The following is a 57,671-nucleotide window of genomic DNA, read 5'->3' as shown; positions in this document are numbered from 1 at the left end:
GCGCTCGGTTATGAGCCAGAGCGGTGAGGCCTTAATGGGCTGCGGAATTGCAAGCGGCGAAAACCGCGCAATTGAAGCTGCTCAGAAGGCTATCTCAAGCCCGCTCCTTGAAGGCGTAAGCATTAAGGGCGCTAAGAATATACTCCTTAATGTAACAGGCTCAAGCTCCCTTACAATGCGCGAGATCGATGAGGGCAACAAGGTGATCTATGATGCTGCAGGCGAAGAAGCAAACGTTATCTTCGGCTGGGTAAATAAAGAGGAGATGAATGAATACGTCTCTTATACCGTAATTGCCACCGGTTTCGACAGCAACAGGAAACAGAAGGAAGTAGCTCCTCAGGCCGCAAAGCCGCAGCCGACTCCATCTTTCTCCTTCGGGGGCTATAGCCCAAAGGAACCTGAACAGAACGATTTCAGGTTTACAAAGCAGGAGGATCTGGATATACCGACCATTTTCCGCGTGAAAGGCTCAAAATCGGTTGCCCTTCCGGAAGAGGATCAGGTACCTCAGAGCGGATTTACAATCGATAAGATTGCAAATTATCAGCCTGAAGACAAAAGAAAACAGGTTGAAGACGACAGAGATGACGATGAAAGCTCTTCATTCCTCAGAATGATGATGGACTAGAAGTCAATTAATAATTAAAAAGGAAAAATTAAAAAGTAAGAAGTATACAGAAGATTAAAAAAGGCTGGCTGGGATTTCTCCTTGTTGTGGTGACAAAGATAAGCGAAAAATGACTCTTCCAATTCGCAAATGAAATCTGGCAGCCTTTTTTTATTTTAAAAATTTAAGATAGACCTTTTGCAGTATTCAGGAAGCTTTCTCGGCAGATTTCCCCAGAATTTTTTTCTTGAATAAAAGGAAAAGAAGTACCAGTACTACCAGTATAAAAGAGATCATAACCGTGTGGTGCTGAACGCTCTCAAGCATAACTTCCCACTTGTCCCCGAAAAAGTATCCTACTGAAAGGAATCCCGCAGCCCAGATAAATGCTCCAAGGTAGGCAAAAAGAGCAAATTCCCAGAGCTCCAGCTTGCTGGTTCCTGCAATTATGGCAAAAATGTGCCTGATGCCGGGAATAAAGTATCCTATTAAAAGCGCCCAGCGCCCCACTTTTTCGAACCAGTTGTGTGCCTTTGCAAGCTTTTCTTCTGTAATGTGAAGATATCTGCCGTATTTGTGAAGTACATAAAGCCCGAATGTGCGCCCGATTGTGTAGCTTAAAGTTATACCAACTACACTTCCCAGATAGGCTGAAAAGAAGGCAGGAACAAGCTTAAGGTCGCCCTTGTAAACCAAAAAACCGGTCAGAGTAAGTAAAGTTTCATCAGGAACAGGCAGCCCCACAATCCCAAGAACAAGCAAAATGAAAATCCCCCCGTAACCGTACTGACTAATCCAGAATTCTATATTTCCCATTAACTCCCCAAAAACCAAAAATTATTTATTAAAGCTGAAATAGTAGAGCTTTATATCGGGCGAATTATACTGCCTTAGGAGTATAAAGTCGGATGACCTGTCGTCGTAAACGTCGTACAAAAAGTATTTCCTGTAATGTGAAAAGAAATATCTGTGAAATGACGAATCAGAGGCAGCCAGCAAAGTCTTGGCTACCGTATCATTCCAGTCGCGGTTATGCGAGGAAACCAGCCACACATTCCTGTGAGTTTCCATTATAGGCCTCAGCATTTCCCGCAGGCTGTCAGGGTTTAGCTGCGGGGCACTTGGCTCAAAAGGAATCAAAACGACGTCCGTCCTTTTGGAATAATACTCATACATAAATCTGCATACGCCGGCATTAAACAATATGGCGTCGCCCTTTTTTGTCTTTGCGTCCAGGTATCCTATTGCCTCACGCCACGTCTCCTTATTTGTCGTAACCAGGTCGTTTGCCCAATTAAAAACTGACAGGCCCAAAATAAGCAGAAGTATCGATAATTTCACTGGTTTTGAAGATATATTATTTATCCCTTTGCCTGCAAGTATAATGAATGCCGCAGAAGAGGCAACAGTATATTTGACCATAAAAATGGGGGAAAGGAACTGCGAAATGAGAAAAGGCAGGAGTACCGGAACAGAAAGCCAGATAAAAAGAAAATAAGCCTCATTAACGTTAACTATAGACAGCCTGTATTCAATATCTTCAAAGTCCCCGGCAAACTTTCCCTGTACGTTGACTTTAATTACCCTGGAGATAAAAATAATTGACAGCATCATCATCGGGATCATTACTAAGGCAAGTATTAGCGAACCCGAATACTCAACTAAAGTCTCCGGAAGCTGCAGAAGTGTAGCTCTCGGAATCCAGAGGATTTTCTGCGCCAGGAGGAACTGCCTGTAGAAGATAATTAACCAGGGTACAAAAAGAAAGAAAGTTACGGCGTTTGTAGAAAGAAAAGGAAGAACGTTTTCCTTAAACTTCCTTTTGGAATAAAATGCAAGGCTGAAGAAATAGAAAAATTCAGCAGCAACAATAAAATAACTGTAAACGTGTGTGTGAAGAAGAAGAAAGTTTACAATGAGGTACATTACCCACATGCTTTTCTTGTGCGAGCTAAGCGCCAGAAGCAATAGGTGCATTGAAACAACTGTTAGTAAGCTAAGCAGTGCGTACATCCGGGCTTCCTGCGCAGCCTCTATATTTATGTAAGAGAGTGCCAGAAGAAAAGAGGATACGAGGGCTGTCCTTTCTTCAAAAATGTATTTTGCCAGGTGAAATATGGCATAGATTGTAATTGTACTGAACAAAACAGAAAGTGCGCGCACTGCAGTCTCGCCGTAGCCGAAAAGTGAGGTCCAGATGTGGAGCAAAAAATAGTACAAAGGGGGATGAAAGTCACGGGAAGTCTGCTGAATTATATCCCCAAATGACATCTGAGCGAGCCTGACCGAATAAACCTCATCAAACGTCAGGCTTTCAGCTCCTAGAAGTATAAATCTTAATGCAAATCCCGCGATTATAACTAAGGGCAGCAAAATCTTATAGGTCTCAGGTGCAATAGTTTTTGCCGGCTGCAAAGTACGTAATACATCTTTCTTGATCATTTAGCTAAGTTTCTTTGTTTTCCAATCCTGCTTCTTTTCCCTGCAATGGCTGTATTTAAGTTAATATAAATAAAAAATCACCCATTGCAATCAAAAATTTCTCCTGGAAAGGACCCCGGAAAGAGGAAAAATATTAGCCTTTCACATTCAGAATTCATACTCCTCAGCTAAAGTGAACAACTGTTGTATAGATTATTGTACACCGCGGGACTTAAAAGCCCCGTTAAAATGCAAAAATCGCAGAATTATTCTGGCACCTAAGTTGTTTATATCAAAGAAAGAGAACAATAACCGGGGTCTGAAATGAAACTTATGAAATACTTAACCGCTTTATTTATAACTGTATATGCATTCTTATTAACGGGATGCGATATAAATCAGAATCACTTTAATGATGCACCTCCTGCACCGCCATCAAATGTTTATTCCATAAACGGGAATAACAGGGTGGATATATACTGGGACTATAGCCGCAACAAAGAAGTGGCAGGATATAACGTTTATTACAGCTACTCCTACGATGGGAAGTATACGCTCCTGGGCTCCACAGAGTCTGACCATTTTACGGATTATGATGCAAAAAATGGCGACACTTACTTCTATGCAGTTGCGGCATATGACTTTAACGGTAATGAAAGTGATTTAAGCATCGAGCAGGTGCAGAGCACACCCCGTCCTGAGGATTTTGACAGGGTGATCTACGACTACAGGCGGTTCCCGAATACCTCGGGCTTTGAGTTTGCCTCAAATTCAGTAATGCCGTATGACTCTAAGAATACAGATTTCTTCTTTGAAAACTTTCAGGGCAAGTTCTACCTGGATGTATGGGACGACTCGGATATTTTGGATATGGGTCCTACAAGAGATATTTACGATATACAGATGGCCCCAACCCAGGGCTGGTCACCTACAAAGGATACCGTTGCAGTTGTAGGCCATACTTACGTCATCTGGACCTTTGACAACCATTATGCAAAAATCAGGGTGACAAACATAACAAATGACAGGATTACCTTCGACTGGGCTTACCAGACCGTCGAGGGCAACAGGATGCTCAAGGAGTCAGCAGGGGAAAGAAAAACCCTTACATTCGACGAAAAGAAGCACCACAGAATGCTCCTGAAGTAGGGCAGGATTCAGCCTCTAAAAGCCATAAATAACTAAGGCAGTGTGAATGAAGTGAAAAAGCATACTTTTTAGTATGCTTTTTCTATATTTGCTGTTTATATTTGGATTGATGTTTAATTTTAATGCAATTTTTAATGATACGGAAGTCTTTTTATATAATTCTTTCCTTTAGTATCTGGATAGCATTATGTGAAGTTTTGTATCCCCAGTCTTTTAATCCCAAAGGACAGCTCAAGGACCAAAAGCTTACAGGTGACGTTCCGAGGGTGATTTTTAACAAAATCGAAGAGGGATTTTCTCTCCGGGATATTAACAAATTTTCTAACAATATCAGTTCTCAGACCTATTTAAGCTTACCCAACGGCATTACCGGATATTACAGTGCTACCCAGGTATTTTATATACTGCAGGATTTTTCGCGTATCTACAAACCTGTCAGTTTCAGGTTCCTTACTGTAAACGAGAGGACCGATAATCCTTATGCCTCGGGTTACTACAGATATGAATCCAGGGGGGTAAGGGGAACTGCACAGGTATATATCTCCTTAAAACTATTTGGAAATAGTTGGAAGATTTCCCAGATTACGATTAACTGATGTCAGGCAAATATAAAAAAATATTAAATAAATACTTCTGGAAGGGCAGTAAAAAGTATTTCTCGGTTTTTTATTTGTCCGTTTTTCTCATTCTGGTTACTGGCATAGTTTCGCCGGTAATGCTCCAAAGCAGACAGCAGAATTGGGAAAAGGAACTAAATAAAATAGTCACTTCTATTGAGTCTTCGGTTTCTAAAAGCCTTAAGTCGAAGGAAAATAACGTCCTTAAGAAAAGCTCCCAGGTAAAAAGCTTAATAAGAACTTTGTCAGTCCGGGGAAAAGCCAGCCCTCAGGGCCTCATTGAAGCCTTAAATGAAAAGAATTCTTCCGACTATTCTGTGGAAGTATTTAATGACAATGAACAGCTCGTTGCCTGGACGGATGAGATTGCAATTCCGCAGGAAAGGTTTTTCCCGGTTTTTTATGATCCGGGTGAAGCTCACTTTTATAGATCAGGCCTTTATACATACTTAACAGTAACGGATACTGTAAGGCTTGCAGGAAGATTATATTACGAGTCTGTCAGCCTCCCGGTTGAAAAGTATTACAATATTCAGAATGATTACTACAAAAAGATTAGCCTGACTGAGGAGTTTACCAATAAGTATCTGACCCCTTTTGAGATAGAATACTCCCAGGTTGCCCATAAAAGCCTGGACGGAAGGAAATATTCAGTTGTAATTAACAACAATAAGAGCCACCAGATAGCCGTAGTTTCGTTCTTAAAGCCCGCAAAAGACGAAAGCCAGGCAAGCCTCAAAGACTTCTTTATTGATCTTCAGTCTATACTTGCAATAGTAGGACTGGCTGCCTTGCTCATGGGTTTTTTCAGCGAGATCCAGGGGGTTAAAAGCAGGCTCCTTAAGGCCTCGGTCTTAATTGTATTTGCAGTTGCATTAAGGTTTGCTTTGTTTTTCATGGAGGTCCCGGCAAAATTTCTTGAAGGGCCATTGACAAATGCATCTTTCTTTGCCTCGTCATTTGGATTCGGAATTGTGAAAAGCCCGCTGGAATTCTTCATTACGGTTATTTTTGCCCTTTTTATTTGCGTTTATATTTATGAAAACGTTGTAGCACACATCAAGACAAACAGGAATGATGAGAAAAAGAACATATATTCTTTTGCCATTCTTACAGCTATTTCTGTCCTCCTGTACCTTATTTTCTTAAGAGGGCTCGGGGCATCAATAAGAAGCGTCATTTTCGACTCTTCACTGCGCTATTTCAGAGAGCCCGGGCTCTTGCCCGATTATCCTGCTGCCCTGATGCAGCTGAATGTACTTCTTCTTGGAACCGGTTCGGTCCTGGTTGCCCTTTCAATACTCCTTACAATATTTAATTATATCCCGTACGTTGAAAAGAAGAAGCTGCAAAAAAGCATGCTTTGGGTGCTCATAGTCTTTCAGATTGCAGGTGTCATCTATGACCTTACTCAAAATGAACCCCAGGGCACACCACTTATCAGGATCTTGTTTGTTACCTTTACTTTCATACTGGCCTGGAAAGTTTTCTTCGGGGAGCGTAAAGTACTCTACAATTATGTGTATTATGCACTTATTTCATCGGTAATAACAATAAGCCTTCTCAACTACTATAACTCTTCGCTGGAAAAAGAGTCGCTGAAGACCACAGCCTATGAACTGACCAGGGCAAGCGACGAATGGCTGGAATTCCTTGTGCGTGAGTCTTTAATAAATGCTACAAGAAGCGATGAAACCGTTAAGGCCTTAAAAGAGCAGGGGACGAACTTTGAAACCGCGGCATTTATGATCTGGTCCGAAAGCTCACTTCAGAGAGAGGCAATGCCTTCCTCGGTTACGCTTCTTGACAGGGAGAAGAGAATGCTGGGCAGTTTTGGCGTTGATATAAACCCTGTGTACAGGGTTACACCAATGGTGCTCAACTACGAGGGCGAGGATATTCAGATCTTTAATAATTACAGGCCCGAAGGCCTGGACGGCGGCAAAATTATTTCGGGCATCGTGCCGATAAAAGAAGATAATGTGCTCCTGGGATACGTCGTTACCTCGGTTCTCTTTAATCCCGATAACTACAAGGTCAGCAGCCTTCCCCCTTTCCTGGCCTCTAATTTTAACTCTGCAAATTCCACCGTCAGTTTTGAAAAGCTGAAAGTCTTTGAGTTCGAAAACGACAGGCTGAAAAACGTATACGGGGATATTACTCCTGCCGATACTTATACAAAAAGCATTCTTTTGACCCATCCGGAAGAAAGGGAAGCATGGACGACACTGAAGGTGGATGATGAGAACTATACGACATATATACTGAGGGAAATAAAAGGGGAAAACTTAAGAACAATTGCCGTGCTCTTAAGAGAAAAGAATTTTTCCTGGAGCCTTTACAATTTCTTTAAGGTCTTCTTTATCCACAGCCTTTTTATAATCGTCCTGCTTCTGGTCCTATACGGCACTCAGCTCAGGAAGTCGGGATTTATTAAGTATACCTTCAGGGCGCAGCTTCTTGCGGCTTTTCTTTTTATCTCACTGCTGCCTCTTATTTTTATGGCTTTTTATAACAGGAGCCTTACAGAGGAGAAAACCCGTGACCTGATTTTACTTAAGCTTGGGCAGAGTACCAGCAACATTGAAAGCTACGTCAGGGAGCATTTGAAGCAGGATAAGACGAAACCCATCAACCTCATATTCTCTGAGGCTTCCCGGGACCTGAACCTGGATTTTGCGCTTTATTCCGGGAACAGGCAGACCTTCAGTACACGCGAAGAATATTTCAGGGCGGGAATTCTGCCCGGGATAATGAACCCTTCGGCTTACAGCAAACTCTTCTTCCAGGGATACACCAGGTACGACATGAGGGAAAAGGCCGAGGATTACACGTATAATTCAATCTATACAAAGGTCAACTTTGACGGAACCGACTACGTGCTTAAGGTAAGCGATGTGTTTAACAAAATTTCACTCCCTATTACAGGCGAGGAAGTGGATATATTTCTTTTCGGAAGCTATTTCTTTGCTACTATACTGGTGATAATGATAAGCACCATTCTGGCCAACAGAATTTCTTCTCCTATCCGGGGGCTCACAAGGGCTACAATTTCAGTTGCAGGAGGAGACCTTAACTTTGAAATCAGGAATAAGCAGAAAGGGGAAATCAGGGACCTTGTTAACGGGTTTAATTCCATGATCCGCGAGCTTCAGAGAAGCCAGGCGGAGCTTGCACAGATGGAAAGGGAATCGGCATGGAAGGAGATGGCACGCCAGGTTGCTCATGAGATAAAAAATCCGCTTACTCCGATGAAGCTGGCCGTGCAGCAGCTGATGATTGCATACAGGGATAAGTCTCCTAAGTTCGATGCAATTTTTGACAAGGTCTCCAAAACAATCATAAATCAGATTGACACACTGAGCAATATAGCCTCAGAGTTTTCCGGATTTGCAAGAATGCCCAACCTCAAGGTGGAAAAGGTTGACTTGAGCGCAGTTACCCAGGAAGCATGTGACCTGTATGTGGAGGAAAACGTTAAAATTTCAATCAGCAATGAGTCAAAGAACCTTATTGTTGAGGCCGATAGGGACCAGCTTAAAAGAACAATTATTAACCTTATCCGGAATTCCATTCAGGCCGGGGCTACAGCAGTAAGCCTTAAGGCCATAAGCGACGGGGAATTCATCAATCTTGAAATTACGGATAACGGAAAAGGTATCCCGGAGGAGCTCCTGCCGCGCATCTTTGAACCGAATTTTACCACCAAGGAAAAGGGAATGGGTTTAGGCCTTAAAATTGCGAAAAAGTTTATGGAAGGAATCGGCGGCAGCATAACTATAGCCGGATCCAATGACAAGGGAACAAGAATTCTCCTTCAATTTAAAAAAGTGCGGTAACTATGGCAGGAATCACTCCACACCAGCAGGCTGCTTTGAACTACAAAGAGCACATTTCCCTGACCGCAAATGCCGGTTCGGGAAAAACATTCGTCCTTTCAAGGCGTTACGTGGAAATTGCCCTAAAGGAAAATGTCTCTTTAAGAAATATCGTTGCCATCACTTTTACAGATAAAGCTGCCGGGGAACTATATAAGAAGATTTCCGAAGAGGTGCAGAGGCGCTACCTTGAGAGTACGGACTTTCAGGAAAAGAAAATAATTGAAAGAATAAGGCGCCAGCTAGTTTCGGCCAATATTTCAACCATCCATTCCTTCTGCATAGACATTTTGCGCGAGTTCCCCCTGGAGGCTGAACTAGACGCTAACTTTACACCTATTGACCAGAACCTTTCAGATGAGCTCCTGGACCTTAGCGTTGAGGAGACGATTAAGCATTATATCTCAGATGAGGAAAATTCTGGAAAGCTCAAATACCTGATAAGAATATTTGCTTCCAAGAACGTCCTTAAAAGCGTGGTTGCCTCGCTTATACAAAAAAGGAAAAACATACTGAAGCTGGCTTCGGAAGTCTATACGAAGGATGAGAAAGAAATAAGCACCTTTTTCTACACGAATTTTGAAAAGTATGTCTCGCAGATCGTTGAGGCTAACAGGGAAAAGGTTATCATCAGTATTAAGAGAATTAACAGTACTGTACTTTCCCATAAGCCCGATAACCCTTTGGCTCTCGAAGTTGATTCTCTTCTTTGCAGGCTTCAGGAAGCTGACAGCTTTAGCCGGATGCTCGCAATCCTTAAGGAGCTAAAAGGCAGGCTTATTACCAGTTCCACTTCAAGCCTGAAGAAGGTAGGATACCTTAATAAGGAGCGTGAGGTCCTAAGCGCGGAAATAAGGAGTGTTGAGGAATATTTTTCTGAAATTGCAGGATTCGACCTGCCCGGAGACCACGAGGAAGTAGAAGTAGAGCTTGCGCGATTCGGAAAGAATTTAATCGAGGTTTTTGACAGCGCCTTAAACGCCTACGGCGAGAAAAAGCGCCAGATGGGCTACCTGGATTTTGAAGATATACTTATCCTTACGCAGAACATACTTGTTAAGGAAGATGTCTGCCGGGCCCTAAGGGAAAAGCTGCAGTACGTAATGATTGACGAATACCAGGATACCAACGAAGTCCAGTACGAAATTTTTATGCCCATTCTTGACTACCTCAGGCAGGGTAACCTTTTTATTGTTGGAGATGAAAAGCAGAGCATATATATGTTCCGCGATGCCGAGCTCAAGGTGTTTAACCGTACAAAAAGTGACATCATGATGGCCTCGGGCGAAAAGAACCTGCTTAACCTGCCCGACAGCTTCAGAATGGCCCCTGCAATATGCCTTTTTACAAACTATATCTTCCGCAGCCTTTTTAGTAATCCGAATCCTGTCTATAACGAGGTTAACTATTGTGACCTGGTATGTGCTAAGGACGAAACAACGCCCGGCGGAGTCGAAATAATACTGGCTGATAAGACAGATGAAACTAATACTGAAGCTGAACTCATTGCACGCAAAATTGTATGCCTTACGGGATCTGATGGGACTCAAGACATCAGGTTTGATGACATAGCAATCCTCTGCCGCAAAAGAAAATCATTTGAAGAACTGGAAAGGGCTTTTAACAGGTACCACATACCCTTTACAATCGTAGGGGGCACGGGCTTTTACCAGAAACAGCTTGTATCGGACATCTATAACTACCTGTCTTTCCTCCTTAACAGGGAAAACGACGCTGCCCTGGTTAGCATCCTCAGGTCCCCCTTTTTCTCACTTTCGGACGTTGAGATCTATGAGATATCGCTGAGGGAAAAATACTGCTTCTGGGAGTCACTTAAAGCCTATGCCCCGGAGTCGCCGAAGATTCAGGAAGTTGCATCCATACTTGAAAACAACCTGGTGCTTGTTCACCAGTATGACCTTACCTCGCTCCTTCGCAGGATAATAAGGGAAAGCAGTTATCTTACGGTTCTGAGCTCAAAACCCAACGGCCTTCAGGAAATAGCAAACCTGGAGAAGCTGATCGCTATTTCGCATAACTTTTCCATTTCGGGTTATAAGACGCTCTACGATTTTATTAACTACCTTAGCGATGCAATTATAAATATAGACGACGAAGGCCAGGCCTCGGTTGCACTTGAAAGCGCATGCGTGAAAATAATGACGCTCCACCAGGCAAAGGGGCTCGAATACAAGGCTGTTTTTCTTTATGCCTGCCATGAATACACTCAGCAGGATACGGTCAGGGCAAAGTCGGTTGTTATAAATAAGGACTTCGGACTGCTTACTTCTGTTCCTGTCAACAATAACTATTTTGAAGACTACAGGCAGGCACCCATCGTTGCACTGCATAACTTTATGGCAAGGAAGAAGAACCTGGCCGAAATAAAAAGGCTCCTTTATGTGGGCGTGACCAGGGCTAAGAATTACCTCTATATTTCTGCAACACACAAAGACTATAAGTTTAACCCGGAATCCTTCATGAGCCTCATACTCACAGGACTGAAAATAAAGCTTCCGGTGGAGGCAGTAGAAATAAACTTTGAACAAAGTTTCCTTAAGAGCCTTGAGGATGGGTTTACAAATGAAACAAAAACTCTATCCCTGAATATCCCGGTTGTAAATCAAACCGGTGCGGCAAGCCCCATCGAAATTTCAGACAGCTCCGGCAGCCTGGCAGATAAAATTCTGAAGATAGATCCTGTCCCGGATATGCAGGAAGATGAGACAATTTCAGCTACCAAAATTGCAGTCTATACGCAGTGCCCAATGAAGTATTACCTGACATATGAACTGGGATATTCAAAGCTTCTAAAAACATTCCAGAGGGATTTTACTCATTTTGACTTTAAGCAGGAGGATGAGGAACCCTCTAAGCCGTCGTTTGCCGACGTAAAGGGAAAGCTGCTTCACTTTCTTCTGGAGCATGAAGCCGTGCCGGGAAGTTACGAGGACAGGCTTGAGGAGCTGATTAAAAGCGAACTGCATTTTGTCGACGCAACCGCAGAGAACCTTAAGTCCATAAAGGATTCTGTTATTGAGGACCTGAATTCATACCTCAGCTCCAGAACCTGCCGGGAAATTAGGTCATTCAGGAATTTCAAGAATGAGTTTGAGCTGCTCGTAAGGGAAAAGGACTTTTATCTCTATGGAATTGTGGACAAACTAGTTCTTGAGGATAAAAGGGTAATTGTTATAGATTTCAAGTCGGACGGCATCGCTGAGAAGGAAATTCATTCCAGGAAAGAGCACTACCTCCCGCAGCTGAAGTTCTATGCCTACCTGATCAGTAAGCTTTATACTGAAGTGGAAGAGGTGGAAATCAGGCTCATATTTCTGAAGCATCCGGAAGTTGAGGTAAAGTCCGTCCTGAAGAAAACTGAAATTGAAGCTATCGGCTTTGAACTCTACGGGGTTGTGGATAAGATACGCAGGATGGAGTTTGGTAAAAATCTGAACCATTGTTACTATTGTCATTATTCTATGGATAAACGCTGCATAATGCAGTAAAATCGGGGAAACGGAACAATTTCTGTGGAGAAAAACAGCATTATTATGACGGAAAATTCAGCCTCTGAAAAGGAAAATTTCTTTCCCAATGCGGGTATTTTCCGGAGGGCAGTGGCATTTTTTATAGACCACCTCATTCTTCTTGTCACATTTTTATTTGTTTTTAATAATTATTTTGATTTCTTTTTATACAAAATAATTTTTTCATCGCGGCAGTTTGCTCTCTTGGTTACAATTATTATCTTAATAGTTGAACTCTATTTTGTTCTCTTTGAATGGCTTTGGAGAGGCAAAACTCCGGGCAAGTTTCTAATGGGTATATTTGTAGTAAAAGAGGGTGAAAAGGATTTGGATTTCTATTCCCTTCTGGTCCGGAACCTGTTAAGGTGTACGTATTTTATTCCCCCGTTTTTTGTATTGCCCGACCTGATATCTGTAATAGTCAGCAAGCGCAATAAAAGGCTGGGAGATCTTTTCGCCGGAACTGTCTGTGTTATAAAAATAAGAGCCAAATCAGAAGACATCTCTGAAGCTTAAGAACTTTCTTTTTCCCAATCCCGGTTCCATATAAAAACCGGAGTGAGAAAAGGCATTTGAAATTATATTCATATATGAGGAGCTAAAATGAAAAGCAGAATTACCCAGATAAGAGATATGTCTGTAATTGAACAAGAGTTAACCCATGGAAAAGCTGGCGTACTCAGTTTCATCAGCCCTGACGAGGAACTTGTACAGGCTGTTGTTCCCTATCTTTATCTTGATAAAAATATTTACTTATTCTTCGAGGAGTCCGATGAGAACTTTCTGAGCATGAACTTTGATAATAATGTCAGCTTTGCAGTCTTCAAGGCTGAAAACGGAAAAGAGGCTTCTTCCCTGGCAAAGGGGTACAAACTGCTTCAGATTCTTTGCCGCGGCATTATTAGAAGAGTTGAGGAAGTAAGAAGTGCCGAGGAAGTTTATACCCAGTATATAAATAAGTATTACTCAGGTTCTGAAGGTGAAGAATCCTTTATCGGCATCAGAGGCGTTTTTATAGATACAGAGGAAATCCAGGCCAGCAGTGTTTCCGCCTGAGTGCCCGTACTCCTTTATGGGCCCTCAGGGTTTAATCTGATTTTTGCAGCATCTTATGGATTAAATCCTGAATCCCGCATTCCATTTTGCCTTACCTTTCACGAAAATAAAAAATCGCTGATGAATTTTTAATAAAAGTATCATAAATTGCTATCTGTAATTTTAACCATTGGACCTTTTTACCAGTTGTGTTCCTCTTTTAAGAATTGTTCCCCGGTTCAAATGGCGGTTTTTATCATTAAATTTGTTTTCCGGAGCATGTAAATGTTAAATTATGTCTGGCTTGCTCTCATTGTACTGGGCATTGGAGTCGCAATAAGCACCGATTTAGTCGAAAAAAATAACAATAAGTACCAGAATAATACTCCTATTCCGGTTCAGGTTCGTTTCGACGAGCCTTTTAAGAATGATCTTTCAAAAACCTACAACGTCAGGCTTTCTGTCAGCCAGTCCGATTTCAGTAAGTATTACAAGGAAAACGTCACGGGCGGGGTGGTGCAGAATGCAAAGGTTACCTACGACAAGGATAAAAAAAATGTAACCCTCTTCCTTAAGACGGGAGACGCAACCCCGAAGATCTGGAAGCAGATGGCAAAGGTTACAGGAAAGGAAGACGACCTTAACGGCAAGGTTTACTTCTACAACTTTCAGGGCGACTCGGCTGCAAAGGCAGGCATTGTCTTTGAGGAGGTCTCATTTGCTAAAATGAAGGACGTGACCTCATCTGCCTTAAGCTATGCTGGTACAGCAGTTAACATTGCCCTTGAACTTATAGGCATTATGGCTCTCTGGCTCGGCATTATGAAGATTGCCGAGGAGGCAGGGCTTATTACAATTATTGCAAAGGCACTTAAACCGGTTACAAAGTTCCTGTTCCCGGATGTCCCGTCCGACCATCCTGCAATGGGCTCCATGATTATGAATATTTCTGCCAACATGCTCGGACTCTCAAATGCCGCAACGCCCTTCGGCCTGAAGGCAATGGAGGAACTGGATAAACTGAACCCGAACAAGGGCACTGCCACAAACGCCATGTGTACTTTCCTTGCCGTTAACACAGCAGGCCTTACCTTTATCCCTGCTACGGCAATTGCCATCAGGGCTGCCTCGGGAAGCTCCGATCCTGCAATCATAATCGGCACATCTGTCTTCGGCGCAATCTGTGCCACAATCGTTGGTGTTACTTCGGCAAAGATTATGGAAAAATTCCCTGTCAGAAAAGGTGAGGGCGGGGAATGGTTCAGGTCAAACGTTAAGGGCCTGGGTATTTTTATGGGACTCATAGTTTTAATTGCCCTTGTCTTTGCCCTTGGAATTGCTCCTGCAATCGGATCTTTGTTCAGCTTTATAAGCCCTTCTTTATTTAAGGATATAGTACAGATTATTTCAATTCTTGCAATTCCGGGACTAATCTTTATTTTTATAGTGTATGGATTTTTCAAAAAAGTTAAGATATATGAGAAATTTATTGAAGGAGCAAAGGAAGGCTTTAATGTTGCTGTAAGGATAATTCCTTTCCTGGTCGGTATGCTCGTTGCTATCGGTATATTCAGAGCAGGCGGGGCAATGGACTTCCTTATTTACATTATACGTCCTGTTACAGACCTGATCGGAATGCCGGCCGAAGCCCTTCCGATGGCACTCATGCGCCCATTATCAGGAAGCGGCTCGCTTGGCATAATGGCTGAAACTATTGCCGTGCACGGCCCCGATTCCATGATAGGTATACTGGTCTCAACATTCTACGGCAGCAGTGAAACCACGTTTTATGTTCTGGCCGTATATTTCGGATCTGTCGGCATTGCCAGAACAAGGCATGCGCTTGCTGCAGGACTTCTGGCCGACCTGGCCGGTGCACTGGGCGCATTGTTTATAGTAAAACTACTATTCGGATAAAAATAATTGGATAAAATATGAAAGCTTTTATAACAAGAAAACTTCCCGGAAATGCTGTAGATCTTTTGATAGAAAAAGGAATAGATGTTGTTGTCTTCGGAAAAGACCGCCAGATTTCCAAAGAGGAGTTTCTTAAGCATGCAAAAGATGCCGACGGCATAATATCACTTCTCTCGGATAAGATTGATAAAGATATAATCTCGGGGCTTAAAAACTGTAAGGTAATTGCAAATTATGCCGTGGGCTACAACAACATAGATTTAAGCGCTGCAAAAGAGAAAAATATTGTTGTTACAAACACACCTGAACTTTTAACCGATGCCACGGCTGATATTGCAATAGCACTCATGCTTGCCTGCTCAAGGCACATCACGGAAGGCGACAGGTTAATGCGTGAAAATAAATTTTCAGGCTGGGCTCCTGAACTCCTTCTGGGCATCGGCTTAAGCGGTAAGACCTTCGGCTTAATAGGTGCAGGAAGAATAGGTGCGGCTGCTGCAGTAAGGGCAAAGGCTTTCGGAATGAACATTGTTTATTTCAGCCGTTCCAGAAACGAAAGCCTTGAAAAGGCCACGGGCGCAAAGAAAGTCTCTTTGGAGAAACTTTTGAAAACTTCCGATGTGATCTCGTTACACGTGCCATTGACAGATAAAACAAGGAATCTTGTTGATAAAGATCACTTACATTTAATGAAAGAGACTGCAATTTTAATAAACACTGCGCGCGGGGAGATCCTCGACGAAAAGGAACTGATTAAAATGCTGAAATCCCGGAGGATTTTTGCCGCAGGCTTTGACGTTTATGAGAATGAACCCCTGCTGAACAAGGATCTGCTGAAATTGAAGAACGTGGTTCTGCTGCCTCATATTGGCAGCGCTACATTCGAGGCAAGGACAAAAATGGCCGAACTATGTGCTAAAAATCTCATTAATGTATTAAAAGGGAGGAAACCTCTGACTCCGGTCATTTAAGTGCCTTGTTTTGCTTTTCCCCTTTTTTGAATTAAGTTTTCTTTGGCTTGCTCCTGCAGAGAACGCTCCCGGGGCGTTCTCTGCAGGAGTGGCAATAGTTAAGTTAATTGACTATTTTGCAGTAAAAATTATACCAATAAACTTAAAAAAGAACACACCACATGAGAATAGGTATACCAAAAGAAACAATACTCGAAGAAAAACGGGTCGCTTTAGCACCTGCAGGTGTAGATGCACTGGTTAAATCGGGGCATACTGTTTTTATCGAAAGCTGTGCTGGTATGGGCAGCAACTTTTCTGATGAGGAGTACAGAAAAGTAGGCGCCAGTGTAGTCTATAGCGCCGAAGAGGTATATAACAGAGCAGAACTCATTACAAAAATTGCTCCCCTTACTGAGGCTGAGGCTTCAATGCTTCAGGAAGACCAGATCCTCTTTGCTTTTCTGCACCTTGCAATCGGTAAAAAGAAAATTCTTGAGACGCTTATTTCAAAAAAGGTTACTTCTATTGGGTTTGAACTGATTGAAAATGATGAAAATCTGCCTGTCCTTCAGTCCATGAGCGAAATAGCAGGGCAGATTGCAATCCAGGTGGCCGAACGCTACCTTGAGAGCACTTCCCGTGTAAGCCGCGGTATCCTCCTGGGCGGTATTACAGGCGTTGCCCCGGCAGCTGTGGTTATTCTCGGTGCCGGCGTTGTGGGTACTAATGCCGCACGTGCTGCACTTGGACGCGGGGCTCAGGTGATTATTCTGGACAGGGACCTCAACCGCCTCAAAAGAATTGACAACCTTTTCCAGAAAAGGGTTACTACTGTTGTTGCAAACCCGTATACCGTTTCAAGGGGTGCAAAGTTTGCTGATGTTCTTATTGGTGCTGTTTTAATAAAAGGCGAAAAAACGCCTCACGTGGTTTCTGAGGATATGGTGCGCCAGATGAAAAAGGGTGCTGTTATTGTTGATGTTTCTATCGACCAGGGGGGCTGCATTGAAACTAGCCATCCCACTACAATCTCCGACCCTGTTTTTGTGCAGCATGACGTAATACACTGCTGCATCCCGAATCTGCCTGCACTGGTCTCACGGACTGCCAGCTACGGACTTACAAACGCGTCTTTGGATTATATACTGAATATTGCTGATAACGGTCTGTCGAATGCTTTGCTTGGTGATTTGGGCTTATCCAGAGGGGTTTGTACCTATAATGGATTCTGCTCAAATGAGAATATTGCAGAAGTGTTTAACGTCGAATACAGAAGACTTCACATTTTTTCCAAAAACTAATAAAAGTGATTTATGTCATATGAAGATTTCAAAGTAGGGCAGTTTAGAACTGCAAACTGGCTGAAAAATTATACCTCAAAGCTGATTTCGGCCGATGAGGCTGTTAAGGTAATTAAGTCCGGAGACCATATTGCCATCCAGCCCGGATGCGCAGTCCCGATGGAACTGGTCAGGGCTATGGTAAGACGCAAAGATGAGCTTGAAAACGTCAATATATATCATATCCTTACCGTTGGACCTGTACCTTATCTGGATCCTGGTATGGAAAAACACTTCAGGCATACGGCGTTTTTTATCGGCGGCAATTCCAGGCAGGCGGTTAATGAAGGAAGGGCCGACTTTGTACCGATATTTCTTTCCGAGGTTCCTCTTTTATTTAAAAACGGCGTTATAAAGCCGGACGTTGCCCTCATAAATGTTTCCCCGCCCGATGAACACGGCTTCTGCAGCTATGGCGTCGATGTCGGAACAATCAAAACTGCCGCTGAAAAATCCAAAATCATTATTGCTCAGGTCAATAAAAGAATGCCTAGAGCCCTCGGTGACTGCTTTATTCACATAAATAAAATCCATTATGTCGTTGAGTACGATGAAGCAATCCAGGAGCTGCCGCAGGTAGATAGCGATCTTAACGAGGATACACTGGCCATTTACAACAATATAGGGCACTATATCGCAGACCTTATTGAAGACGGATCGACTCTCCAGATGGGCATTGGAGCCATTCCGGATGCGGTTCTGAGATTCCTGAAGAACAAGAAGGACCTTGGCGTCCATACGGAAATGTTCTCTGACGGAATGATCGAACTGGTCGAAGAAGGCATCGTAAACAATGAAAAGAAAACTCTCCACCCGGGAAAGATTATTGCGGGTTTTGTGCTCGGAACAAAAAGAGCATTCGACTTTATAAATAATAATCCTATTGTGGAATTCCATCCGCAGGAATATGTTAATGATCCCTTTGTTATATCGAGAAACTACAAAATGGTTGCCATAAATTCGGCTATCGAAGTCGATTTGACGGGACAGGTGTGTGCAGATTCCATAGGAACCAGGTTCTTTAGCGGCATTGGCGGCCAGGTGGATTTTGTCCGCGGGGCAGCAAGAAGTGAAGGCGGAAAGCCTATAATCGCCCTTCCTTCAACGACAAAGGATTTCAAAATTTCAAGAATTGTCCCGGCATTAAAACCAGGCGCCGGAGTCGTAACCTCAAGAGGAGATGTGCATTACATAGTGACTGAATATGGGATCGCCCATCTTTATGGAAAATCTATTAGGGAAAGAGTTAAGGCACTCATAAAGGTGGCACATCCCGATTTCAGGGAAGAGCTCTCAAGGTATGCCAGGGAAAACTTTAAGATCTAAGGTATGATTGCAGCTATCGGCGATATTCACGGGTGTTTTTATACTCTTGAAGCCCTGGTTAATAAACTCAGGGCTGAATACCCGGATGCTGAAATCTACTGCGTCGGGGATCTGGTAGACAGGGGAAAAAACAGTTTTGAGGTCGTTAAGTTCTTAATGGACAACAAAATTAAGTTTACTCCCGGAAACCATGACTATATGTTCTATGCTTATGTCAGAGAGCCAAAAAGCATTTTTGCCAGGGCATGGGTCTATAACGGAAATGAGGCCACGCTAAGAAGTTATCTGGACCATTTTGACAGTGTTGTAAAACATATTGAATTTATTCATGCCCAGCCTCTTTACTTTAATCTGGAAGATTGTTTTATTTCACATGCGGGCATTTCTGAACGGTACAAAAAATATCTTCCGCCAAATTTGAGAGATAACCTGGAGGCGCTTGACAAGCTTATTTACGGTGAGTTCGAAAATGAAACCGGAGTCCTCTGGTCCAGGGAAAAACTCCTGAACCTGGGGAAAATTCAGGTCGTCGGGCATACGAAACAGGATAGTGTGAGATACGACACAAAGTCAAATGCCTTATATATTGATACCGGCGCCTGTATAGGCAATAAGCTCAGTGCAGCGGTTATACATCGTAATGAACTGGTCGAAACGGTGGAAGAACCTACACATTTAAACGATATTTGAAGCAAAAACGGCATTTTCGGGCAAAATCGGCTCCCGGTAGAAAAACAGCAGTATTCCCAAATTTTCAATTGACATTAAGCAAAATCTTAAGTTATTTAGCGCAACGATTTTTCACTGAAAGTTGGAAGTTATGCTAACATTTATTGTACAAAAACAGTTGACTATAAAATCAAAATTAAATAATTTTTCATCTAACTAATTAAGGAGGTTGTAAGGAAAAAATTTTACGTTCATTTTAACAGTCTTTAGGTAGAAAAATAAAACCGAAATTCACAAAAGTTTTACGGGAAAGCGCAAAACTCTTTCTCTTCTCAGTAGCAGTTGCTTACTGCTTGCTGGCAATCGGGTTTACTTCTCAGCATACGGTCGCCAATGAAAAATTATTATTTGCCGCCTGCTTCGATCTTGCAAGGACGAATAATGCTTTTCATTCTCAAGCACCACAATTAGAGAATCCCCAGAACACATCAGCATTGCTTAAAAATGATCTTTTAAGCCAAGGGAAATCTCCGTCCTTTGCAGATACTACTGTAAACGGCGGGCAGAGAGATTCATTAAAACTCATTAAATCCCAGAATACACCTCGTAATACAGGTACTGCACCCGGAAATCTCAAAAGTGATACGCTTAACACTAATACACGCGCTATTACAGATACCCTCAATAAGAGAATGGAATCGGATACTACGGCAAAGAAAAAAGTCTCTATGACGCTTCTTGACTCCCTTGCCATGAGATCTAAGGACTCAACTGCCAGAATGGAGAATTTCCACTATAAAAGGCAGGACGTTCCTTATGTCCAGCTGAATCCCAAAAAGAAATCCAGCTTCTTCGCCAATCCTTCCTCTCAGCTTGTCAGCAGAACTGTAGAGCTGGATTCAACTGGAAACTTCGTCCTCATTAAGGAAAAGATTGGAAATGAGCCTTACAAAATAATGCTCAGAATCCCCCTCGATGAATACATCAAAATGAAGATGGAAGCCAATAACAGGAATATCTGGGAGGACATAGCTTATAAATATGAGCTGAAGGATAAAACCAAAGACCTTGGCGCACTTATTACAGATATTACAAACATCGATATCCCTCTTCCAAGCGTGGGGTTCTTAAGCATATTCGGTAAAAAAGGGATTAATATCAGAATCTCGGGCGCCGTCGATATACATGGCGCCTGGAGAAATGAAACTACTGAAGGTATTACGGCCTCACTGCTCGGAAATACCAGGAATGAACCTGACTTTAAGCAGACTGTCCAGATTAACGTTCAGGGTACAATCGGCGATAAGCTTAAGATCAACGCCGACTGGAATACTGAAAGAACCTTTGAGTACGAAAACCAGCTGAAACTTAGCTATAAAGGATACGAGGATGAGATTGTACAGAGCGTCGAGGCCGGTAACGTATCACTTCAGACTTCACCTCTTGTAGGCGGAAGCGAGGCGCTCTTTGGCGTCAAGGCTAACTTCCAGCTGGGCCCTTTAAGCCTGACTACACTTGCCTCCCAGAAAAAAGGCGAGGTAAAGGAAATTTCAGTAACCGGCGGCTCCACAACAAATGAGTTTACGCTGCATGCATATGACTATTCGCCCAATCATTTCTTTATTGATACAGTATATGCCAGTACGGCTCCTGAGTATAATATTTTTAACAGGTATTATGGCAGACCTACACCTGACCAGGACCTGTACCATACGGTTAAGGAAATTGAGGTCTGGAAATCTGTAAACACCCAGCAGCGTAATTCGGCTGTAGAAAGAAATGCTATCGCTTTTATTAATCTTCCGTCAAAGGGCAAAGCAGATCTCAGGTACGACGAGCAACGTAAGGATACCAATAATATTGTGGCAGGTCAGATGGAGAATAGCCGCTGGGTAAAGCTGAACGAAGGGCAGGACTATGAAATGCATTATGAAACAGGTTTTATTACTTTTAAGACCCAGATTCAGGACCAGGATGCCATTGCAGTGGCCTACAGAATAGACGGCCTAACTACTGACCCGAAAGACGATTTGTACTATGGTGAACTTATTGGCAGCGATACCTCCAGCACCAATTCTGCAAAGAGACTTGTTCTCAAGCTGATCAAACCCCAAAACCTGAGTCCTCAGTTTAAGACGGCCTGGAAGCTCCAGCTTAGAAATATTTACCCCGTTGGCGGACGTAATGTTAACGAAGAGGGCTTTCAGTTCGATATAGTCTATCAGCAGCCCGGAAGCGAACCCCAGAGCCAGATAGTCTCCAATGGCAATACGGTCAAGCTTCTTCATGACTTTGGCCTGGATAACGTAAATACGTCAAAACAGGGGGACCCCGACGGGCTGTTTGACTTTTTCCCCGGTAAAACCATTATACCTTCAACAGGCGAAGTAATATTCCCGGTTCTGCAGCCTTTTGGCCGTGATTTGCCCAAGAGTTTAGACACCACTTACAGCTACAAGGCAATCTACGACACAACTGTAACATTTGCAAAACTTCAGGGAACACGCGACAGGTTTTTGCTGAAGGGTAAGTATTCAGCTTCATCATCCGCAGTTTATAACCTGGGATATGTTGGCGTGGTTGAAAATTCCGTGAGGGTGACTTTGGATGGACAGGAACTGAAGGCTGGCGAGGACTACGTTGTTGACTATATGACCGGACAGGTGACCATCCGTAAAGCTGCGGCACTGGTGCCGGGAGCGGGACTCAAAATAACCTACGAGCAGAACGACCTCTTCCAGATGGCATCCAAGACACTCCTTGGTTTGCGTGGAGAGGTGAACTTCTCTAAGAATACTAAACTCGGTTTTTCAGCCCTTAACCTAAATCAGCAGACACTTTCAGACAAGGTCCGCATCGGTGAGGAACCATTAAGCAACTCTATCTACGGCGTTGACTTCTCTTCGGCCATAGACCTGCCCTTTGTTACCAAGGCTCTGGATAAGGTCTTTTCCACCAGGGAAATGTCTGCGCTTAACTTAAAGGGAGAATTTGCATATATATCTCCCGATCCGAATACAAAGAAAAGTACTATCGCAAGCGACCAGAGCCAGAGCATTGCATATGTGGATGATTTTGAGGGTGCTAAAAAAACGATCCCTATCGGTGTAGGCTATACTTCATGGCACGACTTGAGCATACCCGATAGCATGCAGGTCATTGCCGATTCTGCAAATGCCCGTATGAATCATAAAGGAAAAAGCTGGTGGTATAACTTTCTGCCCTCCAATGTTACGGTAGATCAGATCTGGCCCCAGAAGAAAGTAGCCCGCGGTGACGAACAGGTTACAGTTCTCGACTTCCAGTTTGATCCGGGCAGAAGGGGAACATATAACGACACCCCTGATCTTGGAATAAAGGAAAGGTCATGGGGCGGTATGATGAAGGCTCTGTCCAATACCGCTAACAACCTTATCGAGGAGAATATTCAGTTTATTGAATTCTGGTACCAGCTTCCGGATAATATTACTCCTTTAAGCAGCAAGGTGTATCTGGATCTGGGCAGAATTTCAGAAGATGTGATTCCTAACCAGGCTTTAGATACTGAGGATAAAAATAACAACAGCCTTATAGACCAGGGAGAGGATAAGGGTATTGACGGGAAAAGTGATCCGGAGGAACCCGGCTACGATCCTGTAAAAAATCCTGATCCCGCAGGCGACGACTACAGCTATACACCAGGATCATCTGACTATGAAAATATAAATGGAACGGAAGGCAATGCCGTTTCAATTGATGCCGGAAAACTCCCTGATACCGAAGACTTAAACGGAAACGGTAACCTGGACAGGATGAACAGCTACTTCCGTTATGAGATACCTCTTGATACAAACAGGGCAAATAATAAGTTTATAACCGGCGGCGGTAACACTGATAAGCACTGGCATCAGATCAGGGTTCCGTTAAAAGAATATGTTAGCAAAATTGGTGACCCGAGTTTCGCAATTATTAATTATATCAGGCTCTGGGTAAACGGAACAAGCGTTCCGGTACATTTTAGAATCGCAGACTTTAACCTTGTCGGAAATCAGTGGCAGAAAATTGATCCTGTTGTAAACGGAAAAACGGACATTAATGATTCGACCCTTACCCTTTCAGTTGTAAGCGTCGAGGAAAACTCTCCTGAATATCAGAGCCCGGGCGGCGTCGAAAGAGAAAGAGACAGAAGTAAACCCGATGAAAACGTCCTCAGAAACGAACAGTCACTGTCTCTTATTATTAAAGATCTGAAGAAGGGTGATGAACGCCAGGCGGTTAAGTATCTGAGGGCAATGGACTTGTTTAATTATAAGCAGATGAAACTCTTTGTCCATGGCGATCAGAATACCGGAACTGGCTCAGTCTCGAATTTTATTAATGACAGCAGCTATGCATCTGAAGTGTATTTCCGTTTCGGAAGCGACACGGCTAACTACTACGAATACCGTCAGCCCGTTAAAGCAGGCTGGAATGAAATCAGTATCCTTTTTGAACAGCTGACAGCATTAAAACAGCTGAGGGACAGCGTTAAAGGAGCTTTCCAGCGCCCTGTGCCTGGTGAACCGGGGCATTTCTACAGGGTAAAGGGAAATCCCACTCTGACGGGCGTCTCATTTTTTATGATTGGTGTAGCTAATCCGGGCAGGAATGGAAATAATGATAATGTCTCCGGTCAGGTCTGGATAGATGAACTCAGGGTAATTGGCGCTGATGACACCAAAGGCTGGGCATACAGCAGCTCTGCAAGCCTGAAACTTGCTGATATTATGAATATCAACTTTAATATGGCGCAGAAAGACCCCTTTTTTCACGGCCTCTCCGACCGTTTCGGATCCAGGCTTGATACCAAAAACTGGGGCGTATCGGTGGACCTGGACGTCCTGAAACTTCTTCCCTTTAATCTGTCCGGCAGCAGCTTCAGGGTGAATTACCAGAGAACCGAACAGATTAGCAAGCCTTTGTATGTCCCCGGAACCGATATTAAGGTCAACCAGGCTGCTCAACAGTTGAGTGATAAGAGAATTCAGGAAGGGACAAGCCCTGAAGATGCCAAAAAATTAGCAGATGATTTTATCGCAAATACCCACACTCTGAATATCTCGGATACATGGAGCATGTCGGGAATGAAAATCCATGTCCCTTCAAATTTCTGGCTCGTGAAGGAAACGATCAATAATCTTTCCTTCAGTTTTAACTACAACAAGACGCGCGGCAGAAACCCTGTAAGTGTTACGAGCCGAAGCTGGGTATGGAATGCAGGTGTGAATTATGCCCTCCAGTTCGGGCAGAATAACTTTTTCTATCCTGCTGATATCCCTGTGCTGGGTACAATCTTGCAGCTCTTTTCAGACTACAGAAACGCAAAGGTTTACTACACTCCGCAGTCTTTTAGCGCAAGCGTTTCAGCAACGAGAAATTACGGCTTCCTGCTTTCAAGAGTGGCTAATACGGCACCTAATATTTCACGCGATTTTAAGGCAACCAGAAACGCTGCCTTTAACTGGAAGCTGACCGAAGGCGGGCTTTTGAACCTCTCGCTTGCTTATAACCTGGATATCTCTTCTTCGCTGGCTTATCTGCTTACAGATAACAATATGGAAAGAAGTGAGGGCGCTATCTGGTGGGATATTTTCAAGGGTCAGTTCTTTGGACGCGACTGGCAGTACAACCAGAGCGTGGATTTGAGGACAAATCCAAAACTTCCAAACATCTGGAACCTGAATAACTATTTTAATATTTCTACCGGCTACCGTGTAAGCTATTCATGGAATAATAACTTCCAGCAGCAGGACCTGGGGCGCAGCGCTTCATTTAATAACAGCATTAATCTTGGCTTAAAGATAAGGGTAAAAGCATTGTTTGAGCCCATGTTTAAGGAAACCAATGATGAAAATGCAAAACAGGAAAATAAGCCTACGACGACTATGACCCCCTCAAAGAACCGCCGTACAAGAGAGCGTTCCAGCGATGAGGATCAGATCCCTCCCCAGGGGCAGACTAATCAGAACCCTGTGCAGAACCTGCCTCAGAACCAGCTGGCAAAAGGGGATTCTGTGGCCATGAAAGATTCTAATGCGGTGGCTTTTGCAAAGGACAGCCTGGAGATTAAACCTAAGAAAAATCCTTTTAAGGGAGTTTTCAAAGCCTTTAAGGGCGGAATACGTTATATACTGTTTGACTATGAATCTGTAAATGTTAATTATACTCAGGACAATACGGTTCAGAAGTCGGGTATCAGGGCAGAAGGTACAGGTCTTTATAACTTCTGGGGATTTAACCAGTATAACGGCAACGGCCCAAGACGCTTGTTTATGCTGGGCTTAAGCCAGGATGTCGGCCCGCGTGCACTGAAAGCGAACCTTGGAGACAATTTCTCACAGAGGAACAACCTGGACTTCAGTACCTCAAGACCTCTTTGGGAAGGCGCACAGATCGATATTAAATGGAAAATCGGCTGGTCAATGAATAAGAATACCACGCTGCAGACCGATTCTCTGGGTAATACTAAAATTGTTAATTTGACTTCAACCGGAAGCATTAACCGTTCATTTGTCTCACTGCCGCCTGTATTTTTCTTGAGTTTCTTAAACAGTGGCATTAAACGCGTAAGCGAGCTTTATAAACCCGGAACAAACAACCTCCCGGATGCTTTTCTGGAAGGGTTTGAGTCGATGCCGTTGTTTGCAAAACTCCCGTTTCTGAAGGATGTTGCCAAGTATATCCCGAGGCCTAACTGGAGCTTTAACTGGGACGGACTGGAGAAGTACGCTGTTTTCAGCTCCTGGGCCAAAAAGGTATCCTTGAACCACTCATATGGTTCCGAGTACTCTGAAGGTTGGAGAATTAACCCTGACGGAAGACAGGAAACCCAGTCGCAGAAGTTGTACTACGGATTCCAGCCGCTTGTCGGCCTTAATATGACGTTTAATTCCCTCTGGAACGGAAATCTTTCTGGAAACGTGAAGTATTCAACTAAAACCGGATATGACCTGGGTAACTCAACAAAGAGTATCACAGAAACCAATTCAAAGGAAATTGGCATTTCGGCAAGTTATTCAAAAACCGGTTTCGACCTGCCGATTTTCGGCCTGTCGCTGAAAAATGATATTGAAATTACTCTGGCCTATACACGAAGCCAGAATTCCGTAGTAAACTATAATATGGATAAGTTTACCGAAGGAGGTATACCTCAGGACGGAACCGTCAGAACAACAATGGAACCCAGAATTAAGTACGTAATAAGCTCTAAAGTGACACTTTCTATATTCTATAAGCGCTCTTCTGTACAGCCTGAAGGGGCAGCCAGGATATCGGCAACAACAACAAATGAAGCTGGTTTGGATGTCCATATTTCCATACAGTAATTATATGTTTGGAAAATCAGTTCTTTTTGGCTAAAATTAGAAGTGTTCAGGCCGCCTGAGTTTTTGCGGCACTGAAGCCCGGTATGCGGCGCACCCACGGAAAAGGGAACTTTTATTATTGCCGGGAGTTTATCATTTATATACTCTATTTAAGTGATCTGAACTTAACTTTGGGAAAAGAATGAAAAAGAAAATATTATGGGTTGACGATGAAATAGAGCTCCTGCGCTCTCACATTTTCTTCCTTACGGAAAAAGGTTACGATGTTTCAACCGTTACAAACGGGGAAGATGCAGTCTCTGAAGTAAAAGATAACGTTTATGACCTGGTATTTCTTGATGAAATGATGGCTGGCATTGGCGGGCTGCAGACACTGGCTGAAATTAAAGAGATAAACCCGAATATTCCGGTTGTAATGATAACCAAAAGCGAAGAAGAAACCCTGATGCATGATGCAATCGGCGGGAAAATCTCCGACTACCTGATAAAACCAGTACATCCAAGCCAGGTCCTCCTGGTTTGTAAGAAAATCCTCGAGGGAAGGAAAATCTCCGGCGAGTACGTCGCAAAGGATTATCTGCAGGACTTTAACCAGATATCCCGCACTGTGATGATGGGGCCTGATTATGATGAGTGGATTGAAATTTACCTCAAACTTGTAAACTGGGAGATGGAACTGGATATCCATCCCGAAATAGGATTAAGACAGACACTGATCGATCAGAAAAAAGAATGTAATCAGGAATTCAGCAAGTTCGTTGAAAGAAATTACCTCAAATGGATTAATGCTAAGCCCGGGACCGAAACACCCACACTGACCCCTTCAATTGCAAATGACTTCGTTATTAACCAGCTGGACGACGATAAACGCCCTGTGTTTTTCTTTGTCCTCGACTGCCTTAGAATGGACCAGTGGTTCGGAATGGAAAAATACCTGGCTGATCTGTTTAATATCGACAGGAAATATTATTATTCGATATTACCCACTGCTACGCCTTATGCAAGGAACTCTCTTTTCAGCGGCCTTTACCCGGCAGAAATTGAAAAGTATTACCCCAGCCTCTGGCAGTCGGGCAACGACGATGACGAACGCAGCTGCAATAAATATGAAAAGGAACTCCTGCAGCTCCTTTTGGACAGGAAAAAAGTTAAGCTCCGTAATGAGCTCAAATATATAAAAATTATTGATCCAGAGGTGGGACGAAACTTCGAGCAGAATATACTCTCTTACCAAAACAACCAGCTTACTGCCGTTGTGGTTAACTTCCTGGACATGATTGCCCACGGAAGATCGGATTCAGACCTGCTCAAGGAAATTGCTCCTGATGAACCTGCATACCGCTCGCTTACTAACAGCTGGTTTGCTCATTCATCTTTACTGTCTACTTTCCGCTCAATTGCCAGAATGAAAAATGCCAGGGTCATTATTACTACCGACCACGGCTCAATCAGGACACTCCGCGGGGCGAAGGTCTTAGGCGACAGGGAGGCTTCAACCAATCTCAGGTTCAAGTTCGGGCGCAATCTGAAGGTAGATGACAAACACGCAATATATATCACAAATCCGGATGAATATAAGCTCCCTAAAAGAGGTGTTACGATAAACTATATAATAGCCAAAGAGGATTATTATTTTGTCTATCCTACGGATTACCACAAATACCTGAGCTATTATAAAGATACTTTCCAGCACGGAGGTATCTCAATGGAAGAAATGATTTTACCTATAATTACTATGGAGAGTAAAGCGTAAGTGGAATTCCCTTTTGCAGTTAATGTTAGCTCTGAGGAACAAACGGCCAGTCTGGCAGGAGAATTTTCCCGCACACTAAAGGGCGGGGAAGTAGTGGCCTTAAACGGTGACCTTGGTGCCGGAAAAACATCCTTTATTAAATACCTTCTCCGTAACTTCGAAATTCATAACGTGAGCAGCCCTACTTTTGCAATTGTTAATGAATATGAAGGAAGCCTGAAGGTTAATCACTTTGATTTCTACAGGATCAATAAGGTCGAAGAGCTCTACGATATAGGCTTTGAGGAGTACCTGACGCGCGAGGATACTGTGACTTTTATCGAGTGGGCGGAGCTTCTGCCCGAGGTATTGCCGCACAGGAGGATAGAAATCAATTTTGTCGTAAATGAAGACTTCTCACGGGATATCAGTTTTAATAAGATATCCTGATATTATCCGTTTAATAAATAAATCTAATCCGAACCACGCCAGTGGTTCCATATTTGTAGAAAAAATGATGAAAATATCTGAAAATAAACCGATCCTTTCCGTTGAAACTTCAGGCGAGCTTTGCTCGGCCGCTGTGTATTTTAATGACAGCAAATACACTGAAATTAATTTAATGTTAAAACATGTTCATTCCGAAAAACTTCTTGATGTTGTTGATGATGTCTTAAAATCAGCTGGCGTTCTTCTTAAGGAAGTCCAGGCCGTTGCTGTCTCTTCAGGTCCCGGCTCTTTTACCGGCCTTAGGATCGGTATGTCAGCCGTTAAGGGGCTGGCAATCGGAGGCGGTCTGCCAATAATCTCAGTCCCGACATTTGAGGCACTTGCTTTTCAGGCTTCAGCCTATCTGCCCGAAGGGTCCAAATTCATTGTGGCAAATAAGGTTAATATTGAAGAACTCTACTATGCCAAATTCCTCTCCACAAAGGATGGCTATCAGTTTATTGAACCCCTGCAGGTGATCTATAAAGGGGACCTGGATGAAAAGCTAAGTGACGGCTCTGTAGCTTTTGGAAATGCAGTAAAAAATGCCGATAAAATGCCTGTCAGCTCCCCTTCAGCCTCATTAATTGCAAAATGGGCTTATTTATTTGGAAAAGATTTGTTAACTTACGACTTTGATTTTCTGGAACCCGCATATCTAAAAAACTTTATTATCAGGTGAGTAAGATGAAAACAATTTTAACCGTGCTTTTGCTGTTTGCTGGCGTAAGCTTTGCTCAGGTGGTGGGAGCAAAATTGGTGGTTCAGAACCCGGTCTTTAGTTTTGGGGATATAAAACAGAATGTATTTGTGGAGCATGATTTTGTAATTTCCAACACCGGCGGCGATTCCCTGGTGATAATGGATGTCAGAGCATCCTGCGGATGCACTGCTGCACAGCCCGAAAAAAACATTCTGAAACCGGGCGAATCGGCCAAAATTAATGTGAAATTTAATACTATCGGCCGCCAGGGTAAACAGCAGAAATACGTTTATATTATCTCAAACGACAAGGAAAATCCCGAATACAGGCTCTCCTTTACTGCCAATGTGGTCCCGGATACAACTCAAAACGGCCCCGTACTCCAGCTCTCAGAGGCAAAGCACGATTTCGGAGTAATGGAAGAGGGGAAAATTGCCGGCTGGAAATTAAGTTTTAAGAATGCCGGAACAAGTGACCTTGAAATTAAAGATATTAAGACTTCATGCGGATGCACTGCTGCTTCGGTCTCAGGCAGACACCTGACGCCTGGACAGGAGGGAAGCCTCCTTATTGAATTTGATTCTGCAAATAAATCGGGAAAGTTAAGCCGGACAGTTACTCTTTACACAAATGATTATAAACAGCCCGAACAGACAATTGTGATTTTCGCAGAAGTAAAGAATGGAAAGTAAGATAATATGACATGGTTTAAGAGATCTAAAGAAAACATTGCGCCCGACAGTACGAAACTTGAACTGCCCGACGGCTTGTGGGAAAAGTGCCCGGGCTGCGGTGAAATAATCCATAAAAAGCAGCTGGAGATGAACTACTGGACTTGCACAAAGTGCGAGCACCATTTCAGAATCGGCAGCAGTGAATATATTTCCATACTCTTCGACAAGAACAGTGTTAAGGAATATGATAAAAAAATGCGTTCGGCCGACCCCCTCGGCTTTACAGACAGTAAAAAGTACCCCGATAGAATAAATGAAACTATGAAGAAAACCGGACTTACTGACGCTGTAAGAACCGGCATCGGCAAAATTGATGGACGGGAAGTATCGTTCGCATGCATGGATTTTTCATTTATCGGCGGCAGCATGGGTTCTGTAGTGGGTGAAAAGATCTCCCGCGCAATAGACCGCGCCTACAAGAACAGGATCCCGATGATTGTTGTTTCTGCTAGCGGTGGGGCCCGTATGATGGAAGGTGCCTATTCGCTGATGCAGATGGCAAAGACCAGTTCACGCCTCGCACGCCTTGCGGATGCCAGGATTCCGTATATTTCGGTTCTAACCGATCCTACAACAGGTGGTATCACTGCAAGTTATGCCATGCTGGGAGATGTAAATATTGCAGAGCCCAGGGCTCTTATAGGGTTTGCCGGGCCCCGCGTAATAAAACAGACTATTGGCAGGGACCTTCCTGAAGGCTTCCAGACCTCTGAATTCCTTCTTGAGAACGGGTTCGTGGATCTGATTGTCCACAGGAAAGATATGAAGACGAAACTTGCCAGTCTGATAGACTTTTTTTAATGATTTTATGCGCCCTGGAGGCGCATTGTTTTTAAGTTTTGTCATAGGAGTGTTGCCATTAAAGTTATAAGTACCGTTAGAGAAATGCAGGATTTTTCCCTTCAAATGAGAAAAGAAGGGAAAAAAATAGGTTTTGTGCCTACAATGGGTTTCCTGCATGAAGGCCACCTGTCGCTTGTAAGAAAAGCCCGGCAGGCCTGTGAGGTTGTTGTTGTCTCTATTTTTGTTAATCCTACACAATTTGCCCCGAATGAGGACTTTACAAAGTATCCAAGGGACGAAGAAAAAGACAAAAAACTCCTCCTGAATGAAGGAGTTGATTGCGTATTCATCCCTTCTGCTGAAGAGATCTATCCCAAAGGCTTTCAGACTTACGTTGAAGTAACAGGCGTAACAAAAGGACTGGAAGGACAGTCGCGCCCGGCCCACTTTAAGGGGGTTACCACCGTCGTATCAATACTTTTTAACTCTGTTATGCCCCATGTAGCTGTTTTCGGGCAGAAAGACGCCCAGCAGGCCTCGGTTATTATGCGCATGGTTGAAGACCTCAAAATGAATATCCGGATCATTGTTTCTCCCATCGTGCGCGAAAAAGACGGACTGGCCTTAAGCTCAAGAAATATTTACCTTTCGGACAAAGAAAGAAAAGATGCCCTCGTCTTAAGCAGTTCTTTAAGATTTGCCGGTGAAATGGTTTCTGCAGGTGAAAGGAATTCAGAGAAAATCATTCAGCAGATGAATCTTAGGTTTGCTGAAGTGGATTCTGCAAGCCTGGATTACATAAAAATTGTTGATTCTAAAAGCTTTGAAGAAGTAAGTTCACTTGCCTCAGGCGGCGTGTACTATATCTTAATTGCATGCAGGATAGGGAAGACAAGGCTAATTGATAACCTGCTGGTGGATGTGCCTTTTCAGGAATTTACCGCTCCTTAAATGCTTTGTTTTTATGAGCGTTTTTTAGTAAATTCTCAATCGCTTTTACGGTTCTTAATGAAATAAATCCTGTGTTTTACTGTAAAGGTGAGCTTCTTCTAATTAATCATTAATTTATTCCAGAGTTCAATTTGTGATAAATCATAGGTGAACTCAATATCTTCGGATTTTAAGAAATTTAACATTAACCCAAAACGTGAAAAATTGATGTACAGGATTATTACTCTATTTTTCCTCCTATTAACCGTTTCTGCCAGCGCACAGGATATTTTAGGTGGCGCCGCAATTTCTTCTGGCTCATTATTGACGGCTTCAAATGCAATAAGTGTGACCATAGGGGGGGCATTTGTTGTAAATGGTACTTTCCCAGCCTCGCAGTATGAGCGTCTTGATCAGTTCGTAACACGCATGTTTAACCAGTACCGGGAACAGAGCATTCGTGCTATTACAGATCCTCGCATAGTGGAAACTATGACCCAGAGAATGGAGAACTTCTCAAGGCGGAATATAGTTTTGAAAAGAATGAACGGTGAAAAGTTTACCCTGGATCTTGAAAAGTTCAGATTGACCGGAGATTTCAAGCAGAATCCCTACCTGAAGAACGAAGATGTGATTATATTTTCCAAACTCGATTTGGAAAGGGACTTTGTATCAGTTGATGGTGCTGTAAATAATCCCGTAAAATTTGCCTTCATGGAAGGCGACAGGCTTTCTGACGCCCTGCTTTTTGCTCAGGGTATTAGCAAGGCATATGAGAATGTCACAAAAGCTGAAATAGTACGTTCGAGCTATGACGGGCAGAAACTGGAGACTACAGTTGTTGATATAAACAGCAACCTCCCGCTCCAGAGGGCTGACCGTATAAGAGTGCTTGCCGATGAAACCAGTAAAAAGGATTTTAGGGTGCTTGTCCTTGGTGAAGTAAATAAGCCGGGTTACATACCAATTTCAAAGGACAATACAACAGTAAAAAATGTGATTGAGCAAGCAGGAGGATTTAAGCCGACTGCCTCACTGTACAAGACTGAGCTGGTAAGAGGGACAGACAGTTATACAATGTACAAAAAAAACATGCTTACAAAGAGTTTTGAGCAGAATAAATTTTCCAATGAAGGGCTCGAAGGAGTTCTTTATGATAACCAGCAGATGGAGGGCCTGCGTATGGAACGCATGTCTTACCTGGTGGAAGAGGATACTGCATACTTCAAAATAGATAACCAGTTAAGGCTCTTACGCGGCAACGCTCTGGTGGATTTTACAAAACTTTATACGGATACAACACAGGCCAATTTTTCCGTAAAGGACGGGGATGTCATTTTGGTCCCCCAGCAGCAAAACCTCGTTTATATCTATGGGCAGGTTGGATTTCCGGGTTACGTACAGTTTCAGCCTGGGCGTGACGCCAGGTATTACATTGAACAGGCAGGCGGCCTTGGTGAACTGGCAAGAGACTATGATGAGATAAGTGTAATCAAGGCTAAGACCAGAAGATGGATGACAGTGGGAGAAAATAACGTGACAATTGAACCCGGGGACTATATCTGGGTGCCCAAAAAGACTCCTCGGACATTCAGCTTTTATCTCGGAAGGGTCAGCGCCATCTCCAGTGTGGTTGGCACAATTGCCACAATAGTTTTGCTTTTAGTTCAGTTAGGTAAATAATTTTAGGACTTTAATATGGCTGAAAACAGGGGCTTTGATATTTTAGATTATATAGTTTTAGTAGTTAAGTGGAAGAAATTCCTTCTCCTTACGTTTATTTCTGTTCTGGTGTTATCATACTTGGTTGTATATTATTTTATACCTGCAGAGTACGATTCTACTGCGCTCATAATTCCAGCAGGCAATGAAGGTTCACCAGGTTCAATGGCAGGAGTAATGAAAAATCTCAAAGATCTACCCTTCGGTATGGGAGGAACATCAAAATCTGCTGAAACTGACCTATATGTGACAATAATTTACAGCCGCAGCACACTGGAAAAGCTTGTTCATAAGTTCAATCTTCAAAAAGACTACAAGCTCATGAGCATGGAGGAAACTCTAAAACAGCTGAGAACGAATATTGATGCAGGAACTACGAAAGAAAATGCTTTCGCAATAACTGTAAAGGCAAATTCAGCTCAGAAAGCTGCCGATATGGTGAATTATTTGCTTTCATTGTTAAATGAAAGTGTTATTAATCTGAATGTTGCGAAATCAAAAAACAACAGAGAGTTTCTGGAAGTTAGGTACAGGGAAATTAAAGGTAATTTGAAAAATGCCGAGGATTCTCTTCAGTACTATCAGCAGGTGTCCGGAATGCTTGAAGCAAAGGAACAGTCAAAAATGATTCTTGACGCTTATTCAAGAATGGAAGGTGAGGTAACGGCTAAACAATTGGAACTTTCTATTATGGAGAAAGTAACTTCCAGTGATTCACCTCAGCTTAAACTTCTTAAAACTCAGCTGGATGAATACAAGTCTGAACTGGTCAAAATGCAGAGAAGCGGAGAGAATGGTAACTTCCTTTTGTCTATTAACTCCTTACCCGAAAAGACGAAGAAGTTTTTGAGGCTTTACAGGAATGTTGAGATATATAATGGTTTATTGGAATTCATTGTCCCGATTTTTGAACAGGCAAAATTTGAAGAACAGAAAAATGTTCCTGTTTTACAGGTTATTGACTATGGTTCTGTGGCAGAAAAGAAGAGTTATCCGCCTAGGACTTTGTTCGCGGTTTTAGGCGGCCTGTTTGTGACGGTCTTGCTCGTGATAGTACTTATATTGAGGGAAGCATTAAGGAACTCATCAAATCAAAAGGTTGCTTTCATTCTGCAAGAATTGAAGTTTAAGAGAAAATAATCTGAGTCTTTGATTGCAAATTCAATTAGAAAATAATGCGGGAGATGTTTCGCTTAAGAATAATAAATTGTTGTTTTCTTTGGCTTTAGTTCTGGTGCTTCCAACAATTGGTATATTCAGTCTGTTTGGAACTAATTACCTGAACATTATTCTTGTGTGTGCTTCTCCTATTGTTGTTATCCTGGCTTTCAATCTAAGCTTGGCTTATTCATTTTTCATAATTTCGCTTTTCACCTTTATCTACATAAGTTATGCATCTCTAGGCGAGGTGTTTTCGGTTTTTGTCATTATTGCTTTTCTGATTTCCTATAAATTTGAATGGGAGGTGCTGAAGAATCCTTTACACAAAGCATTCTTTGTTTTTATTGCTTTGATCCTCCCATCATTCATTAATTCATTTATGCTGGTTACGCCTGTTTTCGTGTCATTAAGGCTTGTTCTATTTTTGTTTATATTCACTCTGACACCTGTTTTTATTACCAGTTATAAGCAGATTGAAAAATATTTAAGCATATTTCTGTTCTTTTCGGTATTAAACGGTTTGCATATTATATATCTTGCATTTGCTACAGGTATGAGGGTATTTGGTTTTGCGGGATTAATGTATGTGGATTATGTCGGTATTGCTCTGGTAATTTCCTTAATGAGATTGATATATGGCGAGAAAAGATTGTTATATTCATTTACAACGTTAGTCTTGCTGATAGCTTTGATATATACGCAGACGAGAAATTCATGGATTTCATCAGGGTTATCTATTCTGTTAATCGTCATTCAGTATGTGCGTAAAGGCTCCGGTCTGGGTTTTAAGAAAAGAAATATAATACTGGCTGTTTCTTTTGCCGCCATTATGCTGGTTGTCACTTTTTTTGTTGCAAACAGCATCAACTCGAATGCATTTGCCAGACTATCAAATTCAGGACCAAAGACCAGTGAGGAAATTGCAGACAATCTGCAAAAGATTGGCTCCGTTGCCAGCAGAGTATTTATCTGGAAAACAGCCTGGAATGCATTTATGGCGCATCCTTTTGTTGGTATTGGACTCTATTCTTTCCCAATTGCATCGGAAAAGTATTACACGATTGACCCTTTTATTTACGAACTGTTCGTGCATTTCCGATCCCCTCATCTTACCCTGCTTGCCGTCCTAACTGAATCCGGCATAATAGGTATGATAGGCTTTTTCATATTTATGACGACTATTGTGAGATATTTTAGGTCAAATATTAGCAAAAGCCGAACATATGAGGAAATCTTTTATTCAAATACTATGTGGTGGCTGATTGTATATATAATTATTTCAATGCTGATGACTGACGCTTGGTTGTGGGGCCAACTGATGATGCTCTGGTCAATTATTCTTGGGTTCTCACTGGCAAATGGGAGAATTCTGGAATGTAATCATAGATTGTCTTCCGCCGAAATGACTTAATATCTCACTTTACGCAAATAAGGTGGAAATAATGTAATAAAGAGAACTCAAGAAAGACTTCGTAATGAAAATTAAGTTAAATAGGCACGTTTACTTAAGCCAGTAATTTTAGAAGAAATCTAGGGAATCCATCAGAAAAGGTGGAAAATCGAGGAATATTACAAATCCATTAAGCAGAATGCCTCTTGAGATGTATCCAACAAAAATAGTAAGAACACAACTAAATCACATATTTGCTTCAGTACTGACTTTTATAAAGATTTTGATCCTGAAGATAAATAGGAATATGAACCACTGTACACTAAAGTATCAGATTAACTTTTTGACCCTAAGATCAGCATACGAGAAATACACGGGAATGGCAGACCTGATTAAAAATTACAATTTTGCGTAACGTGAGATAATAACTTAATGTTGGGATAAATGAAGAAGAACAGCGACAAGAGGAATTCAGTCTGGCTGGCTATACAGTATATGGTCTCAATTTTATTCTCATTTATCATAGTGAAATTAAATGTGACGCACTATGGTAATGAATTATACGGGATGTGGATAATATTTGCCTCCTTGTGGGGCATAGGTAATGTTGTTGATCTTGGCTTTGGCACAGCAATAGTAAGGTATGTTGCTGAAGCTAAAAAAAATGATGACCAAAATAGGATCAATTCCCTTGTCTCAACAGGATTTGTAGTATTTAACTTTGTCGGAATTTTTCTTGTCCTTTTGGGATTTATTTTGGGGTATAGTATTTATTTCAGCAACAATACTGTCGTTCCTTTAAAATACCATCATCTTGCAAATGCTGTTTTTATTACTTTAGGCGTAAACTTCTTCTTTCAGTATCTTTCATTTTTCTTTAAAGCTATTCTGGAAGGACTGAATAAATTCGTTTTATCAAGTAAAATTATTCTATCAAGCAATATTTTTATGATGTGTCTGATTATGTGCGTAACATATCTGAAAATGTCTATTGTTTATCTCTCTTCAGCTTATGCCTTAGCTTCCATAAGCCTGGTTTTTTCAAATTATCTGGTAATAAGAATTAAACATCCTGAGATTAAAATATTCTCAAGAGTAGATTTAAAACAGTTTAAGGGGATTTTTAAGTTCAGTGTTTCCATGCAGCTCTCATCTTTAATATATGCTTTTATTGATCCTACGGTAAAATACATCATTGTCAATTTTTCTTCATTAAGTATAGTCCCATTTTATGAAATTGCAAATAAGTTTGCCGTATCGATCTCCGGTTTGTTCTTTGCTGCTTTCAGAAACCTTCTACCAAAGGCAAGTGTGCTGAAGTCAACTGAAGATTATAAATTATTTTTCGAGGGAGAAGGTAAAAAAATTACTACTCTTGGAGTCACTTTCTCGGGAATTATGTTTGGAGTGTTTGTATTCCTTTCGACAACAGTCATAAAATTATGGTTCGGGTACTCTGAAGTAATTCTTATATTCCTTATACTATCAATGCCTCAAACAATTAATAATTTCGGCTATACCATATATACATTTTTAATAGGAATTGGTAAACCGGCATTACTGGCTCTCTCTCAGCTCCTTAATCTGGTAGTTGTTTCCATAAGCCTTATCCTTGGCTTCCTAATTTTCAAGAATACACTCGGCCTTTTGGGATATTTTGTTTCAGTAATTTCAGCAAATATCCTTATGGTTTATTTTGTTAAAAGAGAGACCAAGTTTAACATTAAAGACTTCTTAAAATCGGTTTCTTTTTACAAATTGATAATACTGAATATATTGCTGCTTTTGGGTACTATTATATTAAATTTCAGCAGCATAAATATGCATCTGGTTTTGGGTTTTATTAGTTTACTGTGTGCGGTCATTTTTATTAATGACATAAAAGCATACTCGAAATCAATTCTGGGTATCGTCAGACAGTTTGCCTGAAAATATTATAAACTCTAAAGATATAAGAGATCACTATGAACTTAAAGTCAATCGCCAAATCTGTTTTAAATGATAAAGTAATAGGGGCATTAGATTATTACCGTTTCCCGCAATATAAGGAAAGTTGGGGCGGGCCTTTTAACGGGCAGAAAATTAGACAGGAAATATTCCTGGAGTTATTCAGTAAAATAAATTTTCAAAAAATTATAGAAACCGGTACCTATCACGGCACTACTACTGAATTCATGTACAGGTCAACTAAACTGCCGATTTATTCAACTGAAGCGGACCCGCGCGCTTATGGATATTCAAGATTAAGATTTCTTTACGTTACTGATATTAAACTTTACAATTCGGATAGTAGAAAGTTGCTGAGGGAATTCTCGGAAGAAGAAAGCATGAAAAACAAAACAACTTTCTTTTATCTGGATGCTCACTGGAATGAGGACTTGCCATTGAGGGAAGAGATTGAGCTCGTACTTGAAAACTGGCCTAAGGCTGTGATAATGGTGGATGATTTCAAAGTTCCCTTTGATAGTGAGTATACCTATGATGATTATGGAAATGGAAAGGAGCTCAGCTTGGAATATCTCGAGCCGTTAAGATCATTCGGTTTTTGTCCTTTTTTCCCTTCCAAGAGCGCTAAGGAGGAAACAGGCAGAAAGCGTGGATGCATAGTCCTTGCTAATAAAGAGGGATTGATTGAGAACTTAAGCAAAGTGAAAGCATTAAGAGCCTATAAAGGACATGAATAAAACACAAGTTCAATGTGCCTTGATGAAACAATTAGTATTTCTTGAATAGTATTCTGTTAGTGATATTCCTTAATCAGATGTACAGTTTTAATGGCTTTGTTAGTTATTAAACCGTAAAATTAGAAGATGAAATGTTAATAAAATTGAAACCTATATATGATTATGTAAAGAAAAATAATCCCGCCCTGGGAAGCTTTATCCATAATGTTTATTATAATAGAACCATTATCAGAAAAGTCAAAGGCCAGCGGAACATAATCCATTATAAAGGATCAAACCTGAATAAAGTGACATTTGATGTTATTGGAAATAATAACTCTATAACCATTGAAAAGAAGTGTGCGCTTTATGGTGTGAGTTTTTACATTAGGGGAGATGATCATAGTATCCGGATTGGACAGGATTGCCAGTTTAACAGGGGAAGTAACATCTGGCTTGAGGATAAGGCATGCATGCTGGAAATAGGTGAAGGCTCTACATTTGAAAATGTGCATATTGCACTTACTGAGCCGGGATCAAAAGTAGTAATTGGAAGTGATTGTATGTTTGCAAATGATATTGATCTTAGGACAGGCGACTCCCATTCAATAATTGACGTGAAATCTGGCAAAAGAATTAACTATGCAAAAGATATTGAAATTGGGAACCATGTATGGGTCGCCGCCCATTGTGCTATCTTAAAAGGAGTCTCAATAAAAGAGAATTGTGTAATTGCTACTCACTCAGTTCTGACAAAAAGTATTGATGAAAAGGGAGTAATAGCTGGCGGAAATCCGGCCGGAATTCTAAAAAAGGATATTACCTGGTCCAGAGAAAGAATATACGAGAAAAACAATAAAAGTCTTCAAATATAGGATATTTAGGTTATATATGGATAATGGTTCTTATTTAGTTTCTGCTATTGTTTCAACTTATAATTCTGAAAAATTTATTCGCGGTAAGATCGAAGATCTTCTTGAACAGACGCTTCAGGATAGGCTGGAAATTATTATCGTTAATAGCGGTTCAAAGCAGAATGAACATTCAATTATCAGTGAATATCTTGATAAGCATAAGAATATTAAATACATAAATACCTCGGAAAGGGAATCTATCTATAAGGCGTGGAACAGGGGAATCAAAGCCTCTACTGGTAAATTTATTGCCAATTCAAATACAGATGACAGATTAAGAAATGATGCGTATGAGGTCTTGGCTAATGTCTTAGCTGATAATCCTTCAGTTGCTTTAGTATATGCCGATCAGTACATCACAAACGTTCCGAATCAGAAATTTAAGGATGTTCAAAGTAAGGAAATTAACGTCGCTCCGGAATTTAACAGGATTCATCAGTTTGAACGGTGTATCGTTGGTTCTCAGCCCATGTGGAGAGCCTCTCTACATTTTGATGATGGCATATGGTTTAATGAAAAGTATGAAGTTTGTGGCGATCATGAATTTGAACTGAACATTTCACAAAAGTACGAACTTCTGCACCATAATGAAATCCTGGGAACCTTTTATAAATGTCCGGAAAAAAAGAATAAGGAATATGAGAACCCGAAACGGACAATGGATGAAGTATATGAAATAACGCTTAACTATATGAAAAAGTATATCAGGACCTTAGACAATAGTGAACTGGATAAACTAATAAGCTATGTGAAAAAATGGATTGAGTCTCCGGTCTATTTCTCAGGAATCTTTAGAAAGATACTTTACCGGGTCAAAAGTAACTACATGCCTTCACTTGAATTTATTTATATTTTGGCTGCTTTGCTGGCTACAGAGCATTCTGGTGATCTTAATAGGGCTAAAAGCTACTGTGAAAAATTTTTAAGGGTGAGAAAATCACCCAGGATATTACATTTGTACAGCAGTCTTCAGATTACTAAAAGTCCAGTTATAAAATAATCATATTATGAAAACAAAATTAGGAATTGGTGTTATTACCTGTAACCGTCAGAATTTCTTCTCTGAGTGTATTGCCTCTATTCCCGAGGCAGATACTCTGGTCGTTGTCAATGACGGTAAAGCATACGACAGTTCGGCTTATCCTGAAAAGATTACAGAGATCATACAGCATAAACACAACAAGGGCGTTGGTATTTCGAAAAATGATGCATTAAAGTTTTTAATTAAAAATGGATGCACGCATTTATTTTTATGTGAAGATGATATAAGGATTAAAAATCCTGAAGTATTTAATGAATATATAAGAGCTTCTGAAAAAACAGGACTATATCATCTCAACTATGGATATCATGGACCTATAAATAAAGATTCGGATGGAAAACCGAATCCCCGAAAAATTATTGAGTACAATGATGGAATTCAAATAGCTCTTAACAGATACATTATAGGCGCATTTTCATATTATAGGGATAAGGTCATAAACGAGGTGGGCTATATAGATACGGTTTTCAAGAATGCTTGGGAGCACGTTGATCACACCTATCTTATAATTAAAAAGGGATATCATCCGCCCTTCTGGTGGTTTCCTGATCTCGCCTCAAGTGACTCGTATATTGAAGATCTGGATCCAAGTCTGAAAAGCAGTGTGATAAGAAAAAGATACTGGCCTTTTAGAATTAGAATTAAGGCATATTCCTATTACTATATCTGGAAACACGGCTTTGTCCCTGGCGATACTCCTGATTCTTCCGAGGAAGATGTGATGGATGTGCTTCAAAAGATCAGAACATCATACGGCAGATAAAGGAAGTAATTTTGATAAATATGAATAAAACTGTGTGCCCCAATGTTATCTTTGCGGCCGGGAAATAAAATGGAATACTTGGTAATGCTGGTCAATTACAACAACTGGCAGGATACTGTAGAATGTGTTAAATCGCTTGAAGAGGCTGGAATTGACAGCCGTAACATCCTGGTGGTTGAAAATTCTTCTACAGATGACTCATATGTCTGCCTGAAGGAGCAACTTGGCACAGTTACACTCATGAAAACTGACAAGAACCTCGGTTTTTCAGGCGGAAATAATTTCGGGATTAATTACGCACTGAAGTTTGGCCCTCATTATATCATTCTGCTTAATAATGATACACTGGTAAATAAAGATTCTATTCGTATTCTTATTGATGAAATGAATAATCACCCCGAAGCTTCCCTGGGTACGGGCCAGATACGCTACTACCCCGAAAAGGAGAAAATTTGGTATGCGGGAGGCACATTGAACAAGTGGCGAGGCCTAGCTGTCCACCTCCATGAAAATGAATATGCAGATAATCTGCCCGCTTCAAATGAGCCCTCCTTTGTATCATTTATCAGCGGCTGCTACTTGTGCATCAGGACATCTATGATGGATAAAACCGGTTTTCTGAATGAAAAGTTCTTCCTTTACCACGAGGATATTGAGTTCAGCGCTCGCGCGGTCAGAAACGGACTGAAGCTTCTCTACGTCCCGCTCTCAGTTATCTACCATAAATGCAGAGGTGAAAGAAAACTCAGGGAAAAGACTCTTTATTATGCCGTAAGAAACAGGAATCTGCTCATTGATATGTGCTTCCCGTTTATTGCGAAGATCTATTTCTTTTTTGTTATCAGAACAAAAATGCTTATTTGGTTTTTCAGGGATAAAAAACTCTTCCGCGCTGCACAGGCAGGCCTCCAGGATTACAAAAATGATTCGTTCGGACAGGTGAGGATTTAATACTATGACACCTACACTCTCAATAATAATAGTCAACTACAATTCCAGAAGCGTGCTGCTGGACTGCCTGGATTCCCTGCTCGAAAGCCGGTACTGTTTTCCTTACGAGGTATTTGTCGTAGACAATGCCTCCTCGGAAAATATAAACGATCTTGAGGAAAAATATAACCAATTCAGATTCATTTTTAACAAAAACAATCTCGGCTTTGCGGCTGCTAATAATATTGGCATTAAACTGGCAAAGGGGGAGTTCATACTGCTCCTGAACCCCGATACCATCGTCAATAAGGATTCTTTTCAGCCTATGATTAACTACCTCAGGAACAATCCTGAAACCGGTATTGTGGGCTGCAAAATCTTTAACGCCGAAGGGGGTATTGAACGTTCAACACACTCTTTCCCGTCTTTAATGAAAGAGTTCGTCCATGCAAACGAGTTTCTTAAAGCCTTGATGAGCTACGACAGCTTTTTCGGTAATCTGTTAAAAAAGAAATCCCGGATGAAAGCATTCGACAGCTACTGGGATCACGACTCCGAAAGGGAAGTGGACCACGTTACAGGCGCCTGCATGATGGTAAGGCGTGAGGCTATTGAAAAAGCCGGGCTTCTCGATGAGGCTTTCTTCCTTTATAACGAGGAGGTTGAGTGGAGCCTCAGAATCAAAAAAGCGGGCTTTAAGTCTATTTTTCTGCCCGATTCCACCATTATTCACCTCTTCGGCCATTCAACCGGCCAGAGGGTACAAAAGCAGAAGGTTAATCGTTTACTTGTTGAAAGATACCGCGGAATGCTATATTTTTTCGGCAAGCATTTTGGCTTTTTGAAACAGATGCTCCTTAGAGCCATAGTATTCGAGGGATTTGCTTTGCGTTTGTTATTCAATTATATTAAGACATTACGTCCCTCATTGAAGAACAGAACTTCGGTTTTGGAAGAAAATAAATATTATAAACAAATCATAAAATTGGCGTTTATGCGCTGTTATGACTGGAGGAAGACTGAATGAATATAGCTTTTCTAAATCCGCCCTTTCATCCTAAATATTCCCGCGGCTCCCGCAGTCCTGCCGTTACTAAAAGCGGTACCGTCTATTACCCCATTTGGCTGGCACTGGCGGCGGGGATGGCAGAGAAAAACGGGCATAATATCACCCTGATTGATTCTCCTGCCGAGCTCCTTTCGGCAGACGAGACAATTGAAAGACTTAAAGCATTTAAGCCCGGTCTGGCGGTAATTGAAACCAGCACCGGCAGCATCACTAACGACATTAGTTTTTCGGGAAAACTCAAGGAAGCCTTCCCGGGCCTTTTTATCTGCCTTGTTGGTAACCATGTTACTGCTCTTCATTATGAAGTGGTTTCCGAAAACCCAAAAATTGATGCTGTAGCCCGAAAGGAATACGAAGAAACAGTCTCTGAACTGGCAAGGGCTCTTGATGAAGGTACGCCCCTTGATGGGATTAAAGCCCTGACCTGGAGAAAAGACGGGCAGACACTGACGAATGAACCCCGCCCGGACAATATGGACCTCGACAGTATGCCTTTTGCAAGTCAGGTCTTTAAGCGCTTCTGCAGCCCTCATAACTATTTCTTCTCTGCAGGCAGGTTCCCGCAGATGATGGTCTATACAGGACGCGGCTGCCCCTATCTCTGCTCCTACTGCGTTTATCCGCAGAACTTCTACGGGCATAATTACCGGCACCGCTCACCGGAGAACATTGCGGCAGAGTTCCGCTACATTGAAGAAAATTTCCCGGACGTTGTTGAGGTTACCATTGAGGACGATACATTTACGGTTTATAAAAAACATACTATCGAAGTCTGTAAACTCCTCATTGCACAGAAAAACCACCTTACATGGACTTGCAACGTAAGAGCAGACTTGGATGAGGAAACGATGCGCTGGATGAAAAAAGCCGGCTGCCGCCTTATTATTATCGGCTTTGAAAGCGGATCAAATGAGATCCTGAAACTCATGAAAAAAGGCCTGAGAACAGAGCAGTTCAAGGCCGCTCAGAATGCCAAAAAAGTCGGACTTTTGGTGCATGCATGCTATATGATGGGTAACCGCGGCGAAACACTGTCTACTATGAAAGAGACTCTGGAACTGGCAAAGAAAATGAATACCGATACGGCTCAGTTCTTCCCTCTAATGATATATCCTGGTACAGAAGCATATGAATGGGCAAAAAAGGAAGGCCTTATCAATGCCAAATCCTTTGACGAATGGCTTACGCCCGAAGGCCTGCATAATACCGTCGTGCGTACTCATGATCTTTCAGGACAGGAAATTGTGGACTTCTGCAATTACGCCAGACGCGAATACTACCTCAGACCAGCTTACTTTGCAATGAAGCTGAAGAATATTGTAACAAATCCTGCCGAACTTAGAAGAACAGTTAAGGCGTTCCTGACTTTCTATAAATATCTCTTTAATAAGAATAATAAGGAGAACAAAAAGAAGTTTGAGCGCAAGCTGGCAGAGATTTCAACCGGCAGCAGCAGCCCTCTGGGTGCAAGCTCAGCCTCTGGTGAAGGAGAAAAAAAAGAGGAAATGACGGCACAAAGATAAATTTCTAGAATGTTTCCCTGCGGTAGATTTTATTCTGATTGAATGATTACCTCCTTCTCTTTTAGGGAGAGGGAGGTAAAATGTTTTTCTTTCCTGTATATCCCAAAAACTAAAAAAACCTGCAACGCCACTAATATTATAAATTAATATTTGTTATATTTTATAGCCAAAATATTATCAATAAATGTAAAATATGCTTTCAGACTTAATAGTGGTTATTCTATTTATATTTCTAATATTTATTTCAATCCATTCTTATATCTTATATCCGGTCATAATTAACATTATTGCCCGGCTTAAGGGAAAGAATCCGGAAGAAAATTCATATTACCCGGAAGTCTCAATACTATGCTCAGCTTATAATGAAGAAAAGGTAATTGAAAATAGGATTAAGAACATTCTTTCCCTGGATTATGACCTTAGTAAAATTGAGATGCTGATCGGCTCCGACTGCTCAAGCGACAGGACAAATGAGATGCTCCTGGAACTGCAGAGAAATCATCCCTGGCTGAAGGTCCATATTTTCTCCCAAAGACGCGGCAAAGCTGCCGTAATAAACGACCTGGTTAAACTAGCACGGCATGAAATCCTCGTTTTTACCGACGCAAATACCGAATTCGACAGAAATTCCCTTAAACTTCTGCTGGAAGATTTTTACGCCACTGAAATAGGCGGCGTAAGCGGAAGACTAATACTGTTAGAACCTGAGGCCAATAGAAGTGAAAGCGTAGAGGAGAAAAAGTACTGGGAATATGAAACTCTGATTAAAAGAGCTGAAGGCAGATGCGGCATCCTAATCGGTGCTAACGGCGGCATTTTTGCAATAAGAAAAAAGCTCTTCAGGGAAATTCCTACAAAAAAAGCCGTTACTGACGACTTCTTTATATCTCTCAGCGTACTGGAGAAAGACTACAGGTTCATCTACCGCTATGATGCATTTGCCTTTGAGGAAGTAGGCCGCAGCGTCAGCCTGGAGGTAAAAAGAAAGATCCGCTTTGCATCTACAAATTTTCAGACGATGTTTTTCTTCAGGAAGCTTCTTTTTAACAAAAACATCCTTGTGTCCTATGCTTTCTGGTCGCATAAAATTACAAGGTGGTTTTTACCTTTTATATTGATAATCACATTCTTACTCAATATTTTGATTCTCGGAAATGGCGGCTTTTTTGTGGCCGCTTTTGCTGCACAACTATTGTTTTACGCTGCCGCATTATTTGGCTATATACTTTCTCTCTTTAAGATCAGAATGACAGCCTTTTCGCTTCCGTACTTTTTTGTGGTGGCTAATATGGCTCTGCTTCTGGGGTTTTTCCGGTTTATGTCGGGAAAGCATTCAATTATTTGGCAATCGACTCCTAGGTAATTACTTGAACAGAAAACTAGAAAAAATATTAGTATTAACGGTTGACTTTATTGCTATCAATTTAGTCTGGACTCTTTTCTATCTGCTGAGGGTGGAATCCGGTTTATTCAGCCTTTTCTCTGAACCTGAGTTCCTCCTTCCTATGTTTGTAGTCTATCTCTACTGGTTTTTTGTGTTCATATTCGTGGGAATGTACCGCACGTGGTTTGCTCTTTCTCGCTTTGATGAGCTTTCCACGCTGTTTAAAACGTCATTTGTTGCAATCTTTATTCTCTTCTTTGTAATCTTCCTCGATGATTATATGCACGGCGAAGCCTCCAATAACAGAATACTGATCTTCATTTACTGGGGAGTCTTTTTCATTATTGTCAGCTTCGGAAGGCTTTTTGTTAGAAGCTTTCAGAGAAACCTGCTCATTAAGGGCTTCGGCAGGAGAAACACACTTATCGTCGGCTTTAATCCTAAAGCTTTTGATATGCTGGACAGGATTGAACGCTACAGGGCGTTGGGACTGGACGTTAAGGGGTTCATAGCCGTTTATGACGAAAATATCGGTAAGGAATATAAAGGAATTAAAGTTTTGGATAATTATCAGAATATTGAAAAAGCAATTGATGAAACAGACACAAGGGAAGTAATAATTGCTCTCGATAAGCACCACGAAGATGCAATGATTGGTGTTATAGCAAAGTGCGATCCCAAAAATGTGGGCCTGAAGATTGTACCCGACCTTTATGAAATTATAAGCGGTCAGGCAAGAACAACCCATATCTACGGATTTCCGCTTATCGACATTATGCCGGAGCTGATGCCGGAATGGGAAAAAAAAGTAAAACGCCTAATGGATATTTCCATTTCTTTGATTATTTTATTAATTTCTCTTCCGGTTACGTTAATTATTTCTGTTTTAATAAAACTCGACAGCCCGGGTACCGTGCTCTACAAGCAAAAGCGTTCAGGACTTAACGGTAAAGAATTTGATATCTATAAATTCCGCTCAATGAGAAACGACGCCGAGAAATCTACAGGCCCGGTCTGGTCGCAGAAAAACGATCCCAGAATTACGCGTGTGGGAAAATTTATACGCAAGGTCAGAATTGATGAAATACCCCAAATGATAAACGTCTTAAAAGGGGAGATGAGTCTCGTAGGTCCCAGACCAGAGAGGCCGTTTTTCGTCGAAAAACTCTCGCAGGAGATACCCCTTTATAAGAAAAGGCTTAAGGTACGCCCGGGCGTTACGGGCTGGGCTCAGGTTAAGCATAAGTACGACGAGACAATTGAGGACGTGAAGACTAAACTGCGCTACGACCTGTTTTATATTGAAAATATGTCGCTCCGCATGGACTTTAAGATCCTTTTCAGAACAGTATTTGTGGTCCTTTTTGGTAAAGGACATTATGAATAAAAATGGAGCTAAAATGAAAATCAATATGGTGGATTTGAAGAAGCAGTATGCTTCTATTAAAAATGAAATAGATGCAGAAATTATGGACGTGGTGGAATCTACTCAGTTCATCATGGGTAAGAAGGTAAGTGACTTTGAGAACGGATGCGCAGCTTATCTCGGCGTAAAACACGCAATCGCATGCGCCAGCGGAACAGACGCCCTCCAGATTGCCATGATGGCTCTGGATATTAAACCAGGTGATGAAGTTATCACAACACCTTTTACTTTTGTCGCCACGGCTGAAACTATCGCTCTTCTTGGCGCAGTGCCGGTCTATGTCGATATCCTGAACGATACCTATAATATCGATCCTTCGAAAATTGAAGCCGCTATTACACCAAGAACAAAGGCTATTATTCCTGTCCACCTTTACGGACAGGCAGCAGACTTGGACCCCATACTTGAAATTGCAAGAAAGCACAACCTTTATGTAATTGAAGATGCCGCACAGGCATTTGGAACTGAATACAAGGGAAAGAAAGTCGGAACAATTGGAACTATAGGAGCAACCAGCTTCTTCCCCAGCAAGAACCTTGGAGCTTATGGCGATGCCGGAATGGTCTTTACACAGGATGACTCTTTGGGTGAAAAAATCCGCATGATTGCTGCCCACGGCTCAAAGGAACGTTATGTTCACGAACTCCTGGGCCTGAATTCCAGAATGGATGCCCTGCAGGCAGCTGTTCTGAATGTAAAACTGAAATATATAGATCGGTGGAACGAGGCAAGAGCCAACAACGCCAGCCTTTACAGGGAAAAACTTCAGCAGGCAGATGTTGTAACTCCTTTTAAGGCAGACTTCTCTACTCATATCTATCACCAGTTCTCTATAAGGGTTAAAGACAGAAAAGGACTTCAGGAATTCTTGTCATCCAAGGGTATACCTACTGCAGTCCATTATCCTATTCCTCTTCACCAGCAGCCGGCATTCGTTGATGAGTCAAAAACTTATCACCTGCCCGTAGCTGAAACTGTAGCGCGTGAGATCATCTCACTGCCGATGTATCCTGAACTTACTTTAGAAGAAATAGAATATATAGCAAACGCCATAACTGAATTCACGGGGAAGAAATAAGCTTTATGGATGGAAAATCAATCGTTATAATTCCGACTTACAATGAGCTGGAGAACATCAGCGTACTTATACCGGACCTGATGGACCGGTATCCTCATCTTGATATTCTTATCGTTGACGATAACTCTCCCGACGGAACGGCAGGTTACGTGAAAAAAATGCAGGAAAATAACGGTTGTATTAAACTTATTGAACGCTCCGGAAAAATGGGCTTGGGAACTGCTTATGTAGCCGGTTTCAGGTTTATGCTTGAAAACGGCTACGACTATGCCATACAGATGGATGCCGATTATTCACACGACCCGAAGGAAATTGGAAATTTCTTCCGCGAGATCAGGAATTGTGACCTCGTTATCGGCAGCCGCTATATTACCGGAGTCAATGTGGTTAACTGGCCTATGCGCAGGCTCCTGCTCAGCTACTTCGCAAGCTATTATACCAGGTTTATTACAGGTATTCCGGTTGCTGACTGTACAGGGGGATTCAAGATGTTCAGGCGCAAAGTGCTTGAAACCATTAACCTCCAGGATATCAGAAGTAACGGTTATTCCTTTCAGATTGAAATGAACTATAAGGCCTGGAAGGCAGGCTTCAAAATAAAGGAGATTCCCATTATCTTTATCGACCGCGTTAAGGGCCGCTCGAAGATGAATAAGAAAATCGTGCGCGAAGCCGTCCTTATGGTCTGGAAACTCAGATTTAAAAGTATTTTTGGCAGATTATAATTACAATAATGATAGACCTATCTGTAATTATCGTAAATTTTAACGTCAAAGAGTTCCTGCAGAACCTCCTGGGTTCTATTCAAAAGAGTACCGGAAATATTTCAACAGAAGTTATTGTTATTGACAACGCTTCCGATGACGGAAGCGTTGAAATTTTACGCGAAAAATTCCCCTGGGTCAAACTCATTGCAAGTGAAAAGAACCTCGGATTTGGACGTGCAAACAACCTGGGACTTGAAATCTCACAGGGTAAATATATACTCTTATTAAATCCCGACACAATCGTCCAGGAAGATACATTCCAGAAGCTCATCTCTTTTTTCGAAAAAACTCCCGATGCAGGGCTTGCCGGCTGCAAGGTCCTTAATTCCGACGGCACGCTGCAGCTTGCGTGCAGAAGAGGCTTCCCGGGTCCCTGGACTTCTTTTACAAAAGTTACCGGCCTTAGCAAACTCTTCCCCAAAAGCCGCCTTTTTGCCAGGTACAACATGACCTACCTTAGTGAAAACGAAACCTACGAGGTTGATGCAATCTCTGGCGCTTTTATGATGTTGAAGCGCGAGGTCTATGAAAAGGTCGGCGGCTTCGACTGCCAGTTCTTTATGTACGGCGAGGACCTGGACCTTTGCTATAGGATCCAGAAGGCGGGCTATAAGGTTTACTATGTCCATGATACGCAGATAATCCATTATAAGGGGGAAAGCACAAAAAGAAGCAGCCTGGATGAAACCAGAGTATTCTATGAGGCCATGCACCTTTTTGTAAAGAAGCATTTTTCATCTTCCTTTATGGTGGAAATAATTCTGCGCTTTGCAATTATTATACGGCAGCTTTTTGCTTCCTTGAATGTCTATAGGCTGGTGGCTCTGGCTCTCGTTTTCGACTTCCTGTTTTTCGACCTCTCACTTTTTGCTGCGGCGCATTTGTATCAGTCACCCCACTGGCACGGCTTTCCTCAGGATACAATACTTGGCATCTATACAATCCCGGCTCTGATCCAGATATTAATTGCATCCATGACCGGGGCTTACAAAAAGGACTCAATTTCTGTCCTGCGCGTACTCTATTCAATTGTGCTTGGTTTTTTTATCCTGTCTTCTGTTACTTTCTTCTTTAAACAGTATGCATACAGCCGCGCTGTTGTTCTGTCTACCTATGCAATCCTTTTATTCATGCTGCCGGCCTGGCGCATTATTTTCAAGCTCGGCTTTAAGCTTGGACTTAAAGAGGAGATCTATAAAACCAGAACACTCATCGTCGGCACCGACCGCCACTCTGTCGACTTGGCTAAGAAACTTAAAAGCAAACTGACGAGCATTCAGAAAATTGCCGGCCTGATCGGCTTGAACAGAAAACAGGTGGGGGAGAAGATAGAGGGGATGGATGTCCTCGGAAGCATTGATAATATTAAAAAGATTATAAAAGAAAAGAAAATAACCGAAGTCATCTTTGCCTCCGGCGAAATGTCTTATAACCAGATGCTCGCCGTGGTTTCAGAATGCCAGGGGGAGAACGTGGACTTTAAGGTTGCCGGAAGCGAACTGGATTACCTCGTCGGCAAATCCTCCATTACAATGCTCGATGAGATCCCGCTGCTCGAGATTTTTTATAATATTTCCACTTTGACAAGCAAAGTAACCAAAAGAATTTTTGACTTCGTACTCGCAATTCCGGCTTTGATCTTTATTTATCCTTTCATATATTCGTTCCGGAAAATCGGACCTAATAGCAGCGATTTCTCGAGATTCGTTCTGGGGCTGCCTGAGGTCCTATCGGGCAAAAAATCCATCGTCGGACCCTTCAGGCAAAGAACTGATACGGATCTTTACCTTGGCCGAAGCGGCCTTACCGGCCTCTGGTACACAGAGGGCTTGGACAACACGGACCGCGACGAATCAATAAAACTTGATATATTTTATGCCAGAAATCAAAATATCTGGCTGGACCTGGAGATTTTGGGCAAAACTTTTAGTAAAATGTTTAGTGGTATGGAGAACTAATGGCTAAAGCAGTATTGGATTTTGAAAAACCAATCTTTGAACTTGAAAGTAAAATAAACGAGATGCGGCAGTATCAGGGTAAACTTGATATTGCGGATGAGATAACTAAGCTTGAAAGAAAGGTCAGAAAGTTGAAAGAAAGCGTTTATGGCGATTTGACTCGGTGGCAGAAGGTCCAGCTGGCCAGGCATCCCGAACGCCCTTTTACACTGGATTATATTTACCTGATGGCAAACGATTTTATTGAGCTCCATGGCGACCGCCAGTGTAAGGATGATAAATCAATCGTTGGCGGATTTGCTAAGATAGATGAACATAAAGTGATGATAATAGGGCACCAGAAGGGGCGGGATACAAAAAGTAACGTATACAGGAACTTTGGAATGCCGAACCCCGAAGGTTACCGCAAGGCTCTGCGCCTGATGAAACTTGCAGAAAAATTTAACCGGCCTGTAATTACAATGCTCGATACGCCGGGGGCCTACCCGGGCCTTGAGGCTGAACAGCGGGGACAGGCCGAGGCTATTGCCCGCAACCTCCTTGAAATGAGCCGCCTCAGAGTCCCAATTATTGTTGTCATTATTGGCGAGGGAGCCAGCGGTGGCGCCCTTGGAATTGGTGTGGGCGACAGAATACTTATGCTCGAGAACTGCTGGTACTCTGTAATCAGCCCTGAATCGTGCTCAAGCATCCTCTGGAAAAGCTGGGACTTTAAAGAACAGGCCGCCGAGGCTCTTAGGCTTACTGCCCCTGACCTCCTTCAGCAGAAAATAATCGACAGGATCATTCCTGAACCCCTGGGAGGCGCCCATACCAACCATGAGCTCGCGGCAAAAAATCTTAAGGCTGCCATAATAGAAGAGCTTACACAGCTTCTGAAGCTTAAAACTGAAAAGCTCCTTGACTACAGATTTGCCAAGTTTGCTAAAATGGGCGTATGGCACGAATAACGTTATTATTGAATATTTTGAAAATTAAATGAAAATCATCTAATGCTGTTAAATAAAACTTATATAAGGGTGCGTTATGCCGATACAGACAAAATGCAGTTCGTCTATAACGGCAAATATCTGGAGTATTTTGAGGTAGGAAGAACAGAACTTTTGAGGGCCATCGGCCTTCCTTATAGTTCAATTGAATCACTCGGCTTTCAGCTCCCGGTGCTTGAGTCTTTTATCAGGTACAAAAATCCCGGCCGCTACGACGACCTCCTTGAAGTGGAAGCCTGCGTAAAGGAAATACCCAGGCCCAAGATCCATATTGATTACATCGTACGCAGAAGTCAGACCGGAGAGGTGCTGGCAGAAGGATACACCGAACATATCTTCATGAAGGAAGATACCAAAAAAGCCGTACGGCCCCCTCAGTTTTATATTGATGCCCTTTTGCCCCATATGACGGAAGTTGAAGAAAAATGAGGAATAATAATTCTATGAATCTGCAGTCTGAAATAGACAAAATAATAAGAAGAGCATTTGATGAAGATGTTGCCTCCGGCGATATTACAACAATTGCAACGGTACCTGAAAATGTTCAGGGTAAAGCCGCCTTTCTGGTTAAAGATGAAGGCATTATTGCAGGACTTGACGTTACCGAAAGAGTATTCCATCTTCTGAATCCCGGACTTATCTTTATCCCATATACAACTAACGGATCAAAGGTCAGTCAGGGACAGATTATTGCCGAAGTAAAAGGGAGCGCCTCTTCAATCCTTACTTCCGAAAGAACAGCTCTTAACTTCCTTCAGAGAATGAGCGGCATTGCAACTCTTGCAGGACGCTTTTCTGAACTGGTAAAGGGCACAAAAGCCCAGATAATAGATACAAGAAAAACTGTTCCGGGCCTTAGGATGCTTGACAAGCTGGCTGTAGTTCAGGGCGGCTGCAGGAACCACCGCCAGGGGCTTTTTGATATGTTTCTGATTAAAGATAACCATATCGCGGCCTCTGGATCAATTACCAGGGCAGTGGAAGCCTGCAGGGAATATATGAAAAAAAATAACTTTAGCTCTAAAATAGAAGTTGAAGTTACCACAATTGAACAGACTAAAGAAGCTCTGAATTCTAAGGCCGATATAATCATGCTGGACAACTTCGACGTCAGGCTTATGAAAGAGGCAGTAGCTTTAATCAACGGCCAGGCTCTCGTTGAGGCCTCAGGCGGCGTAAACTTAAACACCGTACGCCCAATTGCCGAGACAGGAGTGGATTTTATATCCGTAGGCGCGCTGACACACAGCGTTAAGGCAATGGATATTTCACTGAATTTAATAATGAATGCCTGAGAAATTAGAGCGGGTGAGAATAGTGTTTTCCGCCTTTTACTAAGTTTGCAGGAGATAGATTGTTTTTGAGTAAGACGACATTATGAGAGAGAAATTTAAAGAACTGACAAAAGATACAGCTGTTTATGGCATTAGCACTATTCTTAGCAGGTTTTTAACCTTTATTCTGGTCCCTTTTTATTCCCACGTCCTGGGTAAGGCTGAAAACGGTATAGTAGGCTATATTTACGCCTATATTGCATTCCTGAATATCATATATCTTTATGGGATGGATTCTGCTTACCTTAAGTACGCCTCTTTAAATAAAGATGAAAAAAATAAAAAAAGCGTATTCTCCACGCCTTATATTTTTGTAACCATTACATCGGTTGTTATTTCTCTTCTTATCATTATTTTCAGACCGCAGGTAAATGCAGCCATGGATATACCTCAGGACAGGTGGGATATATCATATTACTTTACCTTTATCCTGTTTTTTGACGCACTTGCGGTAATTCCTTTTGCGCACCTCAGGCTCCTCCGTAAGGCAAGGAAGTTCGCACTGATTAAAACTATCAATATTATAGTTAACGTGGCACTGAACATCATACTTATCCGCGGCTTTAAGATGGGAATGATGGCTGTTTTCATCAGTAACCTTGTGGCTTCAGTGCTTACACTCATCCTGCTTGTGCCTGAGATAATGAAGAACCTTGAAATAAGAATTAATAAAGAACTCCTAAAAAAGATGCTCAGATTCGGGCTGCCGTACCTTCCGGCAAGCCTTGCATCAATGGTAATACAGGTAATTGACCGCCCGATCCTTCTTATGATGACTGATGAAAGCACTGTCGGCGTCTACCAGATAAATTACAAACTGGGCATTTTCATGATGCTCTTCGTCTCAATGTTCCAGTACGCATGGCAGCCGTTTTTCCTCCATAATGCCAAAGAGAAAAATGCAAAAGAGCTCTTTGCAAAAGTTCTTACTTATTTCGTCCTTGCCGGCAGCGCTGTGCTGGTGGTTCTTTCACTTTTCATAGACGATCTTATCCGTGTCCGCATTATGGGCTTTACCCTCATTGGGGCGGCTTACTGGAGCGGCGCCAATATTATACCGATTGTACTTTTAGGATATCTTTTTAACGGCATATATGTGAATTTTACGGCGGGAATTTTTATTGAGGAAAAAACAAAATATCTGCCATATATTACGGGGCTCGGCGCCCTGGTTAACGTAGGCGTGAACTACACACTTATTCCTCACTTCGGAATAATGGGAGCCGCTTCAGCTACACTGGCAAGCTACGTGGTTATGGCCATTGCCTTATTTATAGTCGTGCAGAAATTCTATAAAATTGATTATGAATACGGTAAACTCTTCAAAATATTGCTTTCAGTGCTTATTCCTGCAATAGTCTATTATGCCGTTCCAATCCATTCCATATTGTTCAGGTTTGCGGCCCTGATCCTTTTTATCGTCCTCCTGTTTTTGCTTAAAATAATAAACAAGGATGAGGTAAAGGCTCTCAAAAAGACTTTCCTGCCTCAAAGGCGTGTGGCCGGTGCATAGCGTTGATGCATGGGTAATTTTGCCTTGCTTAGTAATTAATAAATAATAATCAAGTTGATTTTGCCCAAAGTTGACATTAAATTCTTATAGCTCTTTACGATTAGTTTTAGAAAAGTACTTCGTCCGGCTTAAGCGATCAAATTCCAATTCGTCCGCCCGGGATCTTATTAAATTACTGGCTTACAATGAGTGAAAATATAATACTAAAAATCAAAAGAATTTCAGACGAATTCTCCAACCTGCCCCTGCCGCAGTATGCAACCAGGGGAAGTGCAGGGCTGGACCTTTGTGCTGCTTTGAAAGAACCCTATGTAATTAAAAAAGGGGCAATTGCACTTATACCGACGAATCTTTCTGTCGAAATTCCTCATGGCTATGAACTCCAGGTCCGCCCGAGAAGCGGACTGGCAATTAAGCACGGAATAGGCGTCCTGAATTCCCCAGGAACCATAGATTCTGACTACAGGGGAGAAATTAAAGTTATACTTATTAACTTCGGCGGGGCGGACTTTACCATTAATTGCGGTGACAGGATTGCACAGATGGTCCTGTCAAAAGTTTATACCGCTGAGCTAATGGAGACCGACAGCCTTTCTGAAAGTAAAAGAGGACAGGGCGGCTTCGGTCATACAGGCCTGGAAAGCAGGTAAGAGTCAGGTTAATTATGGCAGAGTTTATACATTTACATAATCATACACATTACAGCCTTCAGGATGGCGCCTGCACGGTCTACGACCTGGTAAAGGCGGCTAAAAAGAACAACATGCCGGCTGTGGCCCTGACGGACCACGGTGTTATGTTCGGCATCTCCGAGTTTCACCGCGTCGCAAAGAAAGAGGGGATTAAACCGATTTCGGGCATGGAAGCCTACGTTGTGGCAGAAGGCAGCCGCTACGATAAGGGTAAAGGTGATGACTCTAACGGGAAAAAACGTACAAGAAATTATCATCACCTGGTCCTGCTGGCAAAAAATAAAACCGGATATAAAAACCTTTCTAAGCTTTCCACTTACGGCTACACACAGGGCTTCTACTACAGACCCAGAATTGACCTCGAGCTCTTGCGCGAGTACGGAGAAGGCCTCATTGCACTTTCTGCCTGCGCGGGCGGAATCGTTTCGGTCCACCTGGTCAACAACGACTACGAAAAGGCACGCCGGACTGCAGTGACTTATAAGGAAATTTTCGGCGACGACTTCTACCTCGAAATCCAGGACCACAAAATGGAAGTCGAAAAGAATATCCTCGCCGGCATGCCAAAGCTTTCCAAAGAGCTCGGAATCAAGCTTGTTGCAACAAACGACTGCCATTATATAGAAAAAGACCATGCCATTGCGCATAACATCCTCCTTTTGCTTGGCGATAAAAGCGGCACTGCCGATTACCATCATCTCCGCTACGAGACTGACCAGATCTATTTCAAGAGCGCCGATGAAATGGCAAATCTTTTTAAGGGCTATGAGGGTGCAGTTGAAAACACGCTTGAAATTGCAGATAAAGTGGATTTCGCCCTTGAGTTCGAAGGACACCTGTATCCGAAATTCCCGATCCCTCCGGAGTCAGGGGCAGAAACTCTCGATGAATATTTTGAACAGATTGCCCGCGAGGGCCTATATAAACGCTTCAAAAATGTGACGCCGGAACTTGAGGACCGCTTTAACTACGAGATCGATACCATTAAATCGATGGGCTTCTCAGGCTACTTCCTCATCGTTCAGGATTATATTAATGCCGCAAAAAGCAGGGGGATACCAGTGGGCCCTGGCCGCGGAAGCGCCGCCGGAAGCCTCGTTGCGTATGCCGTCGGCATTACAAACGTCGACCCTTTTGAATTTGACCTCCTGTTTGAACGATTCTTGAACCCGGCCAGAAAGTCCATGCCTGATA

43 protein-coding genes (1 of these 43 cut by a window edge) are annotated in these 57,671 nt (G+C 42.2%); 41 read left to right on the top strand and 2 right to left on the bottom strand.

What is annotated here, in order from left to right:
• Positions 1-631, top strand: the 3' end of a protein-coding gene (gene ftsZ, locus HF312_03865) for a cell division protein FtsZ (protein ID MCU7519326.1). It extends 650 nt beyond the left edge of the window; only the last 631 of its 1,281 coding nucleotides appear in the window; its start codon lies off the left edge, out of view; its stop codon occupies positions 629-631.
• A gap of 186 nt (positions 632-817) precedes the next feature.
• On the opposite strand, the gene HF312_03860 is transcribed toward ftsZ, so the two are convergent.
• Positions 818-1,426, bottom strand: coding sequence for a DedA family protein (locus tag HF312_03860; GenBank protein MCU7519325.1), 609 nt, complete (start codon positions 1,424-1,426; stop codon positions 818-820).
• Between the two features lie 21 nt (positions 1,427-1,447).
• A complete protein-coding gene (locus tag HF312_03855; GenBank protein ID MCU7519324.1) occupies positions 1,448-3,052 on the bottom strand; it encodes a hypothetical protein in 1,605 nt (534 codons plus the stop codon).
• A gap of 312 nt (positions 3,053-3,364) precedes the next feature.
• Here HF312_03855 and HF312_03850 point away from each other — a divergent pair, with 312 nt between their 5' ends.
• The 40 genes from HF312_03850 to dnaE form a co-directional block, all read left to right on the top strand.
• A complete protein-coding gene (locus HF312_03850; protein MCU7519323.1) occupies positions 3,365-4,180 on the top strand; it encodes a hypothetical protein in 816 nt (271 codons plus the stop codon).
• A gap of 134 nt (positions 4,181-4,314) precedes the next feature.
• Entirely contained in the window at positions 4,315-4,776 is a 462-nt protein-coding gene (locus HF312_03845; GenBank protein ID MCU7519322.1) for a DUF4783 domain-containing protein, read from the top strand.
• Positions 4,776-8,636 (top strand): HAMP domain-containing protein, encoded by a 3,861-nt coding sequence (locus HF312_03840; GenBank protein MCU7519321.1) that lies wholly within the window; start codon positions 4,776-4,778, stop codon positions 8,634-8,636. The genes HF312_03845 and HF312_03840 overlap by 1 nt, the downstream gene beginning before the upstream one ends.
• 2 nt (positions 8,637-8,638) lie before the next feature.
• The gene (locus HF312_03835; protein ID MCU7519320.1) at positions 8,639-12,184 is read left to right on the top strand and encodes a UvrD-helicase domain-containing protein; all 3,546 of its coding nucleotides are present in this window, start codon (positions 8,639-8,641) and stop codon (positions 12,182-12,184) included.
• Positions 12,185-12,295: 111 nt separating this feature from the next.
• A complete protein-coding gene (locus HF312_03830; GenBank protein MCU7519319.1) occupies positions 12,296-12,721 on the top strand; it encodes an RDD family protein in 426 nt (141 codons plus the stop codon).
• 87 nt (positions 12,722-12,808) lie between these two features.
• Positions 12,809-13,261: a hypothetical protein gene (locus HF312_03825; GenBank protein MCU7519318.1), complete on the top strand. Its 453-nt coding sequence runs from the start codon at positions 12,809-12,811 to the stop codon at positions 13,259-13,261.
• Positions 13,262-13,525: 264 nt separating this feature from the next.
• On the top strand, positions 13,526-15,157 hold the full coding sequence (locus HF312_03820) for a spore maturation protein (protein ID MCU7519317.1): 1,632 nt from the start codon (positions 13,526-13,528) through the stop codon (positions 15,155-15,157).
• 17 nt (positions 15,158-15,174) lie between these two features.
• Positions 15,175-16,128, top strand: a complete 954-nt coding sequence (locus tag HF312_03815) for a D-glycerate dehydrogenase (protein ID MCU7519316.1) — start codon at positions 15,175-15,177, stop codon at positions 16,126-16,128.
• Positions 16,129-16,289: 161 nt separating this feature from the next.
• Complete coding sequence (gene ald, locus HF312_03810; protein MCU7519315.1) at positions 16,290-17,411, top strand: alanine dehydrogenase; 1,122 nt, start codon at positions 16,290-16,292, stop codon at positions 17,409-17,411.
• Between the two features lie 12 nt (positions 17,412-17,423).
• Positions 17,424-18,776 carry an acetyl-CoA hydrolase/transferase family protein gene (locus HF312_03805; protein MCU7519314.1) on the top strand — a complete coding sequence of 451 codons (1,353 nt, stop codon included), beginning with the start codon at positions 17,424-17,426 and terminating at the stop codon, positions 18,774-18,776.
• A 3-nt stretch (positions 18,777-18,779) separates the two neighbouring features.
• Positions 18,780-19,466, top strand: coding sequence for a serine/threonine protein phosphatase (locus HF312_03800; protein MCU7519313.1), 687 nt, complete (start codon positions 18,780-18,782; stop codon positions 19,464-19,466).
• Positions 19,467-19,939: 473 nt separating this feature from the next.
• The gene (sprA, locus tag HF312_03795; GenBank protein ID MCU7519312.1) at positions 19,940-26,788 is read left to right on the top strand and encodes a cell surface protein SprA; all 6,849 of its coding nucleotides are present in this window, start codon (positions 19,940-19,942) and stop codon (positions 26,786-26,788) included.
• A 181-nt stretch (positions 26,789-26,969) separates the two neighbouring features.
• Positions 26,970-28,541 carry a bifunctional response regulator/alkaline phosphatase family protein gene (locus tag HF312_03790; protein ID MCU7519311.1) on the top strand — a complete coding sequence of 524 codons (1,572 nt, stop codon included), beginning with the start codon at positions 26,970-26,972 and terminating at the stop codon, positions 28,539-28,541.
• Positions 28,542-28,970, top strand: a complete 429-nt coding sequence (gene tsaE, locus HF312_03785; GenBank protein ID MCU7519310.1) for a tRNA (adenosine(37)-N6)-threonylcarbamoyltransferase complex ATPase subunit type 1 TsaE — start codon at positions 28,542-28,544, stop codon at positions 28,968-28,970.
• A 64-nt stretch (positions 28,971-29,034) separates the two neighbouring features.
• Positions 29,035-29,691 (top strand): tRNA (adenosine(37)-N6)-threonylcarbamoyltransferase complex dimerization subunit type 1 TsaB, encoded by a 657-nt coding sequence (gene tsaB / locus HF312_03780; protein ID MCU7519309.1) that lies wholly within the window; start codon positions 29,035-29,037, stop codon positions 29,689-29,691.
• A 5-nt stretch (positions 29,692-29,696) separates the two neighbouring features.
• Positions 29,697-30,404 carry a DUF1573 domain-containing protein gene (locus tag HF312_03775; GenBank protein MCU7519308.1) on the top strand — a complete coding sequence of 236 codons (708 nt, stop codon included), beginning with the start codon at positions 29,697-29,699 and terminating at the stop codon, positions 30,402-30,404.
• A 6-nt stretch (positions 30,405-30,410) separates the two neighbouring features.
• Complete coding sequence (locus HF312_03770; protein ID MCU7519307.1) at positions 30,411-31,247, top strand: acetyl-CoA carboxylase carboxyltransferase subunit beta; 837 nt, start codon at positions 30,411-30,413, stop codon at positions 31,245-31,247.
• A gap of 57 nt (positions 31,248-31,304) precedes the next feature.
• The gene (locus HF312_03765; GenBank protein ID MCU7519306.1) at positions 31,305-32,180 is read left to right on the top strand and encodes a pantoate--beta-alanine ligase; all 876 of its coding nucleotides are present in this window, start codon (positions 31,305-31,307) and stop codon (positions 32,178-32,180) included.
• Positions 32,181-32,387: 207 nt separating this feature from the next.
• A complete protein-coding gene (locus HF312_03760) occupies positions 32,388-33,842 on the top strand; it encodes a hypothetical protein (GenBank protein MCU7519305.1) in 1,455 nt (484 codons plus the stop codon).
• Between the two features lie 15 nt (positions 33,843-33,857).
• Positions 33,858-35,021 carry a hypothetical protein gene (locus tag HF312_03755; GenBank protein MCU7519304.1) on the top strand — a complete coding sequence of 388 codons (1,164 nt, stop codon included), beginning with the start codon at positions 33,858-33,860 and terminating at the stop codon, positions 35,019-35,021.
• A 13-nt stretch (positions 35,022-35,034) separates the two neighbouring features.
• The gene (locus tag HF312_03750; protein MCU7519303.1) at positions 35,035-36,453 is read left to right on the top strand and encodes an O-antigen ligase family protein; all 1,419 of its coding nucleotides are present in this window, start codon (positions 35,035-35,037) and stop codon (positions 36,451-36,453) included.
• 423 nt (positions 36,454-36,876) lie between these two features.
• Positions 36,877-38,361, top strand: a complete 1,485-nt coding sequence (locus tag HF312_03745; GenBank protein MCU7519302.1) for an oligosaccharide flippase family protein — start codon at positions 36,877-36,879, stop codon at positions 38,359-38,361.
• A 35-nt stretch (positions 38,362-38,396) separates the two neighbouring features.
• Positions 38,397-39,116: a hypothetical protein gene (locus HF312_03740; protein MCU7519301.1), complete on the top strand. Its 720-nt coding sequence runs from the start codon at positions 38,397-38,399 to the stop codon at positions 39,114-39,116.
• Positions 39,117-39,247: 131 nt separating this feature from the next.
• Entirely contained in the window at positions 39,248-39,970 is a 723-nt protein-coding gene (locus HF312_03735) for an acyltransferase (protein MCU7519300.1), read from the top strand.
• 16 nt (positions 39,971-39,986) lie between these two features.
• Positions 39,987-41,009 (top strand): glycosyltransferase, encoded by a 1,023-nt coding sequence (locus tag HF312_03730; protein MCU7519299.1) that lies wholly within the window; start codon positions 39,987-39,989, stop codon positions 41,007-41,009.
• A gap of 7 nt (positions 41,010-41,016) precedes the next feature.
• Positions 41,017-41,814 carry a glycosyltransferase subfamily GT2 protein gene (locus HF312_03725; GenBank protein MCU7519298.1) on the top strand — a complete coding sequence of 266 codons (798 nt, stop codon included), beginning with the start codon at positions 41,017-41,019 and terminating at the stop codon, positions 41,812-41,814.
• Positions 41,815-41,883: 69 nt separating this feature from the next.
• Positions 41,884-42,765: a glycosyltransferase family 2 protein gene (locus HF312_03720; GenBank protein ID MCU7519297.1), complete on the top strand. Its 882-nt coding sequence runs from the start codon at positions 41,884-41,886 to the stop codon at positions 42,763-42,765.
• Between the two features lie 4 nt (positions 42,766-42,769).
• Complete coding sequence (locus HF312_03715) at positions 42,770-43,771, top strand: glycosyltransferase family 2 protein (GenBank protein ID MCU7519296.1); 1,002 nt, start codon at positions 42,770-42,772, stop codon at positions 43,769-43,771.
• Positions 43,768-45,336, top strand: coding sequence for a radical SAM protein (locus HF312_03710; GenBank protein ID MCU7519295.1), 1,569 nt, complete (start codon positions 43,768-43,770; stop codon positions 45,334-45,336). The genes HF312_03715 and HF312_03710 overlap by 4 nt, the downstream gene beginning before the upstream one ends.
• 211 nt (positions 45,337-45,547) lie before the next feature.
• The gene (locus HF312_03705) at positions 45,548-46,699 is read left to right on the top strand and encodes a glycosyltransferase family 2 protein (protein MCU7519294.1); all 1,152 of its coding nucleotides are present in this window, start codon (positions 45,548-45,550) and stop codon (positions 46,697-46,699) included.
• A 4-nt stretch (positions 46,700-46,703) separates the two neighbouring features.
• The gene (locus HF312_03700; GenBank protein ID MCU7519293.1) at positions 46,704-48,107 is read left to right on the top strand and encodes a sugar transferase; all 1,404 of its coding nucleotides are present in this window, start codon (positions 46,704-46,706) and stop codon (positions 48,105-48,107) included.
• 13 nt (positions 48,108-48,120) lie between these two features.
• The gene (locus HF312_03695) at positions 48,121-49,224 is read left to right on the top strand and encodes a DegT/DnrJ/EryC1/StrS family aminotransferase (GenBank protein ID MCU7519292.1); all 1,104 of its coding nucleotides are present in this window, start codon (positions 48,121-48,123) and stop codon (positions 49,222-49,224) included.
• A gap of 5 nt (positions 49,225-49,229) precedes the next feature.
• Positions 49,230-49,949 (top strand): polyprenol monophosphomannose synthase, encoded by a 720-nt coding sequence (locus HF312_03690; protein MCU7519291.1) that lies wholly within the window; start codon positions 49,230-49,232, stop codon positions 49,947-49,949.
• An 8-nt stretch (positions 49,950-49,957) separates the two neighbouring features.
• The gene (locus HF312_03685; protein MCU7519290.1) at positions 49,958-51,949 is read left to right on the top strand and encodes a glycosyltransferase; all 1,992 of its coding nucleotides are present in this window, start codon (positions 49,958-49,960) and stop codon (positions 51,947-51,949) included.
• Positions 51,949-52,899, top strand: a complete 951-nt coding sequence (locus HF312_03680; GenBank protein MCU7519289.1) for an acetyl-CoA carboxylase carboxyltransferase subunit alpha — start codon at positions 51,949-51,951, stop codon at positions 52,897-52,899. The genes HF312_03685 and HF312_03680 overlap by 1 nt, the downstream gene beginning before the upstream one ends.
• A 42-nt stretch (positions 52,900-52,941) precedes the next feature.
• Positions 52,942-53,367 carry an acyl-CoA thioesterase gene (locus HF312_03675; protein MCU7519288.1) on the top strand — a complete coding sequence of 142 codons (426 nt, stop codon included), beginning with the start codon at positions 52,942-52,944 and terminating at the stop codon, positions 53,365-53,367.
• Between the two features lie 14 nt (positions 53,368-53,381).
• The gene (gene nadC / locus HF312_03670; GenBank protein MCU7519287.1) at positions 53,382-54,233 is read left to right on the top strand and encodes a carboxylating nicotinate-nucleotide diphosphorylase; all 852 of its coding nucleotides are present in this window, start codon (positions 53,382-53,384) and stop codon (positions 54,231-54,233) included.
• Positions 54,234-54,315: 82 nt separating this feature from the next.
• Positions 54,316-55,785 (top strand): flippase, encoded by a 1,470-nt coding sequence (locus tag HF312_03665; protein MCU7519286.1) that lies wholly within the window; start codon positions 54,316-54,318, stop codon positions 55,783-55,785.
• Between the two features lie 185 nt (positions 55,786-55,970).
• Positions 55,971-56,435 carry a dUTP diphosphatase gene (gene dut / locus HF312_03660; GenBank protein ID MCU7519285.1) on the top strand — a complete coding sequence of 155 codons (465 nt, stop codon included), beginning with the start codon at positions 55,971-55,973 and terminating at the stop codon, positions 56,433-56,435.
• 14 nt (positions 56,436-56,449) lie between these two features.
• A partial coding sequence (gene dnaE / locus HF312_03655; GenBank protein MCU7519284.1) for a DNA polymerase III subunit alpha occupies positions 56,450-57,671 on the top strand: 1,222 nt, incomplete at its 3' end.

The sequence above is a fragment of the Ignavibacteria bacterium genome, assembly GCA_025612375.1.
In the GTDB taxonomy this organism is placed as follows: Bacteria; Bacteroidota; Ignavibacteria; order Ignavibacteriales; family SURF-24; genus JAAXKN01.
Note: the sequence above shows the minus strand (reverse complement) of the source record. Positions and strands in the feature narration are given on the sequence as shown.

Coding starts and splice junctions, on each gene's coding strand:
- HF312_03860 (MCU7519325.1), bottom strand. CDS start 1,426: ATGGGAAATATAGAATTCTGGATTAGTCAGTACGGTTACGGGGGGATT.
- HF312_03855 (MCU7519324.1), bottom strand. CDS start 3,052: ATGATCAAGAAAGATGTATTACGTACTTTGCAGCCGGCAAAAACTATT.
- HF312_03850 (MCU7519323.1), top strand. CDS start 3,365: ATGAAATACTTAACCGCTTTATTTATAACTGTATATGCATTCTTATTA.
- HF312_03845 (MCU7519322.1), top strand. CDS start 4,315: ATGATACGGAAGTCTTTTTATATAATTCTTTCCTTTAGTATCTGGATA.
- HF312_03840 (MCU7519321.1), top strand. CDS start 4,776: ATGTCAGGCAAATATAAAAAAATATTAAATAAATACTTCTGGAAGGGC.
- HF312_03835 (MCU7519320.1), top strand. CDS start 8,639: ATGGCAGGAATCACTCCACACCAGCAGGCTGCTTTGAACTACAAAGAG.
- HF312_03825 (MCU7519318.1), top strand. CDS start 12,809: ATGAAAAGCAGAATTACCCAGATAAGAGATATGTCTGTAATTGAACAA.
- HF312_03820 (MCU7519317.1), top strand. CDS start 13,526: ATGTTAAATTATGTCTGGCTTGCTCTCATTGTACTGGGCATTGGAGTC.
- HF312_03815 (MCU7519316.1), top strand. CDS start 15,175: ATGAAAGCTTTTATAACAAGAAAACTTCCCGGAAATGCTGTAGATCTT.
- ald (MCU7519315.1), top strand. CDS start 16,290: ATGAGAATAGGTATACCAAAAGAAACAATACTCGAAGAAAAACGGGTC.
- HF312_03805 (MCU7519314.1), top strand. CDS start 17,424: ATGTCATATGAAGATTTCAAAGTAGGGCAGTTTAGAACTGCAAACTGG.
- HF312_03800 (MCU7519313.1), top strand. CDS start 18,780: ATGATTGCAGCTATCGGCGATATTCACGGGTGTTTTTATACTCTTGAA.
- HF312_03790 (MCU7519311.1), top strand. CDS start 26,970: ATGAAAAAGAAAATATTATGGGTTGACGATGAAATAGAGCTCCTGCGC.
- tsaB (MCU7519309.1), top strand. CDS start 29,035: ATGATGAAAATATCTGAAAATAAACCGATCCTTTCCGTTGAAACTTCA.
- HF312_03775 (MCU7519308.1), top strand. CDS start 29,697: ATGAAAACAATTTTAACCGTGCTTTTGCTGTTTGCTGGCGTAAGCTTT.
- HF312_03770 (MCU7519307.1), top strand. CDS start 30,411: ATGACATGGTTTAAGAGATCTAAAGAAAACATTGCGCCCGACAGTACG.
- HF312_03760 (MCU7519305.1), top strand. CDS start 32,388: ATGTACAGGATTATTACTCTATTTTTCCTCCTATTAACCGTTTCTGCC.
- HF312_03755 (MCU7519304.1), top strand. CDS start 33,858: ATGGCTGAAAACAGGGGCTTTGATATTTTAGATTATATAGTTTTAGTA.
- HF312_03745 (MCU7519302.1), top strand. CDS start 36,877: ATGAAGAAGAACAGCGACAAGAGGAATTCAGTCTGGCTGGCTATACAG.
- HF312_03740 (MCU7519301.1), top strand. CDS start 38,397: ATGAACTTAAAGTCAATCGCCAAATCTGTTTTAAATGATAAAGTAATA.
- HF312_03735 (MCU7519300.1), top strand. CDS start 39,248: ATGTTAATAAAATTGAAACCTATATATGATTATGTAAAGAAAAATAAT.
- HF312_03730 (MCU7519299.1), top strand. CDS start 39,987: ATGGATAATGGTTCTTATTTAGTTTCTGCTATTGTTTCAACTTATAAT.
- HF312_03725 (MCU7519298.1), top strand. CDS start 41,017: ATGAAAACAAAATTAGGAATTGGTGTTATTACCTGTAACCGTCAGAAT.
- HF312_03720 (MCU7519297.1), top strand. CDS start 41,884: ATGGAATACTTGGTAATGCTGGTCAATTACAACAACTGGCAGGATACT.
- HF312_03715 (MCU7519296.1), top strand. CDS start 42,770: ATGACACCTACACTCTCAATAATAATAGTCAACTACAATTCCAGAAGC.
- HF312_03710 (MCU7519295.1), top strand. CDS start 43,768: ATGAATATAGCTTTTCTAAATCCGCCCTTTCATCCTAAATATTCCCGC.
- HF312_03695 (MCU7519292.1), top strand. CDS start 48,121: ATGAAAATCAATATGGTGGATTTGAAGAAGCAGTATGCTTCTATTAAA.
- HF312_03690 (MCU7519291.1), top strand. CDS start 49,230: ATGGATGGAAAATCAATCGTTATAATTCCGACTTACAATGAGCTGGAG.
- HF312_03685 (MCU7519290.1), top strand. CDS start 49,958: ATGATAGACCTATCTGTAATTATCGTAAATTTTAACGTCAAAGAGTTC.
- HF312_03680 (MCU7519289.1), top strand. CDS start 51,949: ATGGCTAAAGCAGTATTGGATTTTGAAAAACCAATCTTTGAACTTGAA.
- HF312_03675 (MCU7519288.1), top strand. CDS start 52,942: ATGCTGTTAAATAAAACTTATATAAGGGTGCGTTATGCCGATACAGAC.
- nadC (MCU7519287.1), top strand. CDS start 53,382: ATGAATCTGCAGTCTGAAATAGACAAAATAATAAGAAGAGCATTTGAT.
- HF312_03665 (MCU7519286.1), top strand. CDS start 54,316: ATGAGAGAGAAATTTAAAGAACTGACAAAAGATACAGCTGTTTATGGC.
- dut (MCU7519285.1), top strand. CDS start 55,971: ATGAGTGAAAATATAATACTAAAAATCAAAAGAATTTCAGACGAATTC.